Genomic DNA, 56,033 nt, shown 5'->3' with positions numbered 1-56,033 from the left:
GCCCCTACAGGATGTGTCGCATTTTCAATTCAAATTGATATCAAACCATCGATACGGCGAGCCTGCTTCAAGCACCCATGTTCAAACTCGTGGAAGCGCGCGGTGCTCTCCCAGTACGATCGCGGTTGTCAGTGGATGCTTCTGACAAAACAGGATGTGCTCAGACACGTCACTTCAGGGTTTGCTACCAGAGTGATGGTTGAAATTAAACAACCGTTGCACTGAGAGCAATCCTGTGCGATCGCGTATGAACAAATCTAACTAAGTGCTGAGAGAGATTAGTACAAAAATACTATAAAGGGTCTTGTCAAGTCTACAACTAGAACTTCACAATTTTCTAAACAACAGCAAAGAGATTCCTCATTAAAGAGAGCATTCTCTGCTGAAATTGATGCTTTTCAGATTAAAGGTGCTGAAAAACAAGGCGCTTAAGATCGGGATGACTGGATTCGAACCAGCGGCCCCTTCGTCCCGAACGAAGTGCGCTACCAAGCTGCGCCACATCCCGTTGAAGCTAGCTGATCTTGCTCAATGAGCCTGCTCAACTCCTAGTTTAGGCTATCACACTCTGTTTGCCGTCATCAGGAGGCACGCCCAACCTCAGCACCAGAGGTTCGATCGTGCTTCGGCTAGAAAAGATGCAAAGTTGGTGGGTTGTGTGGTGATAGCTTAAACCTGAACATTCTGTTACTAATGACAGTGGGCTTTTGCTCAGTGGAGAAGAGCAACAAAGCGTTTTGTATTTTCGACCAAATTTCTGCTAAAAACCGATCGCAGTCTGCAATATTCTCATAAACATTTGTAAACTTGTAGCTAGCGGTTTTTCAGTGCCCTGTGTTTTGAGGAGTCTCTATGAGACAGCTAGTCGCGATCGAGCGTTTCTGCCTGACGGGTCATATTCTATCGTTGGTGTTTGGGTTAGCAGGGTTGCTGCTAGTGTTGCCAAACCCTGAATTTATCGCCACCCTACCGTCCTTTGGACAAGCTCTGTTTGGCTGGAGCATGGCGGGTGGTGGCGTCGTTTATATTCTCTTGGGAGCTGTGACGGTGGCCCTTTATGCCTATCGCACGCTGGGCTTGCGTGCCTGGTTGCTGTTTATGGTGCCATCGATCGGCCTTTCGCTAAGCAGCGAACTACTGGGAACCAGCACAGGTTTTCCGTTTGGACACTATGGTTATCTCAACGGCTTAGGCTACAAAATCGCTGGACTCGTCCCGTTTACGATTCCGTTGTCCTGGTTTTATGTAGGATTATCGACGTATCTGCTGGCCCGGGTTGGGCTGGATGCGATTGGGTTCAAAAGCTGGCAGAAGCAAGTCAGCGCAATTTTGCTGGGTGCCATTCTCCTCACCGCGTGGGACTTTGTGCTTGACCCTGCCATGAGTCAGACGGCCTATCCCTTCTGGGAATTCCGCGATCTGGGTCAGTTTTTTGGGATGCCCTACCGCAACCTGACAGGCTGGTTGGGTACGGGTGCTCTGTTTATGTCGGTTGCAGCGCTCTTTTGGCGCAACACGTCGATCGTCCTTACCCGTCCCCAACTCACCGTCCCACTGGTGATCTACCTTGTGAACTTTGCGTTTGGCGCTGTCATCACCGTGAATCAGTTGGATGTGCGGTTCTGGATTCCTACTGCGATCGGCGCTGTTTTAGGGGTACTACCCGCGATCGCCCTTTGGTGGGTGGCTAAGCCGACTGTAGCGATTGAGCCTGCTATCGATACAGAAGCGTCTTTTCGCGGCAACGAGCTCGAAAAAACGGCTGTTGCCCATAGTGACGTTTCTACCGTGCCGGTTGCAGCCGCATCCAAGTCATCCTCGTGATTAGAGACGTTTTGCTTCTCGGTCTGCTCCTGGCTCAGGTGCCAGCTACGGCTATTTTGCTTTCTCGCTTGCTGCGAGGGCCGGACCGCTATCCACCGTTGCAACCCAAACAGCCAACGCCAGATCAGCTAGCGACCGTTAGTGTGATCGTGCCGACCCTTAATGAGGCAGAACGCCTGATGCCGTGCCTTTCGGGGCTGAGCCGTCAAGGCTACGAAGTGCGAGAGATTTTGGTGGTAGATAGCCACTCAACCGATCGCACACCAGAGCTAGTGAAAGCAGCGCAGGCGACTGATCCACGCTTTCGTCTCCTCAACGATGATCCACTGCCCCAGGATTGGGTGGGTCGTCCCTGGGCATTGCATCATGGTTTTTTATCAAGCGCGGTTGACAGTGATTGGGTACTGGGAATCGATGCCGATACGCAACCTCAACCCGGTCTTGTTGCCAGTTTGCTTGATACGGCTAATCGGGAGGGATACGATTTAATTTCACTGGCACCTCAGTTTCTTTTAAGGTACCCCGGTGAACTGTTGCTGCATCCGGCGCTGCTGCTGACGTTGGTGTATCGCTTTGGGCCAGCAGGCGAAACAGGAAATCGACCCGATCGCGTGATGGCAAATGGACAATGCTTTTTCTGCCGTCGATCGCAACTCGCTCAGGTTGGCGGTTATACGGTTGCTCGCCGCTCGTTTTGTGATGATGTCACGCTGGCACGCGCGATCGCGGCTCAAGGAGCCAAAGTCGCCTTTCTGGATGGAGCAAATGTGCTGAAAGTGCGGATGTATGAAGGAGCGGCTGAAACGTGGCGCGAATGGGGGCGATCGCTCGATCTCAAAGATGCCGCTTCTCGCAGTCAAGTTTGGGGTGATTGGCTGCTGCTGCTCGCCGTTCAGGGGCTTCCCATTCCCGTTGTATTGCTACTGTTTGGTGACATGCTCAGCGGTCGTTCTGCACCTGTAGTCATCACAGCATTCAGCCTCAATTTACTGCTCGTGCTGATTCGAATAGGACTCACGTTCGCGATCGCGCCCTCTTGCGATCGTACTCACGCTAAACCAGCATGGCTTTTTTGGCTCTCACCTCTTGCCGATCCGATCGCTGTCTTGCGGCTCTTTCTGTCTTCACTCCAAACGCCAAAGCAATGGAGAGGGAGGAGGTATGGGGAGGGATGAGGGATGGGGAATGGGAATGAGGGGATAGGAAATGGGGGATGGGGGGATGAAGGCTAAAAGGCTGATCAGAATTTGAAGGCAACGCTTACTTCTGGCTCCTGACTTCTAACTTCTGACGCAATGCAAAATATTTCAGATTGTTGCAACCACCCACACTCGCGCTGAATGTGTCATCGGTTCGTAGTAAAGTTAGGGTCATTAAAGCTGTATGAGTTGAAGCTTAACAATAAGAGGGAAAAACACTCATGGTTCAGCGCGGTTCTAAAGTCAAAATTCTTCGCAAAGAGTCTTACTGGTTCCAGGATTATGGCACCGTTGCGTCGATCGATCAGAGCGGCATTAAGTACTCGGTGATTGTGCGGTTTGATAAAGTCAATTACGCGGGCGTGAACACTAACAACTTTGCTGCAAGTGAAGTGGTTGAAGTTGCACCCCCCACTAAAAAGACAGGCGCAGCCAAAACGACTGGTAGACAGACCCCGATCGAGCCTGCTATTCGTAAGACTGGTAGCCAAGAAGAGGTTGGTAAGCCTTCCAGTACAACAACGGGTACAGCAACAGCCGATCCCGCACAGACAGCCGATGCTCCAGGTGGCAGCACTGGTGTTGAAGGTGATGCTAACCAGGGTACAGAATCTCGCTAGCAGTAGTTGTTGGCTTCAGGCTATAGGCTATGCACGTTAGACTAAGGATTAACTGTCTGACGTTTAGACACTGGTTGTCTGGGAGCATTGCTTTCTGTGCCTGAGTTACCCGAAGTTGAAACGGTTCGGCGGGGTTTAAATGACGTGACCCTGCATCAAATAATTGAGGGTGGGGATGTGTTGCTTGATCGCACCATCGCCCACCCTTTTTCAGTAGCAGATTTCTTGGCCGGGTTGCAGGGCGCTGCGATCGTTCAATGGCATCGACGTGGAAAGTATTTGCTGGCGGAGTTAGGAGAATCAGCGGTCAGCGGTCAGCGGTCAGCGGTCAGCCATCAGCCGTTGGCAGCGATTTCCTCGTTTCCCTCTCGTCCGATCGCCGCTTCTCCCTCAGCAACCTATTTCACCTCTCACCCCTCACCCCTCACCCCTCACTCTCATAGCTGGCTCGGTGTCCATCTCCGCATGACCGGGCAACTTCTCTGGGTAGACCAAACGGAACCACTGGAAAAACACACCAGAGTGCGGCTGTTTTTTGGAAATGGCAAGGAACTACGCTTTGTCGATCAGCGGACGTTTGGGCAGATGTGGTGGGTGCCGCCAGAGAACGAGCCAGAGCAAGTTATCACTGGATTACAACAGTTAGGCCCGGAACCGTTTTCTGAAGAATTTTCGGTTGCCTACTTGACTCAGCAGTTGCAGCGTCGCCGTCCGATTAAGAATGCCTTGCTGGATCAGACGATCGTCGCTGGCATTGGCAATATTTATGCTGATGAAGCGCTCTTTCTCAGTGGTATTCATCCTCAAACGCTATGTATTCACCTCAAGCAATCCCACATTGAGCGACTGCGATCGAACATTGTTCAAGTCCTTCAAGCCAGCATTGAGGCAAAGGGCACCACGTTTCGAACATTTCGCAGCGTAGCAGGCGTTAACGGCAACTATGGCGGTTCTGCCTGGGTGTATGGGCGTGATGGCGATCGCTGCCGCAATTGTGAAACGATGATCGAACGCTTTAAAATGGCAGGGCGATCGGCGCATTTTTGCCCGACGTGCCAGAAGTTGGAGTCGGGCATAGGGAATTGGGAATAGGGATAAGGTTTGAGTTGAAGCTGGCAGTTTAAGGGCGCATGTTTGCTGAACGCTGTAGCTTGTTTTCCTAAAGGTCGCCTGCTTGTTAAGCTGACCGCTGATCGCTAAAGGATAAAAGATGAAGGGATGGGTTGTCGCTGGGATAGTTGTTAGTAGCAGTCTGTCTGCGATACCAGCGTTTGCCATATCGGCAGAAACGTATCGGCAGCAAGGCTTGAGCTATCGGGAGCAGGAGCGCTACCCGGAGGCGATCGCGGCCCTTGAGCAAGCAAGCGCTCTTGAACCCAACAATCTTTCTGGCAGAATCTTACTGGGCTGGACGCAGCATAAAGCAAAGCAAAATGTGGCGGCGGTTGACACCCTTCTACAAGCCTTGCAGTTCAACCCGTTCAATGTACAAACCCTAAATGCACTGGGCATTGTGTATCTGGTTGAAGGCCAGTTGATGTCGGCGATCGCTGCTCATGCTTGGGCAGCCATACTACAACCAGACAACGAAATTCCTTCCTACAATCTCAGTCTTGCCTGTGAGCGCATCGGGCAGTACAACTTTGCGATCGCTACCGCCAAAACAGCCGTCCGCTTAGAACCGACCAATCCTCATCCCTTTGTAACGCTGGCGATCGCCCACTGGGGCAATGGCGAAAAAGCATTAGCGCAGGAGGCATATCGTCAGGCGCTTAGTGTCGATCCTCGCTATAGCGATGCGTCCTTTCTGAACTATTTAGATGAAGCAGGATTTAGTCAAGATCAGATTGTGCGATCCAAACAGGTATTGCAGACGACGCGCTAACTTTTGCAAGCCATACCTAACCTGAGAAGGCGATCGCAATCTTCTTGAAAGCTTTACAGTCACTGTAAATAGCTTGTTTGTTGAAAAGCGGCAGATTGAGACAATCAAAAAAGTAAATCTCCTCGGCACTGTCCTAACGAATTCAGTACAGTAGTCGATAACGGATCGATCGCCTCTGCATGGTCGTGCGTTTACCACAGAGCTTCAGTTTGAGTCAGCAACCCCGTCATCACAACGTTGCAATGTATGAAAACAACCACCATCCCGCTTAACTGGCTGGCGCTTAACTTCTTGTGGTACGTACTGGTTGGCTTTCTACTTGCGTATACGCCATCCTGGGCGCAAAGCATTGTGTTGCCGCTTGCTTTTGCACTGACCATTGCCAAGATTCTTATTTTGACACCCGCTGTAACGTGGACGTTGAGCAGTGGCTTGGCTGGAGGCTTGGCTGGGGCCTTTGCGGGTAGCGTCTTTGGCATTGCAGAAGGTCAACTGGCAACGGCCTTTGCGATGGTGGTCTTTTTGGGATGGACGGTACCAGGCGTTGCGAGTATGTTGATGGCTGGAGCCATCAGCGTAATGGCTGCGATGCTGTGGGCTAAGACGATGGGTTTGTTGAATATCTTGGGTATGGCTGGTGTAGGAGCGATCGCAGGCATTTTTGCGGTGACGTTGCCCGAAACTGTCGCTGGCGCGAGAAACGACTTACTCCGCTTGTTTGGAAAAACCTACACGTTTTTTATTCTCAGCGGTCTCTCGCTGTTTGGCTTGGCGCTAGGACAGTGGGCTAAACAAATTTTCTCCTAGTTTGAATCTACAACAGGCCATCTCTGAGCCGTTGCCTTAAGTCCCGAATGGCAGCGCTGGTGTTGCGATCGTAGGCAAGCTGAAGGCAAGACTCAATGAGCGTTGGCAGATCGATCGCTGGGAAATAGCGGCTTTGAGCTTTCAGTTGGTAAGCATTCTCCTGAAGCTGATAGATACGTAGTTGGTTGCGCTTATACAGCCACACTTCGGGAACCTGATACGGCAAATAATCATTGATATCGGAATAACTGGTGACATCAATCTCAAGCACCAGATCGGGTGGTGGATCACTGCGCCAATCAATCCGCTTTTTGCCTAGCACGGCTTCCCAATTGTCAATGTAGAAGCAATAGTCTGGTTCAATCCCGCTTTCTTCCGGTAGCTTCATCGTAATTGGCGTAAAGGAGTCATACTCGCTATTTGCGTGATCTAGCAGTGTTTTGATGATATCAGCGATCAGGCTGGCATCTTTTCCGTGATGTGGCAGAGGCGACATTAGCAAGACTTCTCCATTGCGGTACTTAAGTCGAGGCAACGAACCGTCACCGCGTTGTGCGCTCAGGCTCTCATACTCGTCCCACGTAGCAGGCAATCGTAAGACTCCGCCAGGTCGAAGTTGAAGGTTCTTATGGGAGACGATCGCAAACATGGCTGTACTTGCGGAAGGATACGCTCATTATCTCAAGTAGGATATGTCTGACTAGCTGCCAGGTGCTCTAGAGTCGTTGAACAAGAGGTATTGGATTCGCTCGATGAACCCTAAACCAGGCGGAGTATGGTTGGTCGATTTGGGGCTTGCTGCCAAGATACGTCCGATCGTCATCGTCTCTCGCCATGACCCAAATAGTACACCTGCTGCGTCGTTAGACCAACGGCATTAAAGTAACGAGATTGGAAAAACGGTTGAAATCCTGAGTATTGTGAGTTAGCAGCGATGGAATTTCATAGGCCTGCATTGTAGCAACGATATTCGCATCATAGACTTGCTTGCCGCCTACGCTAACCTGCTCAATCAAAGTTAGTAACCTTTCTGTCGTTTCACGATTATCTTCAGCAACCTCAAATTGGCTGACAAAATAGTGACTATCCTCTACCAGTGTCGCAACGAGAATGTGCGCGGACAAGTCGCTAGGGCGCGTCAACGCAGAAAGATATTCCCTGATGATTTGGCTGCTGATCCAGAATTGGGTTCCTGCTATCTCTAAGGTCTGCAATCTCTCTACAGCTTGACGATGAAACGGCGAGAGAGACAGCTTGGCATAAATGAGTACGTCTATGTCGATGAAAACAGCGTTATGAGTCGCCATAGAGATCTTCTCGACGGAAGGTTAGAGCGGGAGAGACTAACCCAACCGGGTAGGCTGAAAATTGTAGGGGCGATCGCTGGGGAGTAGGAACAGACTGCTCATCAATGACAACAACAACACGGTGCTGACCAGGCGCAAGATCGGGCGGCACTTGCAGGGTAAGTTGCCCATCTTTAGTAATCGTTGCTGTGGTCTCGATCATTCTCATACAAACGCCCAGAATGATTTGAACTTAGTTTAGCGCTTCACCCAGGCCCGATCGCCCCTTTATCAACCCCTACAATCGCTTAAGGTCGCTTCACCGCTTCGCAAAACTCTTCAAAGAGCTGGAAGAATCTTGTTAAAGCCTCTTGCTCATCGGTTGAGTGGAATAAAATGATGCTGTCCCATGCCTGGGAAGACTGGATCTGAAAGCGCTGTTGTATCCAGTCTTGAAACCCATCGAAGCTTTTTTCCTGCTCAGTCAGAGGCAGATTTAGTTCTCGCCGCGCCAAGCTGTAGCCCAGTAGTAGCATTCTGAGACGAGTGAGAGAGGGTCGCCCTAGATACATGCCCGGTCTTGCTTTAATTCGATGCAGCAGCGGGTAGAGATACTCCGCCTGGTGCGCGGCTGGATACTGAATCGCTTCTTGCATGATGACCTCTCAAAAGGTTGTTTCGGTAACCTGGAAGGGCTGACCACTAAACGCTTTGTTGTGGAACTGAAGATTCGCTAACCAGGTTTTTCTGGGGATGCCACGAGGATGATGGTTATCAAAAACGATTTCTGTGTCTTCGATCGTAACAGCAATGCCCTCATGTCTCCCATTTTTGGCGATCGCGCTACCTGTAAGACATTCCCTGAAAACCATTAGGGTAGTAATTCCAGGTATTCCAATCCTCTCGGTTTAATCAAGCTGAAGTGTCGTCGATCGAGCGTCAGTATTTTTTGCACACGATAGCGTTCTGCTAGCGCAACCAGACTTGCATCGACTAAGCCAAGAGGAACGCCTTTGTAGCGAGTCATAACGTCTAATGCGTTTCTGATGTCATCAAGTTCCACGGTAAGGTAGTTGAAATGAGCATCTGCCAAATCTTGAATAAACGCTTGTGCCACAGCCTCACCCAAATACTTGCTGACTAAATAATCAACTTCAGGTAAGACGGTTGAAGGCACCGTAAGCGTATTTGCCCTAGCAACTTTGATCGCAGCTTGATGATAACGATCGTCGCGATCGAGCAGGGCAATAATGCCGCTGGTATCCGCTAGGACATCGATTCTTGCCACAGCAGTTCTTCATCGCGCTCTGAAAGATCGCCGCTGCCACTGGCTCCCAGCCCAATAGAAGGAGGAAGCGATGCATGGCTATTCAAAAGATAGCGATCGATCGCATCTTGAATTAGCTCAGAAGCAGGACGGTTTAGCTGCTGAGCCAGTTTCTCTAGCGCTAACGTTGCTTCCTCAGATAAGTAGACGGTCGTGGCTTTCATGTCTTATACCTTAGCAGATTAAGAATAGCCCGATCGCCCCTCGTCGCCCCTCATCTCTCTTCATCCCTCCCCATTCATCCCTTATCTTTTAGCCTTTAGTTTTTAGCCTTTAGCCTTTCTCTTACCTGCTCTCGCAACTGCAAGACGGCATCTTCTTTGAAGCCAAGCTCGATCGCCGAATCTTTAAGGCAGCAAGATAAAGCTCTCACAGTGTTGGGGACGGAGGATGCGAAAGTCTCGTTGATCTAGGGTCAAAATGGTTTGGCTACGGTAGCGTTCAGCGATCGCCATTACAGTGGCATCAACAAAATCAATCCGACTATCTGCGTACTGGTCAAGAATCGCTGCGACTCGAATCAAATCCTGTGCAATTAGAGCTGTTAAGTGAAAGCGACTGGCAGAGAGTCCTTGTAAGAAAGCGACCGTGGTTGCAGTGCTAGCATCACGCCCGACCAAGTAAGCAACTTCAGTTAAGGTCGTTTGTGGTAGCAGGATGCTTTGCTGTTGGAGATATACACTGACTGCGGCTGCATGACTTGCATCCGATCGATTAAGTAAGGCAACGACAAAGCCTGTGTCTGCTACAGCGGTAATTGTTTCCACGTCCAACCAGTGTTAGCTGTAATCTCGGACTGTAGAATCGCTTCTGACTGTGTGCCAAGCTCAGGAGTACCGGAAAAGAGACCAATCAAAGGATCAGTCTGAGCCTGAGGCAGCGATAATTCAAGCTGCTCATCAATAACAACAACAACGCGGTGCTGACCAGGCGCAAGATCGGGCGGCACTTGCAGGGTAAGTTGCCCATCTTTAGTAATCGTTGCTGTGGTTTCGATCGTTCTCATGCCATCGCCCAGAATGATTTGACTTCAGTCTAACGTCGCATCCGGTTGTGAGCATGTCCATCGTGCGCGTTCATCCGTACCTGCTTATGCAATTGATGCTTTTCCTAGCTTTGAGTTGGCAACAAAACAATGGGAATGTGTGCTTGAAAATTTTGCAGATCTTGATCGGTTGTAAAAATACTGAAACTGCGACGATGAGCCGCTGCACAGATCAGAAAGTCCGTATTTGAGCCTTGAATGCCTTTGCTCCGGCAGGTATTAAAGAACTCTGCGGCAAGTTCGTAATCTTCGATCGCGAGCGTTATATCTGGCAAAGCTCTCAGGTAGTTTCGTAAGCGAATGAACTGTTCGGAGCTACGAATGCCTGAAAGAATTTCTTGACGAATCGCGCCTAATAAGGCGACTTGATCATTGGCAATTAAGTCTTGTAGAGTTGCAACGATCGAAGAATTAGTAGGCAGGGCTTTCCGACGTAGCGCCAGTGACCAAACAGACGTATCAACAATGACGCTCATGCCTGCTGTCGTTGTTGCTTGTAATCGTAAGCTTCGTCGTAATCGATCGTTCCAAAGAGGTCTAGCACTTTGAGCCGCTTACGGCGTTGAATGTATTCGCGCAGGGCCGTTTCTACCAGGGCATCAATGGTTGCCTGGTCATCGAGTGCTAGTGCCTCCTGGAGCAGAGATTCGTTGATATTGAGCTGAGTAACCATGACTAACTCTAACAACTGCTCAGTTAACTCTATAGTAGTGCGCTTTCTCCATTCCTCTGAAATGCTTACTAGTATAAGGAGCGCCCCTCCTCCCTACACCCCATACCCTACACGCTCACTTCACCTCCCTCCTCACCTGCTCCCGCAACTGCAACACCCAATCTTTCTTGAAGTTAAGCTCGTCGATGGCTCGATTCAGGTCTGCTAGGGCTTCTGCATACCGTTTCAAGTTGAAATAGACTAAACCTCGGTTAGCATAGGCTGGAGAAAGGGTAGGACTAATTTCAATCGCGCGATTAAGGACAATGATCGCCTCATTGAGCTTATTCTGTCTTCTCAGCGTATTTCCCAAATTGTTGTAAATTTTAGCTTCTCTAGGAGCAATCTCGATCGCTTTACGGTACGTATTAACGGCATCATCCAGTTTGTTCTGCTCAAACAATACAATGCCCAAATTGTAGTAAGCCTCAGCATTTTTCGGATCGAGTGTTATCGCTTGATTAAAAGCGTTAACTGCCTCATTCAGATTATCTTGCTTGTATAACGTAATCCCCAGGTTATAATAAGCCTCAGCATTTTTAGTGTCTAGTTCAACCGCCTGTCTATAGGCATTAACGGCATCATTTAGCTTGTTCCGTTCCGACAGTACAACACCCAATATGTAGTAAACCTGAGCACTTTTCGAGTCAAATTTTGTCGCTTGTTTAAAAGCAGCAACTGCCTCATCCAGCTTGTTTTGCTTGTACAGCACAAGACCAAGATTGTAATAAGCTCCAGGATATTTTGGGTTAAGTTCAGTAGCTTTGCGGAGCATAGTAGTTGCCTCATCTAGTTTGTACTGCTTAAACAGTACAACACCTAGATTGTAGTAAGTCTCAGCATTTTGAGGCGCAAATCTTATCGCTTGCTTGAAAGCGGTAACTACCTCATCCAGCTTGTTTTGCTTATACAGTGTAAGACCCAGATTGTAATAAGCCTCAGGATATTTCGGGTCAAGTTCAATAGCTTTGTGGAGCATAGTGATTGCTTCATTCAGCTTGTCCTGTTTATACAGTGCAATACCTAAATTGTTGTAGACTTCAGCGTGGCTTAGATCAAGCTCGATCGCTTTGTGGTAAGCAGTGATTGCCTCGTCCAGTTTATTTTGCTTGTACAGAGTAAGACCCAGATTGTAATAAGCCTCAGGATATTTCGGGTCAAGTTCAATGGCTTTGTAAAGAACAGTGATTGCTGCATCAAGCTTTTTCTGATTCTTCAGCACAAGTCCTAAATTGCTATAAATAAAAGCTTCATTGGGGTTTAGCTCTATTGCTTTACGCAGAGCAGCGGTTGCTTCATCAAACTTGTTCTCACCCATCAACACAAGTCCAAGATTGTTGTGAGCGTTAGCAAGCTTGGGATCAAGCTTGATTGCTTTACGAAGGACAGTGATTGCCTCACTGCTCTTATTCCGCTGGTATAGCAAGTTACCTAAGTTGCTGTAAGCAGTAGCAAGTTTGGGGTCAAGCTTGGTTGCTTTACGGAGATTGACAATTGCTTCATCGAGCCTATTTTGATCTGATAAGGCAAGCCCAAGGCCGTTGTAAGCTCTAGCATACTTGGGGTCAAGCTTAATCGCTTGACGAAAGTCCGCCTCAGCCGCCCGATAGTCCTTCATTAAATCATGAGTCCAGCCTCGGCTAAACAAAGCAAAAGTGTTATGGGGATTTTTCTGAATAACTCGGTTGATGATGTCTAGGGCTTGAGTATAGTTATGTTGAAGGCGCTGAGATTCAGCCTCACTAAACTCCCATACATCCTGAATGTTCTTTTCCTTCTGCTGCAAATCAGCACTAGCAATGGTAAATTTTGTTTCTATACCCGCTAGCTTTAGTTGTGCATTACGCGCTTTTCCTTCTGCATCTCGTTGCGTTGCTTCTGCACGCTGCCGCAATGCTTCTGCGTTAGATAACTTTCCTTTTGCATCCGACAACTTCTCTTCTGTACCTTTCAGCTTGCCTTCTGCACTCGTTCGCTTTTCGTCCGCATCCTTACGCTGCGTTTCTGCGTCGGTTCGCCTTTGTTCTGCATTGTTTGCTCTTTGAACCGCGCTGTTCGCCCACTGCACTGCAACCGTCGCATCTTGAGTTTTGAAGAAGGCAACCACTCCAGCAACAGATGCGATCGCAACTGCAAGCGGCACCACAAACGCCGCAACCTTCACCTGTTTACCTGCCCGTTCTCCCCGTGCCAGCAGTTGATTGTAATTATCCTCAAAGGTGCGACTGGTCGTGATGTAGTCCTGTTGCAGTGCGGTTGGCGTGGGTTCTTTGCCGTTGCTGCCAGTCAACCAGGTTTCCGCATCGGCTAGATCCATCTTTCGCAGCAAAAAGCTGTCATCGCGTCCGCGTTTGTTCCATTCGATCGCCTTTACCTGTAGGCGCGTGTGCATTCGCACGTAGGGTAAGTCAGTGTCGATCGCCCGTACCAGTTGAGCAAAGGCAACGTCATCGTTCCATGCTTGAAAGGCAATCCAATTGAGGGGACGCAGTGCGGCATGAACAGTGGTTGCGTCTACCGTGCGACACACGACTGGAATCAGGCGCTTGTTGTGCTTTACCGCATGGTCAATTTCTTGCTTGCAGTATTGAGATGCCACCGAATCGGAGCTGAGGATGAAAACAAACGTATTGGCGGCTTCAATGCCAATTTCGATCGCCCGCCAAAAGTCTTCCGCTGCTTCAATCGATTGCCAATCAACCCAGGCATCCCGGTTTTCGCCCTTGAGTCGAGTTAAAAGCTGACGCGCAAACTCACTATCGCGCCGCGAGTAAGAAATGAACACATCATGATCGACGCGATCGCGGCTGGAACTGGAGATGAAAACAGCGCTGTCTGCCATACCTATTTCGTCGATCGCAAAAAATCCTGCAACCAACGTAGCATCAATCAGAACAAACCAAACTTCGGAGGTTTAACCAGACATCACGGGGGCATCAACGCAATGGTTGAAACCTCCGAAGTTTTAGTTACACGCTGCAACGGCTGATGCAAACCTCGGAGGTTTAAGCCGTCATGTTGATTGCACGTTCAGCGCTTGATTGAAACCTCCGAGGTTTTGATCCGTCAAGTGCGATCGCGTTACATTCGAGATCGATCGGCTGACATTCGAGATCGATCACTATCCAATTGAGATTGCTCCGGATGCAATCGTGATCGATCGCGTTACATTTGCAATGCTTCGATGCACTACGCGATTGTCATTGAGCAACTTCACAGTTACACCGCATCACATTCCAGGAAATAGTCAAACTGATCGAAGTCAAGGACAACCTTCAGGTGTTGTTGAAAGTAAGCAGAGTGAATGTTGGCGATAGGATAACTGTCTACCATTAAATGCTGGCGCGGTTCTTCAAACAAATCTTGTAATTCTGACAAGCTGGCATCTTTGAGGAGAAATTCATGCATCAGGCGATCGCCGTTCTTCTCGTAACCGCGCACAACTCGCTTCATATAACGACTTTGGAGCAGGAATGTAGACATCAGTAAGGAAGTCAATCAAACAAAACGCTCTAGAGATTCTATCTTCTCAGGGGGACTCAAACCGCCGAGGTTTTAGCATCAAAGAGACTCGGTTTCTGGTTAGGATAGGAGCGATCGTGCCGTTCTGCTCAGCACTATGATTCAAACCAAGCCGCGCTTTCTTAGCTTTGACGAGTATCTGTCCTACGACGATGGCACAGAGAACCTGTACGAGCTTTTTAATGGGGAGTTGATCGAAGGGCCACCAGAATCGGGACTGAATGTTGAGATTGCCAACCTCCTCTTTGCCATTTTTCTGCCGATCGTGGGGCATCGCAGGCTCCGGGGGCACGGGTTAGAGCTTGAGGTGAGAGGCGAACCGCGCAATCGTTACCCGGATCTGACTATCATTCGTGCAGAACACATTGAGCAGTTGCAGCGACGCAACACCATTCGGCTCTCGATGGCACCGCCCGACCTGGTGATTGAAATTGTTAGCCCCGGTGAGTTGCAGCGCGATCGAGATTACATTGCCAAACGGCTGCAATACCAGGATCGCGGCATTCCTGAATATTGGGTGGTCGATCCACAACGGCAAACGATTCTGCTGTTGGTGTTGCAACAGGGTGTGTATGCAGAGATGGCGACACTCAGTGGCAGCGATCGGCTCTCTTCGCATCAATTGGGAGCACTCGATCGGACGATCGCTCAGGTCTTTGCAATCGAACACCCAGATGTTTAGTTGCCCAAAACCTCGGAGGTTTCAGCAACGATATGGGTGACGATGCCTGATTCTTGGTTCAAACCTCCGAGGTTTGTATTTCTATGAGGTTGATTCTTTGTAGCCCAGATAGCGGCGCAGTTCTTCGTGTACTTGATGGTAGAGCGTTGGTGATTCGCCTTTCAGCCCCACCAGACTGTAGAGGTCTGTGGGGCTTTCTTCGCGTCCCCGCAGTAAATGTTCGCCCACAAACACCACTTCTACCTGCTCCTGCACCAGTTGATACAGCGAGTCCGTGATCAAAATATCTGTCCAGAAGTTTTTAGTTAGCCCTTCCACACGGCTGGCAACGTTGACCGTGTCGCCCATCACGGTGTATTCCAGCCGTCGTAGCGAGCCAATATTGCCCGCAATCACTTCGCCATAGCTGATGCCAATGCCGTGATACAACAACGTTTTGCCTTCCTGCTGCCACTGCGATCGCAGCGTTGCCAACGCCTGACGCATCCCCAATGCCGCGCGAATGGCATTCATCGCATCCACCTGTTCACCATAGGAAACGGGCGAGCCAAATTCTGCCATTACCGCATCGCCAATGAATTTGTCGATCGTGCCACTGGCAGCGGCTACCGCTTCCACCATTGCATTGAGGTAAATATTGAGCAACGCAACCAACTGTTCGGGAGGCAGCTTGTACGACAGTGTGGTAAACCCGCGAATATCGCAAAACAACACGGCAGCTTTGAGCTTGCGCCCCTGAAGCAACGCCTGGAAGTCTTCGGGCTGGTTCAGAATTTCTTCCACCACAGGCATTGCCACATACCGTTCCAATGTGCGACGCAGACGCAGCTTTTCAAGTTGATCGCTCACGGCTCCGGTGCCGAGAAAGGACAGTCCGCTCAGGCCGATCGCCAGCATGGGCGTGGCAACTGGGAGAATCCAGCCACCATAGACAAAGCTGCCATAGCCGATGATTGACCAGATGACCGCAATGACGATCGCCAGAAAGAAGCGTTGCGTGGCGCGTCTGGCGAGTTGGCTAATAGCAAGCCCAATGCCCGCAATGCTAAGCAACAGGTAGAAGCCTCGCCAGCGTGGAGCGGGAACGACCTCTGCCAATGTCCGATTTTCCAGCAGCGTGGCGATCGCGTTGGCGTGAATTTCCACCCCCGAAACATCCCCAAACGGCGTAGAGTGAATATCTTGCAAAAAGGCAGCCGTCGGGCCGATCAGCACGATTTTGTCCTTAAACACCTGCTGCTGCTTGAGCAAGGCCCAGTTTTGGGGATACAGCACATGCCAGAACGAAACCGTTGTGAACGTGTTTTGTCCACCGTAGAAGAAGATATAGTCTCCTTTGGGCTGCGCAACAGGCAGTTTAGACGCTTGCAAACTGGCTTCGTCAAACGAAATTAGATTGGGTTGTGATCGGCGTAAGTCGGCGTCAATGCGATCGAGATAGGCGCTGGCAAACCGTCGAAATCGACCATCTGGTTCAGTGAGATAGTTGATAAACCCAATGGATTTTGGCTCGACTTGAAACATCGGATCGGGATAAACCAACTGATCTAACCCGCCGCCATTGCTTTGAGACGAGGCATGAAGAGCTGCCAGCGTCACCCGTCCCGCGTACTTCTGCAAGGTTTGCTGAAGCCGTCGATCGTCATCGGGTCGCTCACTTGGCAAATCCCACAGCACATCAACCGCAACGGCTTTTGCACCTGCTGCCATCAACTTGTCGATCGCCTCTGCGTAGGCTGTGCGTCGCCAAGGCCATGATTGAATCGTTGCCAGCGACTTCAACTCTTTAGAATCTCGCCCTCGCGTGAGCGAATCATCATCGATCGCCAAAATCACCACCTGCTGGGACGGTGCAACGGGGCCTCGCAGTCGAAAAAAGAGTGCTTGCGTTTGCAACTCTAACTGCCACAACGGTTGAAAATTCACCGCAGTCGCGATCGCGCTAGTGACCGCTAACAGGCTAATGAAGACGGGCGCGATCGCCTCTGGTCTGACCTGCCATCGATGTTTAGTTTGGGTCATGCACCCCTCCCTCTATCCTTCAGGTGCTAAAAGGGCAACCGAATCGGCAGACCTGGAATTGAAACGCTCGGTAGCCGAATCGGAAAGGGAACACCTGGAAACAACTGCTGAAAGCTCGACTGAATCTTTGACATTCCAGGCAACGACAGCGTAAAGCCATTAAACAAGCCACCTCTCAGCAAATTAGTAAATTCACTTTGAGTCAGCTTTTCGACCAATCCCAAAGTGCCAGTCGGACTCACGCTAACCTTCTCACCCGCTTGCAGCACCACCTGATTTGCATCAGTCGGTACGGGCGTGGCGATCGGCTCAACGGGTGCCTCAACTGAATCGGGCGATGGACTGGGTTCGGGTTCGGGTGCAGATGATGGCAGCGAGGGGATGATTGAAGGCAGTGAGAACTGCTTGCTGCCAGGAGATGGCTCTGCATCCTCCTCTGCAACCCGTTGACGAGTCACCGTCACTTCCCCTTCCAGCACTTTAATGCCTGTTTCTCCCGCGTCGGTTGCTTCCAGAACATAGGTTGTGCCACGTACACCCGCCACAACAGACGATGTGCAGCCATTCATTGCCCCGTTGACCAGGAGGGTTCCTTGTCGCAGACGGGCACATTGTCCGACCGTTAACACTGAGTTATGAGCTAACCGCCCGATCGCACCTGTATTAAAGGTCAACTGTGCCCGTGCCTCGCCTGTACGCACGCGTTGACCTTTACTTGCTGCGTCGTTAACCTTCGCTTGCCGATTTTGGATAAACACTTGAGATCCGTCCAGCACTTGAGTAATTTTGGCTTGATTGATCGTCGGTGTTTGCGCCATGAGGGGCGATCGTGTCGCCAGCACAACGCACAGCGCACAAACAAAGAGCAGCAGGATGCGATTCAACCTCCCGCTAGTGGGAAGCCATTGAGAAATCGTCAACATAGAAGTGACTCCAGAGCACTACCAGTAGCATTGTGTGAACGTAGGTAGACTCCCCTGATGATCGAAGATGCGCGTAGCTAGTAATCCCATATTGGGCGTGAGAATCGTCTTGAAGTTAGCTGTCGGCGTTACGTTGGTGTTACCGTGAACGGTCGCTTGATACTTGTGGTCAACGCTTGAATGGATCGGCTTCTGCCTCTTTCTACTCAGGGAGGCAACGCTATTCCAGAGAGTTTTAAGTGAATTTACAGCGGCTTTGATCGTGGCCTTGAAGCGTGGCACCCCTCGCTCGCTTAGACAACCCTGACTGCGGCTTTCACGATAGACATGTTTGGCGCTGAAAAGTGCCTGCGATCGAGTGCATCTAAAAAAGCCCCAAATTGACCGTCATACTCACGCCTAAAATGAGACCACTAAAGTCGATCAAGGGATCAGACGAATTGCCAAAGCTATAACCTACAAAGACGTTAAATTGTGTATTCCGAAACGCGGTGTAAGTCAGACGAGCCGCCAGTTGATGGTACTGGTCATCCCGTCTAATCGCTGTGAAGTTTGCCAGCGCAAACTGGTAGTCGAGTCCCACCTGAAGGTTGGGCTGGAGGTCATAGCTGAAGGATGCGATGAATGAGTTCAGAAGCCGCGATCGTATATCAGGATCAGCAAAACTTAGCCGGAACTGATAAAACGTATTCAGCGCTAACCGCTTGTTTAGCTGATCGCGACGGCTTAGCTCCAAGCGAAGTGCGTGGTCATTCAAAAAACGAGTGCCTACAGGCAGCCCTGGAATCTTGCTCCCTGCAATGAACAGTTGTTGATTGCTCCAGCCAAGCTCACCAAACATGGTTGGCGAAAGCCGCTGAAAAATGCCTGCTCTAAACCTCAGTTCGTTGTAGTCAATTTGAGACTGCGTGTTGTAGCGAATCAAATTGCCATCGATCGAGCCAACAAAGTAAGTGTTGCGCCCGATCGCAGGCGCTGTAAACAGCGTCAACCCCGGTCTGACCAACCCATCATCAACCGGGTCAACCGCTGAAAATACGTTACTGCTGCGAAAGTAGTCAAGGTGCACCAGAAGATAGACAGCAGGCTGACGAGGCGGTGGTGGTGGCGGCAATGATTGCAAGGGCAAACACCCCAATTCTGGATCGGGTTGAATTCCTGACGCGCAGGGCGTTTGCTGGGGGTCTGTCGCACCTTGCCCGATCGCGTCGCCTGTGGGTGCAGAGGGAGAGCTTTTGGGCACTTGCAACCGGATGATGCCCAGTTCGGGATCGCCGTCACCCGGCTGAAGCGGTTTGCTATCAGGCGGGCTAGGAGCAGGGGCAGCGTTCTGTGCAACCGTATCGGCGATCGCTAAATCTTTAAACGGATTTGACGTAGCCGCGTCAGCCTGAGTGGGGCTGATCGTCCTGGTAGAGTCGATTGTCGCTTGCAGTGGTTGGAGGGGTAAGAGGGCAGCCGCACGATGACGTTGTCGCTGGGTTGTCGCTAGCGGCTTTGGGGAACGGGGTACCGGAGGCACAGTGGTAGTAGCAGGGGGGGGCGCGATCGCTTGAGAGGCAACATTAGCACTAGGGAGTGCCAGGGTCTTGGGCACAGACCAGACGAGGCTACTAAAACATAAGCTGCTCCAAATCATCATCATCTGCCAGATGTTTAACCGGAGGGGTAGATACAGCCCAAAGGGGGTCAATGAGTGACGAGTCTGCAAATCAGGAACCGTGGAACTACTGAGATGGAGGGACTGCGAACGACAGAGATTGCGCCAGGGAACACAACCGCTTTGATGGCTTTCAGGGATATTCTTCTAGCCTATGCCATTAGGCAACTCAAACAAATGTAATGCCATCGCTCAAATTAGGGATTGTTCGCGTTTTGAGTGACATTTAGATTTGTTGAAAGTAAGCTTATGAGTATGAGGCTTCATATCTGCTTTAATTAAAGCTGCGCTTTACACTTAAGAGGAAATACGTAATTCATCCAAATCCTGAAAATCTTACTTCGATCCAATTCCTAAGGCTGACGCATTGAGCGCTAGCGCTCTAGGGCTAGTTAGCATCGAGCAGTAACTTACACTACCTGTCCAAAGACTGTGAAGTGCAAGTGAGGGAATGTGGTTCAGTGCGTTTTTCAGGCAGCGCAGCCAGGGTGCGATCGCTGAGTGATCTTGAACGCTTGGAGCCAATATGTCTCGCAAATTCTTCCTGATCGTCACGTTGAGTCTGTTTAGTGCTGGAACCTTACTGTTACCCCAGCAAGCCAGTGCCGAAACCCCACTGACCAGAGCTACTGTTCAGGCACTTCGCAATCAAGTCCAGCTCATTTTCAAAAATCGGGTGACTCGTGCTGCTCGAAATGCCGATACGATGACGCCTGGAGATGCTTTGGCAACGGCTCGCCGATCCTTCGCCGAGCTACGCTTCAACGACAGCTCTCTAGCCCGTATTGGTGAGCGGGCACTGTTTCAGTTTGTCCCCAACACCCGCAACTTCTACCTGGGCAACGGCACAGCCCTGTTGCTCATTCCACCTGGTCAGGGACGTACAAATGTGCGCACCCCTAACGCCGCCGCAGGTATCCGTGGTTCAGCCCTGTTTGTTCGCTATAACGAAGACACCAACACCACGATCGTGGGAGCGTTGACCAACAGCCGCATTGAGGTCTCTAATGGAGACAATCCTCAAGCCCGGACCCTCAAAGCAGGGCAAATGGCGGTCATCATTCAAAATCAGGTCATTCAGATCTACAACTTTGATCTGAACACGTTCTACCAAACCAGCGAACTGGTCAAAGATCTGGATTTACCCTTCAGTAAAGCTACGCCAAACGCCGATCCGGGCATTGCTGCGGTACAGGCAGAAACCTCTCAAGCGGTTAAAGAACAGACACCTATCACGGGTCAGGTTGCTGAAAACCCAGCCTTTGTTGGCCTCACGCCTGCTCCTGGAACGCAAATCACTGTTACACCTAACCCTTTAGGCACGGCAGCACCCATTTCTTCTGGCTTTGATCGGGAAACGGCCAGACAGACCATTAATTCATCACAGACATCATCGTCGGGTACGCGTCCAGGCACGACCAATGTACCAGTGCTGTCTAATCCTTCAGGTACCGGCACTCCACCTTCCGTAACCATTCCGACTGTCGTTTCTCCCCCTGGGCCATCGGCGGCACCACCAACGACTCCAAGCGCTACAGCGCCGATTCAAACGGCTGTTCCACCGCTGCCAACAACACCTGCCGCGCCAAGTCCAGGTGTTTCAACATCGGTGCAGCCGACTCCGGCTACGTCAATCCCAGTCACACCTGCACCAGTGACACCCGCGCCAACAACAACTCCAGGCACTACAGCGCCCGTTCAGCCATCGATTCCAGTGACACCGACGCCATCACCCGCTCCAGCGCCAACAACACCAACGACACCTGAGACAACGCTACCTGCATCCACAACGCCTGTGCTGCCGTCCGTTCCAGCAACGCCTGCAACACCAGCAACGCCTGCGACGCCTGCAACACCTGCAAGTAGTGCTGCCCCACGTCCAGAACCCGTGTCAGCGCAAGTCACCACAAGCGTGACGACGGGTACAGTCGGAGTCCAAACGACGATCGCCACCCCAGCAACGGTTACTTCTCCCTAATCACGACAGGCTGTGAGAAGCTTTTAGGCCGCGACGATTTGTTGCATCGTCCACCACCAGAGGTTGCGATCGTTTTTCTTCTGCCAGTACCAGTATTCACAACCCCATAGCATCACGGTGCTGTAGCCCAAATCGGTTAGCGAATTGACCAGATTGCTGGTGCGCTTTGGCGTGCAGCTAGGGTACTCTGCCTTTGCCATTGCCACTAGTTGATTGGGTTCCCAGGGTTCTGCTTGGGCTTCAGCAATCCAGTCTTCTTTGTTGCTGTTGATCAAGCTGGTTTGCCATTCCTTGAGTTTTTGCCAATAGGATGGTTGGGGTTGTAGATAAAAGGTTGAATTTCCCGCAGGCACTTTTGTGTAAACATTAATGCCAATGCTATCTGCCATTTGCAGGCTTTCCTGAAACGCGCGATCGTCCTCTGCCAGATCGGCCGCAGGCAAGCTAATGGCTGTCGTCATTAAAAGCTTCTGGTGAGGTCGTGCCAGCGATCGGACAAGCTCAGCTTCTCGGCGCACGTACCCATAGCTCAGGTAGCGTCCAGCGGTAATATCCAAACGGGTAAACGGCTCGTTTTCGATCTGCCAGTATGTAAGGTTTGGAGCCTCACGGGTGTGGTTGACCACTGCCTGAGTGAACTGCAACGCCCGATCGGCAATTTCAGGATTCAAATCTACCGCTGCTCGGTTCGTAGTATCCAGGCGGGCACGAAGCCAATCAGGGAAGTGAAATTCGGGCCAGCGGGGTGCTTTCATGCCTACCGTCAGCACTACCTCAATCCCGTGTCGATGACTTTCTTCCAGAAGCCAGTCCAGGGTGGTGAAATCAAACTGCTTTTCGGCTGGCTCAATTTCGTGCCAGTAGCTACAGAGGCGAAGGCGGTTAAACCCCAGAGAGCAAATTTGGCGGAAGGCTTCCTGGTAATCCAACCCCATATAGTGGCATTGAAGCTGGCTAAACGTGGTACCCAGGTTGGATGGTCGCCTTAGCCCTAGCGACTGTAAAGGGATCATAGGGCGAGTCATTGCCTGTACGCGATCGGCACTCCATACCATTCCAAACGCCATGCCTGACATTGCCAGGTGCGTAAACTGCCTACGTGTCAATAAACCAGTTTTTTGTGACTTCTTCATGTCGCCGCATCGCTCTAAGTTCACCTAGAGTGCCCGACGACTTCAAAAGCACGACACACTCCAGGCTTGTCTAGCCTTGACCAAGCCCCGCTCAAAATTCAGCTTTTATGACTTAGCGCTGGTAACGCCAGACGTTACGAATTCCAATGGTGCGCTTCCCCTACTATTTGGCGGAGCTGACCCCTGCTGCGGTAGAAGCAAGCACTGGCGTTTTGCGGACTGGTAGCGGACGCTTTTGCTTGATGCCACGGGGTGTAACCACCCATTTATTCACCCCATGCAGGTGATCGTAGAGTCCAACGACCGCAATCATGTTCTTCAGGATGGTGTACAAGAAGATGATGACCGCGTGTTGCAGAAAATAGAACACCGGATAACGCACGGCTGCTACCTTCATCGTGACCAGCGTTTGATAAACACCGCTTGAAAACGTAATCACTGTACTGAACCAGAGAAAGGGATTGTCGGAGGGTGGCAGATCTCCCTGGTAAAGGAACAGACTTAAGATTAGCGGCAAGATTTGGAGTGCGATCAGCGAATAGAGTACGCAGAAGTAGAGCAGATATGTCCAGTAAACCTTTTGCCACAGGCTAAAGTGGTTGGACTTCCAGACTCGACGCTGATACTTAAAGCTAACCTCAAGCCACCCTTGCGCCCATCGTTTGCGCTGAAACCAAAAGGAATTGAAGTCTGCTGGTGCTAGCTCGGTCGTAATGATACTGCGATCGTGGAGGATGCGGTAGCCGCTTAACAGAGTCCTCATAGAAGCATCAATATCTTCAGTTAGCATCGCTGGGTTAAAGCGGATCTGCTGTAGCACCTCTGTGCGCCAGTAGCCATTTGAGCCGCCAAAAATGGTGGAATCGGTCAGAAACGACTTTGCCGCATGGCTAACGCCGTACAGCGTTTCAAACTCGATCGCCACATTCAGCGTTAGCAAGCTGTGCCCGTGATTGCGAATAATGTTGCGCCCCTGCACCACATCGTAGTCATGCTCTAGCCAACGCCAAGCCCGCACAAAACAGTCTGGTGCTGGATGATGGTCTGCATCCAGAATGCAAGTGATCTCACCCGTCACAACATGCAGAGCGGCATTCAAATTCTCGGCTTTAGAGTGGCTGCCTTCCACCCGCAGCAACCGTAGCTCTGGGTGAATGAGAGTCAGCCGCCGCAAATCGTCTTCTATGGGCAGATCGATAGGCGTGTTGTAGGCCAGGATGACTTCCAGCCCTTCAGACGATCGCTGCACTCTATGGAGAATGTGTTTCAGCGTGTCTAGAATAATGTCCTTCTCGTTGGGTAGATAGGCCGCCACCAAAAATGAGCAGCGCGGTAGAGGATTCGTTGCTGGAGGACGCTGGCTACCACTGACCCCTAGGGCAGATTTCGTCGATTGCTTGAACTGAGCCAGATGACCGATATCAGTGCGCTTGCGCTTCACCGCAAAGCGTCGAAAGAGGGCATTAGTGGCTTCTAAAAAAATAACAAGGGAACTTAACAGAAAAAAGGTGGCGATCGCCAGATGAATGTTGATTAAGGGCATGCCGCCGACGCGCAGACAGTAGTAGAAAATTGTTGGAACCCCAATCAGCAAAACATGGGTATAAATCAGCTTCGGTATGTCGCCCGTCCAATTCCTCACTTTAGCCATCCTCCAATCATTAGGGTCAGGGGTATCAACATTTGGTCAGCAGTCAGTCATGCTTAGAAAAAGGCAGAGTGATTACTAACTTCCCCAGGTTGAGATAACTTTACGGCAGGTTCTAGATCATCTTCATTCACCCAGAGCGATCGGTGTCCATCGCTGATTTGACACAAAAAGAACTCCCGTTCGTCTAACAGTTTTTCAACTTTCAGCACCGTCCAACCCACTCTACTTTGGTACACAACCGCTTCACCCATGCGCGGACTCCAGCTCCGCCGCTGTCGCACGGTGGCTGGCATTAACACGTAGTCCAGATCGCGTAAAAGTGCCCCCACTAAGCGCTGCAAGAATGGGCTTGCATAATCTGCCAGCACCGCCAGAATAAGCGTCCCTACCACCATGACCGGAAGCAGCCAGTAATAGAGTGCGAGATCATCTTGCACCACTAGCCTGATCGTGCGATCGACTACAAAATTGTGAATCAAGAAAAAGCTGTAGCTATGGGCACCTAACCAAACCAATACCGATGCGAGTGGGCGCAGTTGGGCAAGGGCACGCAACAGCACCATACAGCAAAGCGTCAACCCCACGGGTAAGAGCAAATCGACAAACACCCAGCCTGCCCGATAAAACTGGCAAACAAACCCAAGCGCATAGAGTGGAATCCCCAACGCCAAGGCTCGCTGAGCGTTCCAGAAAATTGGCCCTTTCCCTTGCGCGTAAAGCTGGGCAACCACCATACCCAACACGAACGTACTCAGCTTGGAAAGGAAAATCAAAAAGGGATGCCAGTCGGTGGGGGTATCCAAAATCACATAGGTCGGATGACCGTCAAATTTATAAATTGCCAGGGCACGGTACCCTACAGTGAGCAAGGTACTGATGAGCAATAAGTTTGCACTGCCCCAGCGCTGTAAGAGATGCCATAGAAAGGGAAAAATCAGCGCAAAGCTAAGAATGAGTGGCACAAACCACCACGGTCCGCTAGTCGCCAGGAGTAGCTCACCGCTGTAGTCAAACAGCAGTGGAAAGGTCACTCCCGCAAAGATGTGCCACAGGCTTGGGATGTAGCTGTGAGTTGCCACACCGATCGCCCAGAGTGCCGGATAGGAAAGCCATGCCACTGTCCAATAGGGCCATAGAATCCGCAGCACTCGGCGCTTCAGGAAATTACCCACCGCGATCGGCTTGCCCCGTAGCGACAGCACCAGGCTAAAGCCACTGATGAGAACAAATACATCCACAAACTGAAAGCCAAACCAGGCTGGAATGCCCAAAAGGCGCAGAAACATGCCTGGGTCAATCCCTCCGTCTACCGGAGTGACCAGTTGTCTCAAATTATTCGCCAGTCCGGTTGGCTGGGGCGTATAAGCATAGCCTGTAAACAACAGTTGAGCATGATAGAGCAAGAGTAAAACTGCCGCTAAAATGCGAATGCCCTCCAACCAGGCTAAACGTGGCGATCGGGCCATTTTTAGGTCAACCATGAATATTTAAAATCTCTTCTATTAACAAAAATGGAAACAGGAACATCTAGCAGCATCCCTTGTAAGAAGGGTTAATAACTCACCTATCACAGGTGCTTATAATTTAGAGTCTTATCATCCTCAATTGCGAAATCATCGAAATAGCCGTAATGCCAGCGACACGCTGCTTGATCCCATCACGTCTGATAGTTGCCACTTACCCGTGAAGACATGCAAAAAATGACAATCTATGCCCAAATCCGCACTTAGTGCTTAGTTGTACAGCTGCGTTTGTAAAGTAGCGTGAACAAAAAGGCTCTCTTTGTTGATACGGGAATATCTGTTTTAACCACATCCTCCTGGGGAGATACATATTTCTTTATAGTTCATCTCTAGCACGATCACGTTTGTTTCGGTTGATTTTCCAAGGTGAGCTAATAAGGTCTGCTGCCATAGATGAGATTTTTTTATAAAACGTTTCCTTTGTCATGAAAAATCTATAGAACGAGCTGCTGTTTAGAGGTAACGATCATGAAGCCACGTCAGAATCGCTCACAGTTAGCCTCGGTTTTAAGCCAGCAAAACCTCGCTAAGCCATAGTGATCCTGGCTTGACGGTGTATGTGGAGTCGTGATGCCAACCCTCTCTACGAACTCAAGTTACAATCAGTATGTCCACTGAGTTAGCCGATTATTTTTGGCATCGGTTGGGCTGTTCTGGATGAGGGCTATTGGTTGTACCTTGCACTTAATAGTGGCTTGGCTCTTGCATCCTGACTCATCGCTTAGCCTCTGGCGCTAATTTAGTGCTAGTTGATACGACGATCGGTCGTGACGCACATCGATGCATCTAGCTTTCAGGCATTCGCTCTCTTTTCTTGTTCTTGCTAGTCTTTTCTTGTTCCGGTTAGATTCTTGTCATGGCATCACCGTTTTTTGTAGTCAAGGTTCGTTCCCTGTTGAGCAACTAATATGTCTCAGCATTTGGATTCAGACGCAGAGTTCTTCTTGCAGCAAGGGTTGCAACTTAGCCGTGCTGGAGCTTTTGAAGACGCGCTACTCAGTTTTGATCGCGTTTTGCAGTTTCATCCAGACTGGCACCACGTTTGGCATACGCGTGGCGTGACGCTGTCTGAGTTGGGTCACTACGAGGAGGCAGTAGCTAGCTTTAATCAGGCGATCGACCTGGAACCCAACTACCCTGAAGCGCTAAATAGTCGCGGCATTGCACTTTATAACCTGCATAGCTACGAAGAGGCCATTGCCAGCTATGACAAGGCAATCAAGCTAAGACCCAACTTTCATCAAGCTTGGCACAACCGTGGCAACGCCCTTGACAAGTCGGGGTGCTACGAAGAAGCACTGAAAAGCTACGATAAAACCCTGGAGTTTGAGCTAGATTACTCCAAATCCTGGTACAACCGGGGCATTATTTTATACAAGCTGGGGCGCTATCAAGCGGCGATCGAGAGTTATGACCACGCCATTAAATACAGGCCGCACTACTCCCATGCGTGGTACAACCGTGCCAACACGCTGAACCAGATTGGATGCCACCGGGAAGCCCTCAGTAGCTACGATCGTGTGCTAACCATCAAGCCAGAGTGGTACGGAGCCTGGTATAACCGGGGCAATGTGCTGCATAAGTTGCATCGGCACGAAGAGGCCATTTACAGCTACAACAAAGCGTTAGCCATTAATGCCACTCTTTACGAAGCCTGGTATAACCGGGGTAATGCATTTGACGCCCTTGGACAATACGAAGAGGCGATCGCGAGTTACCGCAAGGCACTCGACCTCAAGCCAAACCTGCGTGAAGCCTGGTACAACTGGGGTAGCGCGCTGTACAAGTCTGGCTCGTATCGTGAGGCGGTCGCCCGGTATGATCATGCCCTGAAGCTCAACCCAGGGTTTGCTAAAGCCTGGTTTAGTCGTGGGTCTGCCTTTCGCAAGCTCGGTCTTTATGCAGAGGCGATCGCCAGCTACGATAAGGCAGTTCAATTTCAGCCAGAGATGCCTGAAGCCTGGTACTGCCGAGGCATTGCGCTGGGTCATTTGGGACAAAATGAAGCTGCGATCGAAAGCTACGATCGCGCCATTGGCATCAATCCTGACTTTCATCCTGCCTGGTACAGCCGTGGCTCGGCGCTAGGGCATCTAGGTGATTATGCCTCTGCCGTCGCCAGTTATGATAAAGCCCTGGAAATTAAGCCAAACTTTCCCGACGCACAAAGCCGTCGCGCTTTAGCGCTCGATCGCAATCAATCGCTGCAAGCTTTTCCCCGTGAAGATGACAGCGAAGGTCGCATTGCAGCTGAGCGTTTAGACGAGACAGCTTCCTTTACGGATCGCGTACAAGACCCCGAAACATCTTTGCGGTCATTTCCACACTTAACCTAGTGTGCTGTAGTCAGCGCAGACTGGGTGTCTTGCGTTAACCGATTGCATCAGTTTGATTCAATTACCTGCAAATCACTAAATTGTGTAACGCGTGAAGCCAAAACTGTTCTCGTCAGAACCGTTTGGTAAAACGGATGAAATGTTTTTGGTCGGACAAAAAAATAGATTTCATTGTAGGCTTGCAGCGTTCGATCGAACTGCTCCACAATCTGCTGGGCTTCCTGCTCCGTCACGGTAGCAGGATGTTTCTCGTACCATTCGTGCATAACTTCAGGTAGCCACACCCCATACCGATCAGAAAGAATCGCCCACGCGACACCTTTAGTCTGGCAACGTTGCATAAACGCTTGCAGCTCAGGATTGGTGTAAAGCTTGTCGGGGCTAGTAGCGATGTGGGCGCCCTTCAAGGCGTTGTCCTTTTCGGCTGAACAATGGGTCAAATAGATCTTCATCTCAAATACAGCTTCGCCTCGATGGGTGAGTAGATGAATGGGTGAGCAGGCACACGATCGCGGGGGATGGCTAAGGAGAAATTTTTGCTTGCTTCATTGAGGATAGGCGTAAATTTACGGAAAATAGACGACTGTGAGAGAATTTTGCTTGTTTTTGGCAACTCTAGGAATAGGAGTTCTTGGGGCTTAGGGTAGGTTATGGAGAGTGATCTGAACTCTGCTGCCTGGTACAGTCACGGCAATATCTTATATGGATTAGGGCATTATGAAGGCGCGATCGCTGGCTATGACAGAGTTTTAGCTGCACAGTCCGACCTCTACGAGGTGTGGAACAACCGTGGTTACGCACTCGAAAATCTAGGCCGCTTTCAGGAAGCCCTTGCCAGCTTTGACCAAACGTTGCGCATTCATCCCGAATTTGCTCTAGCGTGGCATGGCAAAGGCATCGTGCTTGCTAAATTGGGTCGTTACGAGGAAGCGCTAGTCTGTCTTCAAAAAACGCTGCGGCTGACCCCCAACGACTTGAAAGCGCGCTACAACCAGGGTAAAGCATTGGCGCATCTGCATCGTGATGAGGAAGCACTGGTTTGTTTCGATCGCGTCATTGAAATGAATCCCAGTGACTACAAAGCCTGGTACAGCCGTAGCAAAGTGCTTGCCAGCCTCGAAAAACTTGACCTGGCGCTTGAGGGTCTCGATCGAACACTAGCCATTAACCCACTTTGCTATTACGCCTGGAACTACCGGGGTACTATATTAACTCGGCAGGGCGATTATGAGGGCGCGATCGCTAGCTTCGATAAATCTCTGCAAAACAAGCCAAACAACCCCGATGCCTGGTATAGCAAAGCCCGGTGTTATGCCCTTCAGGGGGAACCTCAACTGGCACTCAGTTATCTGCAACGGGCGATTAAGCTTAATCCTCCCCTTTATCGTGCGCTAGCACGAGGCGATGCTCATTTTCAGACGCTACTGCAAACACCACAGCTCCAAGCATTGCTACAGCGGTAAAGTGATTTGCGTTTGCGCGATTTTCCCGGTTGAGCGCTTGATCGTTACTATGGCTCGATCGTCGCTTCTTCCGGTTCTGGTAGGGGTAATTTGGGAATGATGACACCAGCAATACGCTCGTCTGGCTCAAGCTGGAGTGTGCGATCGCCCAACTCATCTCGGCCTTTGAGAGGTGTTTCACCACTGGTCATCCGTGCCATGCGGTTGTTGCTGGTTAATACAGTGACCACGGTATCGGGGGGGGCCGCCACCATACCTGCAAGAGCATCGGTTTTACGCGTAAATTTAAATGATTGGGTGCCGAGGTCGCCTGTGGTGGAAAGGCGGAGAGTGTCGATCGACAATCGTTTGGCATCGCCCTGTTCAGAGAGCAAGAGGAGATCGTCACCTTGGTAAATGAGCGTGTAGCCAACCAATTTTTCTTGTTTCCGCAAGCGAATTGCCAAATTACCCTGTGCCACTCGGCTCAGTGCTGGCAGTTGCTCATCGTTAATGACTAACCGCAGCAAGCGTCCGCCTGCCGTTGCTAGTACAAGCTGATCGCCCACTTCCGTGAGGCTGACAAAGGCAAGCTGATCCTCTGGTTTCAACTTCAGCACGGTTAAACCACGCCCAGTCAATTCGCCTAATTCTGCTAGCGGTAGCCGTTTGATGCGTCCTTGCTGAGTGACTACTAGAAGATCGGCCTCGTCTCGATCGTCTGGCAGCACAAAGCAACCCACAACCGAACCCGGATCATTTTGAGCGGAGGGCGGCAGTAGGGTAATCAGCGGTGCGCCCCGCGACTTACCGGTAGACTGGGGCACCTCTCTTACATCCAGTGGATAAGCTTTTCCGCTGCGGGTAAACACCACTAAAGTTTGTGCTGTCGTGGCGAACTCTGTTTGAACCATAAAGTCATCACCATCTTCTAGCACCTGAGTTACCCTGTCGATCGCTTTACTCTGGTTCCGTTGAAAGGCTTTGGGTGTGAGTCGGCGAATGTAACCACGTTGGGTGAGTTCAATCACCGTTTCTTCTACCTCAGATTCGTGAGTAGAGTTTTCAACGGTTAGTGATTGGCTGTTGGATGTGAGCAGGGGTTGGTCAAGCGTAAGCTGCTCACCGATTTCTAACTGCTGGCTGCTGACCGCTGACCGCTGACCGCTAGTGGCAATAATCTTCGTCCGTCGTGGATCGGCAAACTTTTTCTTCAGTGCCCGGAGATCTTTTTTCAGCACTTTGAGCAATTCGCGCCGATCGCCTAACAAACGCTGGAGTTCCTGCATTTGCGCGGTTAGCTCATCAAACTCAGTTTGAAGGCTCTGCCGTTCTGTGGTGATCAGGCGGCGCAACGGCATTGAGAGGATCGCATCGGCCTGACGATCGCTCAAATCTAACCGCTCCTGAAACTGCAACTTGGCAGTGCTGCCGTCCGGAGCGTGACGCAGAATATCAATGACTAAATCGAGATTGGACAAGGCCAACAAGAGACCTTCGACAATATGAAGACGAGTTTCGGCTTGATTCAGCTCATGACGATAGCGGCGAGTGAGGGTGTCTTCTCGAAAGGACAAAAACTGCTGGAGCAGTTCCCGTAGGGGCATTTGGCGAGGTTGCCCATCCGTAAGAGCCAGCATGATGGTACCAAAGTTCGACTGGAGAGCCGTTTGGCGATACAAGCTGTTGAGAATCTTCTGGGGATTGATATCTCGACGGAGTTCGATGACCACTCGAATACCATCGCGATCGCTCTCATCGCGCAGATCAGCAATGCCTTCTAACCGTCCCTGATTGACGAGTTCTGCCATTTTTTCAATCCAGGCTGCTTTGTTGACCTGGTAGGGCAGTTCTGTCACCACTAACGCGGTGCGTCGATGCCGACCACGACCAATTTGCAGTTCCTCGACCTGCGCCACACCTCGAACCGGAATGCTGCCTTTACCCGTAGCGTAAGCTTCCTGGATGCCTTCCGTGCCCATGATTTCGCCACCCGTGGGAAAGTCTGGCCCTGGAATAAGTTCAAAGAGCTTGGCATCTGGCAGGTTGGGATTGTCAATCAGTGCGACCAGACCATCCACAATTTCGCCCAGGTTGTGCGGTGGAATGTTGGTTGCCATGCCGACCGCAATGCCCGAACTGCCGTTGAGCAGCAAGATGGGCAGTTGTGCGGGTAGTACGGTTGGCTCTTGTTGAGAATTGTCAAAGTTACCAACAAAATTAACGGTTGCTTCGCCAATCTCCGTCAGCAGTGTTTCGTTACCCAACGGTGCTAGTCGAGTTTCGGTGTACCGCATGGCGGCTGGGGGATCGTTGTCCACCGAACCGAAATTGCCATGTCCCCCCAACAGTGGGTAGCGACTGGAAAAATCCTGTACTAGCCGCACCAGCGCATCATAAACGGCCTGATCGCCGTGGGGATGGTATTTACCCAGCACATCCCCCACCACGCGGGCACATTTACGATAGGGGCGATCGGGGGTCAACCCCAACTCGTGCATCGCGTATAAAATACGGCGATGTACTGGTTTCAGCCCGTCACGCACATCTGGTAGGGCACGTCCTACGATGACGCTCATGGCATATTCCAGATAGGACTGCTGCATCTCTGTGTGTAGAGCAGTAGTAATTACAGCCATGAGCGTTGTTCCTTACACATTGATTGTATAAAAGCTGATTTCATCAAAGGTTTGTAGCGTTTGCCGCAAGCGACGTTTACGATGGGAACAAGTCTGAGCGTACCTGTTTCTATTTCACAGTAACGCTGAGGCACGTGGTAAGACTGCTGCTTCATCTGGGTCACGTTTCGAGGAAAGCACAATGAAAACCGTTCTGATTGTCGAGGACGATCTGATTAATGCACGGGTATTTTCTAAAATCCTGACGAAACGAGGTGGGTTGGCAGTCAAGCATACTGAAGATGTGGAAGAAGTGATGCAGATGGCCCATGCCCATGAAGCCGACATTATTCTGATGGATGTTTCGCTGTCGCGGAGTGTCTATTTGGGCAAGGCGGTGGATGGGATTAAGATTACGCAGATGCTGAAAGCAGACCCCCAGACGGCGACGCTGCCGATCATTCTGGTCACAGCCCATGCGATGGAAGGCGATCGCGAAAACTTTTTGAAGCAAAGTGGAGCAGATGCTTACATTTCTAAGCCTGTGGTGGATCATCAGGCGTTTGTTGATCAGGTTATGGCATTGCTGCCAACAGGTTAGGGACCAATGACAAAAACGGTGTTGCTGGTCGAGGATGACCTGGCTAATGTAAAAGTCTTTTCGCGCTATTTGACGCGCCTGGGCGGTCTGGCGGTGAAGCATACGGAAAATGCCGAAGAGGTCATGCAAATTGCTAAGGCTGGGCAAGCCGACTTGATTTTGATGGATGTCTCGCTGTCTCACAGTTTGTATCAGGGCAAAGCGGTGGATGGCATCAAGCTGACGCAACTGCTGAAACGTGACCCCAGCACAGCTTCGTTGCCCATTATTTTGGTCACAGCGCACGCCATGATTGGCGACAAAGAAACGTCGCTTCAGCAAAGTGGTGCCGATGGCTATATTTCTAAGCCAGTGGTAGATTATCAAGCCTTTATCGATCAGGTGATGGCGCTGTTGCCATCGGAAGAATAGGTGAGACAAGAGACTCCTTCTGGAGGGCTGGTGAGGGGTGAGTTGAGCCGCATGAGTCGCGGTTACAGCAATGGCGATCGTGCAGCGCATGAACTCAAACTCCCCGCTTAATGGCCGCCTTGCTTCTCACACTACCGCAAATGATTTCATCTACGCATTCACTCATCTACGCATCCACTAAAATGCAGAGTGCGATTAGAGCGTAGTCGTTTTCGATGTTTAGTACATAAGTACTATACTATATCTGTCTCGTGGATGCCTGACAGACTGTATTTAGAAACCGCAATGTGCAGAGCTTTGCACGATCGCAAGTATGAACGCGCGTTTGAGCGATCGTTTAGCGATCTTCAGGTTCCTCGATCTTCAAGTTTCTCGATCACGGCTGACGCTGGTGCGCCTGAGGTCGGAGCTTCTAGCGGAGCCGTGTCAATAATTTCTGGCAATGTTGGAGGCAACGGATCGGGGATAGCAATGTTTGGCATGGGGCTGGTTTCATCGCCTGACATTACTTTAGAGCGATCGCTCTCTGCGGTAGGTCTAGCACTAGAAGATGGCGCGATCGCTCTGCGCTTCTGCGGTAGGTATCGGCCGAATTGCTGTCCCAATTGACGCAATCGTTCTTGCCCACTAGGCGTCTTGTTATTCGTTGAAATGCTTTCGCTTGGTGAGGCTGGCTTAACTGTAGGATGGCTTAGTTTTGGCTCAACCACGATCGGTGTCTCTGGCTGCACGCGTTCTGCTTCAGGCGCTTCAGACTCTGGCGGCAAGACAACTTCTGGAACGGACGGCGCTGGTTCTGGGGTGAAAGGCTCTGATGGTGGTGCTGGGCTGAGAGTAGGGGATGGTTCAGGGAGGATGATCGGTGAGGGACGATCGGTCGCTTCTAAATCTGGTGACGGTTCTGCCTGGGGAGTTGCCAACGTAGACGGTGGTTGATCTGTCGGGTCGATCGTCGGCTCTGGAGTGGGTTTTGACGTTGGTTCCAGAGTGGGTTCCGGACTTGGTTCTGGAGTAGGTTCTGGTGCAGGCGGTACGTAGTCAGGGTCAACAATGCCACGCACATCGGCGGCAGCTAACTCTCCCCGCACCAGTTTGGACAACGTGTCGTCGCCATTAGGTTGGTACTCCACCAGCCGCACTGTGTTGTTAAACACGTTTTGCACCGGGTTACCTTTGTCGTCAAGGTACTCAAGCTGCACCCAGTTTTTACCAGGCTTGAAGCCTTGAAGGTACAGCGGTTGCCAGCGATCAATCACAAAACTGTCGCCATTTACCGTGCAGCGAATGCGCCAGTCAGCAATGTCATCCGTTGTGTCGGCCTGTGCGACGAGATGCAGCGGGGCATTGGTCAGGTAAAAATCTAACAGGATCGGCTCTGCGCCGTAAGTTCCTTGGGGGCGGCTATAGGTAAGTAGCGGCAGGTCGGAATCGGGATTGTTATCCTGAGTTTTGGTCAGTACGTGAAAGGTCGTCTGTGCAAAGGCTCCTTCATTCTTGAAGCTTTCGTGCCAGGGGCGAGATGCAAAGGCCCGAATGGTGTGAGTTCCAGGCTCTAGCTTGTCGAAAACCAAGGGCTGACTTGTATCGTAAACAGCCTGATAGGGGCGATTGTCTAGCAGAACATGCAGATGTGGTCCTAAGCCGAAGGTTTCGTTTTTAAAGAGGGGCAGATCGTTCACCAGGAAACGGACAGACACGGTAGTATCCGTCAGCACGTCGTTTTTGCGGGGGCTGATAATGGTGACTTGAGGTTGATAATCATCAAGAGCCTGTCGTAACTCTTGCAGGACGATCGGTGGCGAGGCTTCCGCAATTTTTCCTGCCTTCTTAACAGTTGCCTGCTTTGTAGCGGTTGCTTGCGATCGCCCCCAAAAGGCAGCGTGTGCTGCATTCCCCGCCTCACCCCAACTCACCGTCACAAGGATGGCGACGAATGTCACGATCAATTTAGCGATCGCCTGCCAGCGCTTCATTCCCAACACAGAACCCACTCCTAAAAGCTGCCCATAGGGAACTATAGCGGAAAAGACTAAGCCACCCGTGCAAAGTTTCGTCGCTCGTGTTAAGCGACATGTCTCTAGCGCGACGAAATGGAGCTTTAGGCAGAACCGTAAATGGCTGGCATGAGTTATCTAGATAGCTCGTGACTTGGTTAGTCAGTTATATACACTTAACCTTTTTTGAGCGATGCTCAATAAAACGTTTCAAAAAGAACAGCACAAAAGCAAACAAGCAAGACGTTTTGTGCTGGTGAAATGTATAGAGTATTTCTGCTCAATAAATAGAAGTAACTCAATCCTTAATTGGCTTCCAAATCGCGATCCCAGGGATTATATCTCTAGTTATCGGAGTATCTAGTTTTGTAAACGCAACAACCGTTTTGCTTGACTTTTTCACTTAGCTCAGGTTCGCAAGCTCGTCTATGTCCGCACTCGAAGGAGTTTGAATTATTGTTAATTGCGTCCAAGTTCGGCGTAACACGAGTCATATAATGACACGATGAGAACTCCTACCAGGCTAGTTGTATTGTCTGAGCGAACCTTTCCGGTTCTGATGATGATATTTGTTCCGTTCTTTGAACTGCGATCGTTGCTAACATCTTTTTGTTCTCTAGCCACGTTGGAATCCAGACGCTGGTTTTCGATCAGTGCTAATGGTTGCTCATTTGAGCGCAAGGGTGTTTTGCAGCAAGGGGCTGTTTTTAATGGGAGCAGCGTCTGGCAGGGGGGATTCCTCGTTCCTTGTCTAGAGAGAGGAGAGTCTCAATGACAATTACTCCACGGGAGCGCGAAGCGAAAGCAAGGATTGTGGTTGACAACGACCCGGTGCCGACTTCTTTTCAGAAGTGGTCAGAGCCTGGTCATTTCGATCGCACCCTGGCTAGAGGTCCCAAAACCACCACCTGGATTTGGAATCTCCACGCCAACGCTCATGATTTTGATAGCCATACTAGTGACTTAGAAGACGTATCTCGTAAAATTTTCAGTGCTCACTTCGGTCATCTTGCCGTTGTGTTCATCTGGCTCAGCGGCATGTATTTTCATGGCGCTAAGTTTTCAAACTACGAGGCTTGGCTGACCAACCCCACTGGCATTAAGCCCAGCGCTCAAGTTGTGTGGCCGATTTTCGGACAAGAAATTTTGAATGCAGATGTTGGCGGTGGCTTCCACGGAATCCAGATTACGTCTGGCTTTTTCTACCTGTGGCGGGCTGCTGGGTTCACTAACAGCTTCCAGCTTTACTGCACCGCGATCGGTGGTTTGGTTATGGCTGGTCTGATGCTGTTTGCAGGCTGGTTCCATTACCACAAGCGGGCTCCCAAACTGGAATGGTTCCAGAATGTGGAGTCAATGCTGAACCATCACCTCTCTGGGTTGTTTGGTCTCGGTTCGCTGGGCTGGGCTGGTCACCAGATTCACGTCTCATTACCCATCAACAAGCTGCTGGATGCAGGGGTGGCTCCAAAAGATATTCCCCTGCCCCATGAGTTCATCTTGAACTCAAAGCTGATGTCGGACTTATATCCCAGTTTTGCAAAGGGCTTAACGCCTTTCTTTACTCTGAATTGGGCAGAATATTCTGACTTTCTTACCTTCAAGGGTGGTGTAAACCCGGTGACAGGTGGTCTGTGGCTGTCGGATACAGCACACCACCATCTGGCGATCGCGGTGCTGTTCATCATTGCGGGACATCAGTACCGCACGAACTGGGGCATTGGGCACAGCATCAAGGAAATTCTGGAAGCACATAAAGGGCCGTTTACTGGCGAAGGTCATAAGGGTCTGTATGAAGTGCTAACGACTTCCTGGCATGCTCAGTTGGCAATTAACCTGGCAATGGTTGGCTCCCTGAGCATCATCGTTGCTCAGCACATGTACTCCATGCCACCCTATCCGTATCTGGCGACTGACTACGCGACCCAATTGTCTCTGTTTACTCACCACATGTGGCTGGGTGGCTTCTTCATCGTTGGGGGAGCAGCTCACGGTGCCATCTTTATGGTGCGTGACTACGACCCCGTAGTGAATCAGAACAACCTGCTTGATCGCGTGATTCGTCACCGGGACGCAATTATCTCTCACCTGAACTGGGTTTCTATCTTCCTGGGCTTCCATAGCTTTGGCCTGTATGTGCACAATGACACGATGCGGGCACTGGGTCGTCCTCAAGATATGTTCTCGGATACAGGCATTCAATTACGCCCTGTGTTTGCACAGTGGGTACAGAGCCTGCACACATTGGCTCCTGGTAACACCGCACCCAACGCTCTAGCTCCTGCTAGCTATGTGTTTGGTGGTGAAACAGTGGCAGTGGGAGGTAAGGTGGCGATCGCGCCGATCGCGCTTGGCACGGCAGACTTCCTGGTGCATCACATTCATGCGTTCACCATCCACGTCACCGTGTTGATCCTGCTCAAAGGTGTGCTGTATGCCCGTAGCTCTCGTCTGATTCCAGATAAGGCTAACCTGGGTTTCCGCTTCCCTTGTGACGGGCCTGGTCGCGGCGGCACCTGCCAGGTTTCTGGTTGGGACCACGTCTTCCTGGGTCTATTCTGGATGTACAACTCACTGTCGATCGTGATTTTCCACTTCAGTTGGAAGATGCAGTCAGACGTTTGGGGGACGGTCAATCCAGATGGCACGGTGGCCCACATCACAGGCGGTAACTTTGCTCAGAGCGCAGTCACCATTAACGGTTGGTTACGCGACTTCCTCTGGGCACAGGCAACGCAGGTAATCACCTCCTACGGCTCAGCGCTTTCGGCTTACGGCTTACTCTTCCTGGGTGCACACTTCGTTTGGGCATTCAGCTTGATGTTCCTGTTTAGCGGTCGCGGCTACTGGCAAGAGTTGATCGAATCGATTGTTTGGGCGCACAATAAGCTGAAGGTTGCCCCGTCAATTCAGCCCCGCGCACTGAGCATCATTCAGGGTCGGGCTGTGGGGGTAGCGCACTATCTCCTGGGCGGAATCGTCACCACGTGGGCATTCTTCCTGGCTCGTACACTGGCACTTGGATAAGCGCGAGGAGAACGAAGTAGAACTATGGCGACTAAATTTCCCAAATTTAGCCAAGACCTCGCTCAAGATCCGACGACTCGTCGGATTTGGTACGGGATCGCCACTGCCCACGACTTTGAAAGTCACGACGGCATGACAGAAGAGAATCTTTACCAAAAGATTTTCGCCTCTCATTTCGGTCATTTGGCAATCATCTTCTTGTGGACATCTGGTCTCCTATTCCACGTAGCGTGGCAAGGCAACTTTGAACAGTGGATTAAAGATCCATTGAACATCCGTCCCATCGCCCACGCGATTTGGGACCCTCAATTCGGTCAACCTGCGGTCGATGCTTTCACCCAGGGTGGGGCTAATTATCCGGTTGATATCTCTTACTCTGGTCTTTACCAGTGGTGGTTCACACAGGGTATTCGGACGAATGGCGAACTCTATGAAGGCTCCATTTTCCTCCTGATCCTGTCTGCTGTCTTCCTGTTTGCTGGCTGGCTGCACTTGCAACCCAAGTTCCGCCCCTCGCTAGCCTGGTTTAAGAATGCAGAATCACGGTTGAATCATCACTTGGCTGGTTTGTTTGGAGTTAGCTCCCTGGCTTGGGCAGGTCACCTGATTCATGTGGCTATTCCCGAATCACGCGGACAGCATGTGGGCTGGGATAACTTCCTGTCTACCCCACCGCATCCAGCTGGTTTGGCTCCCTTCTTCAGCGGAAACTGGGGCGTATACGCCGAAAACCCCGACACTCCTGGGCATGTGTTTGGCACAGCTCAAGGTGCTGGGACGGCAATTCTAACGTTTTTGGGTGGTTTCCATCCTCAAACAGAATCGCTCTGGTTGACGGATATGGCGCATCACCATCTGGCGATCGCTGTCCTGTTCATTGTGGCGGGTCATATGTACCGTACCAACTTTGGTATTGGTCACAGCATCAAAGAGATGATGGATGCCAAGGATTTCTTTGGTAAGCCAGTTGAAGGTCCCTTCAACATGCCTCACCAAGGCATTTACGAAACCTACAACAACTCTTTGCACTTCCAGTTGGGTTGGCACCTGGCTTGCCTAGGTGTTATCACTTCCCTGGTCGCACAGCATATGTATGCTATGCCGCCTTATGCGTTCCTGGCGAAAGACTTCACGACGCAGGCAGCTCTCTATACCCATCACCAGTACATTGCTGGATTCCTGATGGTGGGTGCCTTTGCTCATGGAGCCATCTTCTGGGTACGGGATTATGACCCTGACCTGAATAAAGGCAACGTGTTGGATCGGGTCTTGCAGCATAAAGAAGCCATCATCTCTCACTTGAGCTGGGTTTCGCTGTTCCTCGGTTTCCACACGTTGGGTCTGTACGTCCACAATGACGTGGTGGTTGCCTTCGGTACCCCTGAGAAGCAGATTCTGATTGAGCCTGTGTTTGCACAGTTCATTCAAGCCTCGCATGGGAAGGTACTCTACGGTTTGGATACACTGCTGTCAAACCCTGACAGTATTGCGACCACTGCTTGGCCTAACTACGGTAACGTCTGGTTGCCTGGCTGGCTGGATGCCATCAACAGCGGCACGAACTCCTTGTTTCTCACCATCGGGCCTGGCGATTTCTTGGTTCACCATGCGATCGCATTGGGTCTGCACACCACCACTCTGATCTTGGTCAAAGGTGCGTTGGATGCACGCGGGTCTAAGCTCATGCCGGACAAAAAAGACTTCGGCTATGCCTTCCCTTGCGATGGACCTGGACGAGGCGGCACATGCGACATCTCAGCGTGGGATTCGTTCTACCTGTCGATGTTCTGGATGCTGAATACAATTGCCTGGGTCACGTTCTACTGGCACTGGAAGCACCTTTCAGTCTGGTCTGGCAACATCTCCCAGTTCAACGAAAGCTCTACCTACCTCATGGGTTGGTTCCGTGACTACCTCTGGCTGTACTCTGGTGCGACGATCAACGGGTATAACCCGTATGGCATGAATAACCTGTCTGTCTGGTCCTGGATGTTCCTCTTCGGGCACCTGGTTTGGGCAACGGGCTTCATGTTCCTGATCTCCTGGAGAGGCTACTGGCAAGAGCTGATCGAAACTCTGGTTTGGGCACACGAGCGCACCCCACTGGCGAACCTGGTTCGCTGGAAAGATAAGCCCGTTGCGCTCTCAATCGTTCAAGCCCGTGTCGTTGGTCTGGCTCATTTCACGGTCGGTTACATCCTGACGTATGCGGCCTTCGTGATCTCTGCCACTGCAGCGAAATTCGGATAACGTTGTCTAAAAAGAGATTGCGTAAGCAGTAAGCAGCAACCCCTTGTCATCTATGGCGAGGGGTTGTTGCTTTTGAGCCAGAAGCAAAAAATTGGCACACCGACTTAAACCGATTTCACGACAGCTCCGTTTGTATGACTGGACGTGACACGCACAGTCATACAAACGGATCTACAAGAGGTGAATTAAATCGCAGCTAGCTAAAGCTCTAAGCGATTATGCGTAGGCAAAACAGAGAAACCGCTTAAATCCGGTTATTAATCTTGCAAAGCCTGTGTATAGCTTCCGTATAATTACGTGGCGCTCCACTACCACTCCTAAAATTGTTTCATAAACGCAGGGTGGCATATGTATAGAAGTTGGAGAGCTTACTATGACGGACTGGTCACCGATCAAATTTCATCCGAAAAATGGACAGTATTATAGATATCAAGAGTCTGGTCAAACCATCAGGTTGCTGGAAGCGATCGCCTGGGAGGCGCTTGAGCCAGATTCTCCAGATTCTCACCATCACTATTTCAAAATTAATGGGCGTTGGTATGTTTACGCTGATACGCCAAATCACAGTTTGTTAAAGCAACCGACGGTTGCTGGTATTGACAGTGTAAATCCCAGCAATCATCTGGATAAACTCTTGAATGAACTTAAGCACACTGAGCCATTTCGATTGGGTGAGCCTGAGGCCAAACAGCCTCAAGCTGAAAAGGTGCCAGGGCGAACGTACTGAGGTGTTGTCTACTAGAGAACTTTGATGACTCACTATCAACAGGTGCTAAAACTATCGACCAGAGGGAAATCGATGGCTAGAATTACACAGAAAGTGCAAGCGATCGTCACCGAATCGCAAATCCAAACCGGACTTTGCACGCTCTTTCTGCGTCACACGTCGGCAAGTCTGCTGATCCAAGAAAATGCCGATCCGGATGTGTTACAGGATCTCGAAAACTTTTTTGCCAAACTGGTGCCAGAGTGGGAAAACTACATCCACAGCACCGAAGGACCCGACGATATGCCTGCCCACATCCGCACCGCGCTAACCAAGACATCGGAGCAAATTCCGATCGCCAATGGTCGTCTGATGCTAGGCACCTGGCAAGGTATTTACCTTTGGGAACATCGCCAGCACGGTCACACCCGTGAATTAGTTGTTCACCTGATCGGAAGTTAAGGATTGTAGAGCAAATGACGTATAGAGAAGGGCGATCGTCTTCAATTCAAAACTCAGTAGTCCTCAATTTTGTCGTCATCTCTTTCAATTAAGACAACAGGCAGTGTCAAAGCAGCGCAAGGCTATCAGCAAGGGCATAGTCACAGAGTCAAAAATTGACAAGCGTTGCGTGTGTAAACAGCGAAATGACATTTACTCTTTCAGTAGTCTTACGGGTAACGCGTCATTCTTCGGTGGCGTTTTCTCTAAAAATTGACGACTAAAAAGGGGGAGCAGCAAAAATGGGCAGCAAAAAGCCCCTGGGCGTCTGTCCTTGTTTCGACTCCAGGGGCTTTCTGATTCGTACTCCTCACACTCTTAAGATAGTACCACAGGTTTGCTCTAACCATACCTCTTATGACAGAGATCAAAGTGGCCTAGCCCCATTAAGCCACATGCGCCATACGGCTAGTCACTGACCGTTGATAGTTTGCACCCAACCCATTTGGTGATCAAACAGAATAGTGGTGTGATACCAATTTGAATTGAAAATGCGATACATCCTGTAGGGGCAAGGCATTGCCTTGCCCCTACCCACCGATTGATCTGTAGCCGTCATTCTTTAAATCGGTATGAGACGCTATTGTTTAGAGCAGGAGACTCTAGACGATCGCCATGAATAAACCGTTGGATGCAGAGCAGTCGATCGACCTTGCGACTCGCCTTAAAAGCAAAGCTAAAAGCCCTTTTGATAATGCCTACCGCGCTGCCTTAGCAACGACTGGGGCGAAGTACGTGCAGGGTTTTTTAGCCTTTTCTGGTCATCCTCACGCGCCACTGGAGCATAGCTGGATTGAGCTGGACGATCGCATTCTTGATCCCACCTTGCCCCATCTCAATCGTCCGGCTTCATCGCTCCATTATTTCTCCGCCCAACAGCTTACGGTGAAGCAACTTAAAGCCGCGATTGAAGAGGCGAAGGAAGACTATCCCGAAGATGATCCGTTACCTATTTATGGGGCAGCGCCTTACGAGTATTACGGCGATTTGATGCTGGGTGGCAAAGACTACCTGATCGCTTACAACGCTGCTGTCGCAAAGTGCCTGGAGCTAAAGCGAGCAAAGTCAGCCTCTAACGGGCAGACAGACGATTGAAGTGCAATGGTTCATGGCAAAGATCTAACTGCTGTTTGTCTGCGTATGACACCGATCTAACTTCACACAAATAAGACATTCACACCGTAAATTTGCTGACGCACTTTACCAAAAACGTCCTGGTTTTTACAGAAGTTGCTGTAGAAGGGATTGAAAGGTTGACGGCCTTTAACTCAATGTAAGCAACCCGGTGCTCTTTCTATGGGCAAAGAGCACACTCCTTTCAATGCTAGCTTTGCTTTGCTGAGAAGGAGTTGCAACGGTTGAGGTTGGTTAAGCGCATTCAGGAAGATTCACCGGGAGTTTTTTCTGTGGAGACAGGTCTAGAGGCTTGGTTATGGCGGCGGCAACGGCAGCAAGAGGAGGGGTTTACTTTACTGGAAGTGACGATCGTGCTGGTGATTAGCGGCATCTTGGCGGCGATCGCACTCCCCTCTTTTCTGAATCAAACCAGCAAAGCAAAGCAGGTGGAGGCAAGCATGTATCTTGGCACGCTCAACCGGGCACAGCAAGGCTACATGCTAGAACACGCCCGTTTTGCTGATAGTGCTAGCGCGTTGGGTGTTGTACTCTATAACAGCCCAAATTACAGCTATTCGATTCATCTTGATAGCGCTGGTAATCAATATGCCGTGCATGATGCTAAGGCGCTGAGTAGCAGCTTGCGACCGTATGTGGGGATGGCAGCGCTTACCCAGGGTGGCACCAATAACGCAAAGGTCGAAACCGCTCTCTGTCGAGCCAAAACGGCACAACTTGGTGAGGCAGAGCAACCCGTTCTCAGCGATGCGTCCATGACTTGCGCCACAAGCACTGAACCTGTGGGACAGTAAGCCTCTTACAGTCACCAATTCTTTAACAGCTTTAGGCTCGATCGCTTGATCAATGGTGTAGAACGTCTTCTAAAACCATAGGCATGAACGGTCAAAAGCGCTCGGAATCCGCCATAATTCTACCCGTTAGGAGAGAATAGAATTGGCAGTGAGGAAGAGGGAGGCGCGCGATCGTGGCTCGTAAGCAATCGAAAGGAACCTGTGCTTATTGTGGCAAAGAGCTTTCTAAGGCGGGGATGACCAAACATCTGGTGACGTGTCCGGGACGGCAGGAGGCGATCGCGAAGGCTGAGGACAAAAAAGGTAACAGTGAAGAACTCTACCACTTACGTGTTCAGGATGCTTACAGCAAAGACTTTTGGCTGGATCTAGAAATGCGCGGTTCTAAGAGCTTGCAAGATCTGGACGATTATTTGCGGGCAATCTGGCTGGAGTGTTGTGGGCACATGAGCCAATTTTCGTTAGAGGGCGGCTTCGCGCGTGAAGTCGGCAAGCGGCGGAAACTCGGTGAGGTGTTTAAGCTGGGGAGTGAACTCACCCACATTTATGATTTTGGCACGTCGTCCGAAACGATCGTAAAAGGTGTGGCAAAGCGCGAGGGTAAGCCTACCACCTCAAAGCCGATCGCGCTGATGGCACGCAACAACATGCCAGAGTATACCTGCATTAAATGTGATCAGCCTGCAACGCATTTGTGTATGGAATGTCTGGCAGAAGATCAGACAGACGGTACATTGTGCGATCGACACACTAAAACCCATCCGCACACCAACTATGGCGAGCCGATACCGCTGGTCAACTCTCCTCGAATGGGCATGTGCGGCTATGATGGGCCTGCCGAAGTGCCTTACTAAAGCACGGTTTGGCGATTAGCAGGCCGCTACAGGCATAACCCCCCAATGCCGACTCCTTTAACTGACTGCACTGGCGGCATGAACGAAGACGGGAACTCGCTTGTAGGCTGGGGTGCCCGATCGCGTCTCGATTTTTGCCTTAAAGACGACATTCACTTCGGGGTAAAACATCACAGCGGCACCGGGACGAACCGCACCATAGATGACTTCCACATTTTCAAGTTTGCCTGCATCGCCCTGGACTGTGACACACTGGTGTGCTTGAAAGCCAGCCTGTTCAGCATCCTGGCGGTTCATTAAGATGCAGTTGCGGTGAGGCATCCCTCGATAGTGGTCGCCAATTTTGTAGACAACGGTGTTGTGTTGAGAGTAGCTGCGTCCTGTCATCAGCGCCAAGACAATGCCATTTGCTGCCCCTGATGCGTCGAACTCCTGGGGTTCAGGCAGCGTCAGCTTCGGGAGGGGTGTGACAAACATCGAGGCTTTCCCCGATGGGGTAGCAAACTTCGGTTCGGTGAAGATGCGCCCGCCGATCGTGAACTCCTCTTGGGTCTCATCGATCGCGCCAATCTTCTCGTAACCGGGAATGGTTTGGGCAATCAGTTGGCGAACGTAGCGGGTGTCCTGCAATTTGCGCCAATCGACAGGATCGTTGCCTAGAATGCGATGGGCGAGCGTGGTGAGAAACTCCACTTCCGAGATCAGATCGGCGTGTTTCAGATGCGTTTTGCCTTCATCGCTTAAACGGACAAAGTTGTTGCCTGATTCGGTCGTGACTTTATGCGGATTTTCAAAGCGGTTCAGGACGGGAATGACGATCGTGTTTTGTTTCGCCAAGCCGTTGAAATGTCCTAGATTTGGCTTGGTGGCGACGTAGATGACGGTTTCAATGTTGCCGATCGCGCGTTTCGCCTGGGTAGAATCGGGGTTTGCGCCATAGAGGTTGCCCCCCAGACACAGCAACGTATCGACCTTACCAGCGTCTCCCGCTTCGATTAAATCGCGGGTATGGTAGCCCTGCACTTTGCTGAGCGGTCGTCCCAGCAGCTTTTCCAGCGCTTCCTGGATTTCCTTTCTCAGCTTGACGGTGACACCCATCGAGCCAAAGCCCTGCACGTTAGAATGTCCTCGCACAGGCATGGTGCCTGCCCCTTCTTTACCCGCATTCCCTGTCATCAAGGCAGTGTTGGCAATGCTAAAGACGTTATCAACGCCGTTGACGTGCTGCGTGATGCCCATTGCCCAGCCAAAGACGACTCGTTCTGAGGTGCCGATGATGGTTGCGGCAGCCTCAATCTCTGGCTGTGAAACGCCACAGGTTTCAGTGATGGTATCCCATGTGGTCGATCGCGCCTGTTCGACGATCGCTTCCCAGCCTTCAGTGTGCGCTTTGAGATAGTCTTCTTTGATTAAGCCCTGTTCAATCAGCGACTTTTGAATGCCGATAAACAGCGCTACATCGCTACCAGGAATGGGTTGCAGGTAGAGGGACGAAATTTCTGCACCTTGCACGAGCGAGGTGGGAAAAGCTGGTGAGCCAAACTTAACCAACCCAATTTCCATCATGGGATTAATCACAATGATCCTGGCACCGCGATCGCGCAGTTTGATCAATTCGTTCATCAAGCGAGGATGGTTGTAGGCTGAGTTTGCACCTGCCAGCACCACACAGTCAGCCTTTTTGAGGTTTTCCAGGCTGACCATCGAGGTGTTGGTGCCAAACATTTGCTTTAGCCCCGTAGTAGAAGGCGCATGGCAAAGGTCGGAACAGTCCGCCAAATTATTTGACCCTAGTGCCCGAATCATCAGTTGCAGCAGATAGGCCGCTTCGTTGGACGATCGCCCCGAGCTGTAGGATGCCACTCGCTCTGGCGGTTTGCGGAAGGCCGCTTCGGCGATCGCGTAGATTTCGTCCCAAGAGATGCGCTCGTAGTGGGATTTGCCTGCTCGGAGAATAACCGGAAAACTCCACCGTCCCAGGCGATCGGCTTCCATTGAGGTGAGTTTTTGCAGGTCATGGATGCTGTGTTGCTCAAAAAACTGAGGCGCGATCGCGGGCTTCAACTCTGCCGAAATTGCCTCTACGCTCTTCATGCAGCGCTGGAGCTTTTCACCTTCTTCGTTGGTAAAACCGCCCTTTTGCCCACCTGTCCCCCAGGAACACGACAGACACGCACTATGATGCAACAACGTTTCCCATAATTTAGGTCCTTCAGGCGACAGCGTATGTTTAGCCCAGTATTCGATCACGGAGGGGCCGCCGCCGATCGCGGGAGTTTCCTCGTTTGTCTGGTGGAACGGGGGCAGGGGTTGCGTGGGTGTATCCATCAGTCTCGCCTTTTAGCACTCTAAATAAATGTATTCTCAAGGCATAGAACCCGACTGCACGCAGTCAAGCGCTACGACAGAGAAAGGTTAGTGGTAGCGTAACGCATCAATCAGCTACTTTGTCGAAAAAGGTGTCGGCCCTCTTGTCCGTTTAGTGATGGGTTGAGCGCATGTCCACCAGTCTCTACAAGTCCATTACTAACCCATCCATCGGCATCTACTACAAGGTAATCATAGAGTCCACTATAAAGATCATCACAGCTAATTAAGGTGAAAACCGCTGTAGTCCGCGTTGTGGTGTCTCTTAACGCAAACCATCGAACCTGACTTTGGCTCGATCGCGTCATCAACAGGATTGGTTTGAGCGATGGATGAAAGTCGGGTTGCGGCAAGCGTAACGAGTGCGATCGACCTTAAACGTTTGCCTATAGTTAATTCTGGGAAAAGCAGCAATAATTCAGCAGACGATGCAGCGATGCGATCTCGTCGCTGCACCCTCAGTCTCCCTACACCGCGTCCCAAATGATAAGTTGAATCGGTGTGGGATTGTAGCCATTGCACGGGTTATTCATTTGCGGACAATTAGAAATTGCTACCAGCGTATTCATCTCCGCTTGCAAGTCAACGATGCTACCAGGATCGGAAATACCATCCACAATTTCGAGAGTGCCATCTTCACTCACAGGCACATTCATAAAAAAGTTGATGTTGCTGGTCATATCCCGTTTGCCCAAGCCGTAATCCTTGATGGCATAGAGAAAATTTTCCACACAGGCGTGCTGCCATTTCTTATCCAGGCCAAAGCGCACCGAATTGCTCTCACAACTACACGCGCCACCCGATGTATCGTGCCGTCCACACGTATCGTTCAGCACGGTCATCAGCACATTCCCATCGTTGGAATACAGCTTTGTACCCGTCGTGATGAAAATATTGCCCTGGCCGCGAATCGTATCCGGCGCACTGTACCGCTCACTCGGATCATCCGCGTTGTACACCAGAAAATCCACCGCCTGATTGCCACCCAAATCCACAATTCGCAGTACTTGTCCTTTTTCCATCACCTTTGCCCAGGGTTTCCGCGCAGGCAACACTTCATCATAAATCGCCGTTTTGGGGTCAAGTTCAACCACCGTCTCAATCATCGTTTAATCCTCCGAATGTATAGCTACCGTTTGAGTTTTGAGTTGTTAGAGAAGCACCTTTTGTACTTCTTGGTTCTCCTGACTCCTGACCTAGACCAACTGTCCTAAATACGCATCGGTATTCTGAAACCCTCTCACCGCTTCGGGGCTGCCTATGCGAATGGGATCATCGGCAGGGGGCGCGGGAGAGTTCCAGACGATCGCCCGGATCGGTTTTGCATCATACGTCGGACTCGGATCAAGCGGATGGGGGCAATTAGAAAGCACCACCAGCACATTCATTTCTGCTCGCAAATCAATAAAATCTCCAGCTTGTGCGGTCTTCTCAGCCCAGGACAGATTGCCGTCTGGATCGACCGCAATGCGCGTAAATAGATTCAGATTAGGCATGATGTCTTTCTTGCCCAGGTTGCGTTTCGTCAGCGCCAGCAAAAAGTTATCTCGCGAATTTCTGTAATCGCCTTCGCCACTGCTTGCTGGATCGCCTTCGCCACTGCTTGCTGGATCGCCTTCGCCACTGCCTGCTGGATCGCCTTCGCCACTGCCTGCTGGATCGCGAAGGCGATACTTCTGATTTGCCGCCAGATTGCTGCAACCGCCCAGCGTATCGTGCAAACCACACGTATCTTCGGTGATGGAAAACAAAACGCGACCCATATCGGAGTAGAGCAGCATCCCTTTTTTGAGAAAGGCGTTGAACTGAATCTTGGCTGTATCGGCAGCGTTGTACCGCTCGATCGCGTTATCAGCGTTATAGCAAAGCAGTGCGACCCCTCTAGCCCCTTCGGGTGCAACAAGTCGAAGCGTCGTGCCACGCGTGATCACCCGTGACCAGTAGGCACCCCCCGGAATAACTTCATCCCAGGTAATCAACGCTGGATCGATCGTAGCTTGTACTTCGGTAGACATCCTATCCTCCTTGACTAAACAAACGACTGAAACGACAAAACCCAGGAAGCCTCCAACAGTCATCGCTGCTGCTTGGCTCTCCCGGGCTTTTTTCCCGCCGTGTGACCGCTTTCCTGGTTCAGGTTTAAGTGGCTGCTTCTCTCGGACCAGTCGTCTCACTCGCGCAAGACCGGAACCCTAGAAGCGAATAATTTTACTGCGTGCGATCGCCCTTAAATGCAATCGGTCAAATTCTAGCACCTCCAATCGAGGCTTCCTAGTGCGTGTCACTCCTCCTAGATAACTGCAAAACGAGGCGCACGATCGTATCAAACACTACACTATTGACGATCGTCTCTGTCCTCTAAAATAATTCGTTGCGCCTCTGCCCGTCACTAAAACGGGCTAATGGCGTGAAGTCTGCTGAAGCGTGATGAACGAGCAACATGGCAAAGAGGTAACGGTTCAAGCGAATGTGGTCTCACGCTGTTCGATTGGAAAGACAACGGTAAACGTTGAGCCTTGATTGGATTGAGACGACACACGAATTTCGCCCTGCATCAAAGCCACCAACTGTGAAACAACAGCCAAACCTAACCCTGTACCTCGATCGGTTTCAGAGGTGGGAGCATCACTTGCTCGGAAGTAGGGTTCAAAAATGCGTTTCTGATCATCCTGCGTCATGCCCATACCACTGTCCCGAACGGTAATCGACCAGTGGTGATCCTTGAGGGTTTCCATAGAAACCGCTACATAGCCGCTTTCGGTGTAACGAATCGCATTGCTCAGTAAGTTGGTGACAATTTGTTGTAGGCGGAGAGGATCGGTTTGAACCGTTTGAGGGGCGCGATCGCAATCTACGTTCAACTCCAATCCTTTGCTACGAACGAGAGGTTCGACGATTTCAACCACCGATTGAATTAAATGCTTGGGAGTGATTTCAACCAGCTTCAATTTAATTTGTCCGTCTCCCTGCTGGAGTTGCAGCGTGTCATTAATCAGCCGTAGCAGCAGTCGTCCATTGCGTAATACTCGCTCAATGCTTTCTAGATGCGCGTAGGAATCTTTGGTATCATCTTTTTGTTGTTGGCGCAAAAACAAATCAGCATAGCCGATGATGGACGTGAGTGGGGTTTTCAACTCGTGGGTTAGCTTCGACATGTTGTCATGGCTGGCTCGTACCAGACGAGTCAGCTCCTGATTGGTCAATTGCATTTGAGTTTTGAGTTTCTCTAACTCTTCTATGCGGCTCTGCGTGTAGCTGTCAAAACAGCGCGCGATCGCCTCATCAATAACCGTATCAATGAGCCGAATCGCCCATAACACATCTTTGGGCGATGCCTGAACCAGATCAATTTCTAATGCCGAAAAAATGACGGAGCGCAACAGGCGATATTCTCGTGCAATTTCCGCAGGCTCAAACCCTTGCTCAGCGCGGATAATACCGTGTTCTAAACTAGCCTCATCAACCACCTGAAAGTTTTCTAAATTGTCATTTGCAAGCATTGCAGCAAGAGATTCTAAAATCCTGGGCAAGCTGTTACGCACGGCATTAAAGGTCAGTTCGTTCGTCGCTTCAATCTGTTGATCTTCAAAAACGGCACCAATCCATTGTTCAATAATCGTTTCACGCTTCTGATTCAGAATCGTGCTGAAATCCATCTTTATAAATGTAGAAATTCGGTAGTTCTCGTTTACTGAGAGCTTTACGTTACCGTCTGAAGAGGAATGAGCGCATTTAGTAAAAGACGGAGGCTGGTATGAGATGTTACAGTGAGATGCAAGCATGTCTTAATTTCCAACGCATGCCTTTGTTGCACTGCTCAATGCATTGTGAGAGCAACATGGTCACAAAATACGAGCGACGCTTCTAATACTAATCCGGCAATCATTGACTTGCATATTCTGGTGACCGATAGGAAGCTTGGTCATCAGAAGACTAATGAATGCACTACCAACTATTACCACTTTACTAGAGTTGTCGGGAAATAGAAGTTGAGTGAGGCCATGTTGCCGTCCAATGAATTGTTTTTCAAGCAGCGAGCAAGTAGAAGCTCCATAAGCCTGTGGCTGTGAGCATCAAGTGGTCATCAAAATCTTCCATTCGATTGCGACAAACCGCACTTACGGCGTTGTAACGTTTAATGCCAGCAAACGCATGTTCACAAACGACACGGGATTGACTCGAAACTCGATTCTCCTGTTTTTGAGCCTCACTCAGTTCACCTCCTTTCGGCTTGTGCGGTAAGTGGATGTTGTTGTATTCCTTCTGCAAACCCAGGAAGCCTCAAGCCACTTCGATGGGAATTGCATCTGGCACACCTTGGGCAATATCCTCTTCATCATGAAACCGTTTGTCATGGAGTTTGCCTTCTCGTGCTGTGCTTAAAACCAGCACCTGCTTGGTTTCATCCACAGCAGCTAGATGTTTGCGGGTATGGCGTTTTTTCTTGCCAGAGTCGTTGGCTTGTTGCGCTTCGTGGTCTTGCGGACGGGCAATGGGTCGCTCTGTCCCATCAATCATCACCCGCTTAGCCCCTGGAAAACGCTCTAAAAACACTTCAAGGCTATCAAGTTTGCGTTCTGGTAGAACCAGTTTCTCGCCCAACGTCGCCTCTAAAAGGGGCGGAGACGATGCATCCACTCATGGGCTTGAGAGCGGTGCAGGTCAAAGACAATTTCAGCTAAATCAAAGGTGGGGGAACACTTGAAGTAGAACAAGATGAAAAATAACTTCGCTTGGTTACTGAGTAAACGGGCTTTACGTCCGCCACCGACCACACGTTGACGTGGTTGCGTCTGGCGAGTTTGTTCGTACAGGTGACTAAACGTTTCCAGCAGTGCATCAAAAGCTCGGCGATTTAACCCGGTCAGTGTCCGCAGCAAGCGGTCTTGGTTCAGCACTCGTTGGATGTCTAGCATCGTCTTATCCGTCACTGCTTCCTATTTTCGCTTATTCCCCGACAGCGTCTAATAATGATGCGGCTCATGATCTTTAGGCGGCGCAGGTCCGGTATAGCCTGACTGATCAGCGCTATTCATGCCTTCAGTAAATTTGCTGCCACTGCCCTCTGCGATCTGAGTCAAGGCTCGGAGGCATGTTGTAAAGCAGCCAATGGGTAAAACCCAAATGGAACGGGTGCATCTGGATCATGGCAAATGATCGCCAGTTGCTGCGTTCCAACGGGTATACCAACCCATTCCAACAACGGCGAAAGATTTTCACCGTCGCTGGTGTAACGTTTTGGCATCGGCTCCAAAGCATTAAATGCGGGGCTGTGAATCCGCAGATCCTTAATGTTCATCGCCATAGGCATCTCCAGGGCTAGCAGACTGGATCAATGTTGTAGACTCACACAGAAATGATGAATGGTTTAATGCAAAACTTTGTTGGCTTGGTTGGCAAACGCTTTAAACTCAACAGCATCGTGACTACAAAAAAGCGTGACATCTTTGCTGCGATCGATCGCCAAAGTGCGCAACCGATCCTGGTTGTAAACCCGTGCTTCGTGATTTACTTCCATCATCAGTTGGTAAGCTTGCATACCAGGTGTACAATATCGCTCAGCCGCCATCTCGTGCCGATAGAAATAAGCATCACCAGCATGTAGCAGCCACCCATCTGGGGTTTCAATCGCCACGCCAGCATGGCCCAGCGTGTGACCCACTAACGGGATGAAAAGAATCTCTGGAGGCAGCCCGTCAAGGTCACGCACTGCCTCAAAACCAAACCAGGGTTCACCACCCGCTGTGTAGTATTTCCAGTGCTTGACCTCATCCCACTGTTTAGGACGATAGCGCTGACTGGCAATAAAACCATGTCGATCGTGCACTGCATCAATCTCAGGTTGCATAACATGCACTGTTGCTTCTGAAAAGTCTTCCAAACCACCCGCATGGTCAAAATCAAGGTGCGTAAGTACGATATGGCGTACATCCCGTGCTGAAAACCCCAACTGTTCAATCTGAGCGATCGCTGTGTACTTCGGCTCAAACCGGATGCCGTTGAAATGAATGAAGAACGGGCTCAGCCGTGAGTAAGGCGACTGGACATCCTGTCGCCCAAAGCCAGTATCAACCAGTACCAATCCCTGATCGGTTTCAATCAGTAGGCAATGGCAGACAAGGCGGGCCGTCAGCCCACGGCTAAACCCATCAAAGAGCGCTCCCCCAAGGGGACACATACAGCCGCAATTAAGATGATGAATGTGCATGGAATTCCTCTGCTATGGCTTCAAATGATGAAGCACAACAACAACATATTCGCCGAGCCTGGTTCGCTAAGCTTGCGGTGCTGCTCGGCATTAACGGTATCTGGCAAGACCTTGCTAACATTGCCTTGAATTTGCGTTTTCAGCGAACCAGCAACAAAATCGTCCTTACCCTTCATCAATGCTTCGAATCCTTGCCTAGCAACCACAGCAGGATCATCTTTTTTATCGGCACCGACACTGGTATCGTCCATCCCTGCTCGGTGAAAAAAGTTGGTATCGGTTGGTCCGGGCATCAGCGCCATAACGGTCACATCTGTCTCCTTTAACTCACTGCGTAGGGCTTCTGAAAAGGAGTGTACAAAGGCTTTTGAGGCAGCATACAACGCTTCAAAAGGTCCCGGTTGCAGCGCAGCGATCGATGACGTAAACAAGATCTTGCCACTACCGCGATTGACCATATCCTTAACAACACGTTTCGCAAGATGAACTGACGACACCACATTTAGTTCAATGAGGTTAATTTCCTCCTGCAAATCAGTCTCTGTAAACTTGCCACCAACGCCAACACCAGCGTTAATGGCGATCGCCTCTACAGGCCGCCCAGTCGCTTGAACCTTTTGGTAGAGGGTTTCAACGCCATCATAGGTAGCAAGATCGGCTTGCACAGTCTCCACCTGAGAACCTAAAGTTTTGAATGCCTGAGCCGCCTCATTAATACTAAGTCCGGTGGCTGTTACTACAAGGTCAAAACCATTTTGAGCAAACTGCTTCGCGAGTTCATAACCGATGCCATTAGAAGCACCTGTTACAACGGCTAAAGGCCGAGTTGAAGAGCTATTCATCACTATCTAATCTCCTATCAAGCTGTTTGGGATTTCCAAACTTGCTGTCTTTACCTATTCCTAATAGAACCATTCCGCTAAGCAATTCTAGAGGCATCAAGTATTTGATGGGAATACGACTGAGAGACTGTTTGTAAATAGATATGAAGCGAAGATGCACCCGGAGATGAAATGAGAGATATGTGAGAAATCCCTTTCAACCTCATGAAGCCAATGAGCGAACCCTTCTACGACAGCGACCTGACAGATGAGGAATGGCAACGGATTGAACCGTTGTTACCCCTTGCCAAGCCCCTTGGTAAACACCGGGAGGTCAACTTACGAGACATTCTGAATGCGATTTTCTACCGAGCGGATAATGGCGTCAAATGGCGCAACTTGCCCTGCGATTTTCCAGTCTGGCAAACCGTCTATGGCTACTACCGCTTATGGGTAAGACTGGACATCTGGGAACAGATCAATACAGCCCTGGTGCAACAAGTCCGAATCAGTGAAGGACGGCAGGCTCAACCCAGTTTAGCCGTGATTGATAGCCAGTCAGTCAAACTGGGGCAAAAAGGGGGGAGAAACACGGGGTTGATGGTCACAAACAGGTGAAAGGACGCAAGCGTCATATTGTCGTGGATGTACTGGGATTAGTCTTAGGGTGTTACGTTACCGCTGCAAATACGGCGGATGTAAAAGCTGCTCCTGCGGTGCTGGTGTGGGTCTTAGATATGTATGAACGGATTGCCAAAGTTCTAGCAGACAAAGGCTATCGAGGAGCCTTGGCAACCCTGATTGAGCAAGCGTTTGAAAATCGTCAAGTGACAGTAGAAATTAGTCAACGACCAGACGAGGCAAAAGGGTTTCAGGTTGAACCGAAACGATGGATTGTGGAGCGGACTTGGACGTGGTTAGAAAATGCTCGCATCCTAACTCGTGACTATGAGCGATTGCCTGAAAATCACGAAGGAATGATTTATGTTGTCATGCTCCGTTTGATGCGCCGGCGATTAACGAAGAATCGTCGAACCTGGCAACAAAAAACTGCTTAACCAACATTTACAAACACTTTCTGACTAAGATGATGAACTGATGTACCAGATACAGCTCAATTACTCAATATTGCCAACGGCTTTACTCACGTCTGCTGGTGTTTCAAATTTGTCTTCTGCCAATTGTTTCAGAGTAGAGAGTATGTTTTCATCGGCACCTTCTTGTTTAGCACGATCGAGTAAATCTTGCTTGTTGGCGGGATAATCCATTCCTTTCAAGTATTTCTGCAATTGAATCGGATTGACCTTCGACATCGTTTTTCTCCTGTAACTACTTAACCGTTGACTTCGTCTGCATTAATCGCTTTTCACACCTATATTCACCTCTATTTCACATCATTGTTAGCCTCAATCACCAGAGATTTAGGCAGGAGTAAGCCGCTTTGCAAGCAACTCATTCAGCAATTGCCCATCTATAACTGTAATCAAAATCTTTGATTACCAGTTAACATCTGCACCAGAAAATCTAAGAGCTTAATCGTGTAGAAGTTGAGCACTAAACTCGCAGTTAAACGCCTGTAAGCAACTGCTTACGAATTCAAAAATAACCTTAAAACGATTTATAAAGTTCTTCCTTTGCCTTAAGAAAGATCTTGCCAGGATCAAAAATAGATACTTTATGCGATGTATGACTAAAACGACTGTGTCGTGGGCTGCTCAAACTGCACCGGCTAGCGCTGTGGCAGTGGCTGTCTGCTGAGAGTATGAACTAGCGACCCGCGTTGACCGACTGCTGCGGTATCATAGTTCTCCTTCTAGACCGTCTCAACAAGAAGCGATCGAGGCGTTAGCCAGGAATCATCTCGGTGAGTCTCAGCATCAATCTGAGTAACTTCACTCAAGCAGCAACAAAGTCTTGAAAAGCTGATGGCTCCGTTGCTCCCCTGCCCGTGCTTCAAAGCTAGGCTTGATGGTGCAAACCCGTTCAAACGGATGGCAGATGCTTGCAGTCCTCTAAAGAGGACTTCCTGCTGCTAGCCCGCACTTTGAGTGGCGGGGCAGGCGATCACCGAAAGATTTGTCAGCCAACCAGGCAACCTCTCTAAGTGCAACTTATCTGAGATCTTGCACCAGTCTCAACAAGGGGTTGCCAAAGGGGGAGAAACCTGAAA

General features: G+C 50.4%; 56 protein-coding genes, 1 tRNA gene, 1 pseudogene and 1 riboswitch. Of the genes and pseudogenes, 22 read left to right on the top strand and 36 right to left on the bottom strand.

Features of this window, described 5'->3' with window-relative positions:
• Positions 1-434 precede the first annotated feature (434 nt).
• A tRNA-Pro gene (locus tag AC5JLP_RS08400) sits at positions 435-508 on the bottom strand.
• A 344-nt stretch (positions 509-852) separates the two neighbouring features.
• Between AC5JLP_RS08400 and cruF the strand changes: the two genes are divergently transcribed.
• The 6 genes from cruF to AC5JLP_RS08370 all read left to right on the top strand — a co-directional run bounded on the left by cruF (position 853) and on the right by AC5JLP_RS08370 (position 6,335).
• Positions 853-1,824, top strand: coding sequence for a gamma-carotene 1'-hydroxylase CruF (gene cruF / locus AC5JLP_RS08395; RefSeq protein ID WP_496067477.1), 972 nt, complete (start codon positions 853-855; stop codon positions 1,822-1,824).
• Positions 1,821-2,999: a 2'-O-glycosyltransferase CruG gene (gene cruG, locus AC5JLP_RS08390; RefSeq protein WP_496067476.1), complete on the top strand. Its 1,179-nt coding sequence runs from the start codon at positions 1,821-1,823 to the stop codon at positions 2,997-2,999. The genes cruF and cruG overlap by 4 nt, the downstream gene beginning before the upstream one ends.
• Positions 3,000-3,244: 245 nt before the next feature.
• Complete coding sequence (locus tag AC5JLP_RS08385) at positions 3,245-3,643, top strand: photosystem I reaction center subunit IV (RefSeq protein ID WP_496067475.1); 399 nt, start codon at positions 3,245-3,247, stop codon at positions 3,641-3,643.
• A 96-nt stretch (positions 3,644-3,739) separates the two neighbouring features.
• Positions 3,740-4,735 carry a DNA-formamidopyrimidine glycosylase gene (locus AC5JLP_RS08380; RefSeq protein WP_496067474.1) on the top strand — a complete coding sequence of 332 codons (996 nt, stop codon included), beginning with the start codon at positions 3,740-3,742 and terminating at the stop codon, positions 4,733-4,735.
• Positions 4,736-4,853: 118 nt separating this feature from the next.
• A complete protein-coding gene (locus AC5JLP_RS08375; protein WP_496067473.1) occupies positions 4,854-5,528 on the top strand; it encodes a tetratricopeptide repeat protein in 675 nt (224 codons plus the stop codon).
• A gap of 246 nt (positions 5,529-5,774) precedes the next feature.
• The gene (locus tag AC5JLP_RS08370; protein ID WP_496067472.1) at positions 5,775-6,335 is read left to right on the top strand and encodes a hypothetical protein; all 561 of its coding nucleotides are present in this window, start codon (positions 5,775-5,777) and stop codon (positions 6,333-6,335) included.
• 7 nt (positions 6,336-6,342) lie between these two features.
• Here the strand turns inward: AC5JLP_RS08370 and AC5JLP_RS08365 are convergent, their stop codons facing one another.
• Entirely contained in the window at positions 6,343-6,984 is a 642-nt protein-coding gene (locus tag AC5JLP_RS08365; protein ID WP_496067471.1) for a Uma2 family endonuclease, read from the bottom strand.
• Between the two features lie 103 nt (positions 6,985-7,087).
• Here AC5JLP_RS08365 and AC5JLP_RS08360 point away from each other — a divergent pair, with 103 nt between their 5' ends.
• Positions 7,088-7,216, top strand: coding sequence for a hypothetical protein (locus AC5JLP_RS08360; protein WP_496067470.1), 129 nt, complete (start codon positions 7,088-7,090; stop codon positions 7,214-7,216).
• Here AC5JLP_RS08360 and AC5JLP_RS08355 read toward each other — a convergent pair.
• The 12 genes from AC5JLP_RS08355 to AC5JLP_RS08300 all read right to left on the bottom strand — a co-directional run bounded on the left by AC5JLP_RS08355 (position 7,199) and on the right by AC5JLP_RS08300 (position 14,188).
• Positions 7,199-7,642 carry a type II toxin-antitoxin system VapC family toxin gene (locus tag AC5JLP_RS08355; protein WP_496067469.1) on the bottom strand — a complete coding sequence of 148 codons (444 nt, stop codon included), beginning with the start codon at positions 7,640-7,642 and terminating at the stop codon, positions 7,199-7,201. The two genes, AC5JLP_RS08360 and AC5JLP_RS08355, sit on opposite strands and share 18 nt — an antisense overlap.
• A complete protein-coding gene (locus tag AC5JLP_RS08350) occupies positions 7,629-7,850 on the bottom strand; it encodes a hypothetical protein (protein WP_496067468.1) in 222 nt (73 codons plus the stop codon). The genes AC5JLP_RS08355 and AC5JLP_RS08350 overlap by 14 nt, the downstream gene beginning before the upstream one ends.
• A 79-nt stretch (positions 7,851-7,929) precedes the next feature.
• Positions 7,930-8,277: a hypothetical protein gene (locus tag AC5JLP_RS08345; RefSeq protein WP_496067467.1), complete on the bottom strand. Its 348-nt coding sequence runs from the start codon at positions 8,275-8,277 to the stop codon at positions 7,930-7,932.
• 9 nt (positions 8,278-8,286) lie between these two features.
• Positions 8,287-8,493, bottom strand: a complete 207-nt coding sequence (locus AC5JLP_RS08340; RefSeq protein WP_496067466.1) for a papain fold toxin domain-containing protein — start codon at positions 8,491-8,493, stop codon at positions 8,287-8,289.
• Positions 8,493-8,909 carry a type II toxin-antitoxin system VapC family toxin gene (locus AC5JLP_RS08335; protein ID WP_496067465.1) on the bottom strand — a complete coding sequence of 139 codons (417 nt, stop codon included), beginning with the start codon at positions 8,907-8,909 and terminating at the stop codon, positions 8,493-8,495. Before AC5JLP_RS08335 ends, AC5JLP_RS08340 begins: the two co-directional genes overlap by 1 nt.
• Positions 8,888-9,112, bottom strand: a complete 225-nt coding sequence (locus tag AC5JLP_RS08330) for a ribbon-helix-helix domain-containing protein (RefSeq protein WP_496067464.1) — start codon at positions 9,110-9,112, stop codon at positions 8,888-8,890. The genes AC5JLP_RS08335 and AC5JLP_RS08330 overlap by 22 nt, the downstream gene beginning before the upstream one ends.
• Positions 9,113-9,295: 183 nt before the next feature.
• On the bottom strand, positions 9,296-9,715 hold the full coding sequence (locus tag AC5JLP_RS08325) for a type II toxin-antitoxin system VapC family toxin (RefSeq protein WP_496067463.1): 420 nt from the start codon (positions 9,713-9,715) through the stop codon (positions 9,296-9,298).
• A complete protein-coding gene (locus AC5JLP_RS08320; RefSeq protein WP_496067462.1) occupies positions 9,694-9,954 on the bottom strand; it encodes a hypothetical protein in 261 nt (86 codons plus the stop codon). Before AC5JLP_RS08320 ends, AC5JLP_RS08325 begins: the two co-directional genes overlap by 22 nt.
• A 104-nt stretch (positions 9,955-10,058) precedes the next feature.
• Complete coding sequence (gene vapC / locus AC5JLP_RS08315) at positions 10,059-10,469, bottom strand: type II toxin-antitoxin system VapC family toxin (protein WP_496067461.1); 411 nt, start codon at positions 10,467-10,469, stop codon at positions 10,059-10,061.
• On the bottom strand, positions 10,466-10,666 hold the full coding sequence (locus tag AC5JLP_RS08310) for a type II toxin-antitoxin system VapB family antitoxin (RefSeq protein WP_496067460.1): 201 nt from the start codon (positions 10,664-10,666) through the stop codon (positions 10,466-10,468). The genes vapC and AC5JLP_RS08310 overlap by 4 nt, the downstream gene beginning before the upstream one ends.
• A gap of 115 nt (positions 10,667-10,781) precedes the next feature.
• Entirely contained in the window at positions 10,782-13,583 is a 2,802-nt protein-coding gene (locus tag AC5JLP_RS08305; protein ID WP_496067459.1) for a toll/interleukin-1 receptor domain-containing protein, read from the bottom strand.
• 341 nt (positions 13,584-13,924) lie between these two features.
• Positions 13,925-14,188, bottom strand: a complete 264-nt coding sequence (locus tag AC5JLP_RS08300; RefSeq protein WP_496067458.1) for a DUF7683 domain-containing protein — start codon at positions 14,186-14,188, stop codon at positions 13,925-13,927.
• Between the two features lie 136 nt (positions 14,189-14,324).
• Here AC5JLP_RS08300 and AC5JLP_RS08295 point away from each other — a divergent pair, with 136 nt between their 5' ends.
• Positions 14,325-14,909 carry a Uma2 family endonuclease gene (locus tag AC5JLP_RS08295; RefSeq protein ID WP_496067457.1) on the top strand — a complete coding sequence of 195 codons (585 nt, stop codon included), beginning with the start codon at positions 14,325-14,327 and terminating at the stop codon, positions 14,907-14,909.
• A gap of 81 nt (positions 14,910-14,990) precedes the next feature.
• Here AC5JLP_RS08295 and AC5JLP_RS08290 read toward each other — a convergent pair whose 3' ends face one another.
• The 3 genes from AC5JLP_RS08290 to AC5JLP_RS08280 form a co-directional block, all read right to left on the bottom strand.
• Positions 14,991-16,931 carry a CHASE2 domain-containing protein gene (locus AC5JLP_RS08290; RefSeq protein WP_496067456.1) on the bottom strand — a complete coding sequence of 647 codons (1,941 nt, stop codon included), beginning with the start codon at positions 16,929-16,931 and terminating at the stop codon, positions 14,991-14,993.
• A gap of 26 nt (positions 16,932-16,957) precedes the next feature.
• Positions 16,958-17,854: a FecR family protein gene (locus AC5JLP_RS08285; protein ID WP_496067455.1), complete on the bottom strand. Its 897-nt coding sequence runs from the start codon at positions 17,852-17,854 to the stop codon at positions 16,958-16,960.
• Between the two features lie 364 nt (positions 17,855-18,218).
• On the bottom strand, positions 18,219-19,565 hold the full coding sequence (locus AC5JLP_RS08280) for an outer membrane beta-barrel protein (RefSeq protein WP_496067454.1): 1,347 nt from the start codon (positions 19,563-19,565) through the stop codon (positions 18,219-18,221).
• 475 nt (positions 19,566-20,040) lie between these two features.
• Between AC5JLP_RS08280 and AC5JLP_RS08275 the strand changes: the two genes are divergently transcribed.
• On the top strand, positions 20,041-21,492 hold the full coding sequence (locus AC5JLP_RS08275) for a FecR domain-containing protein (RefSeq protein WP_496067453.1): 1,452 nt from the start codon (positions 20,041-20,043) through the stop codon (positions 21,490-21,492).
• Between the two features lie 23 nt (positions 21,493-21,515).
• Here AC5JLP_RS08275 and AC5JLP_RS08270 read toward each other — a convergent pair whose 3' ends face one another.
• The 3 genes from AC5JLP_RS08270 to AC5JLP_RS08260 form a co-directional block, all read right to left on the bottom strand.
• Complete coding sequence (locus AC5JLP_RS08270; RefSeq protein ID WP_496067452.1) at positions 21,516-22,625, bottom strand: beta-galactosidase; 1,110 nt, start codon at positions 22,623-22,625, stop codon at positions 21,516-21,518.
• 163 nt (positions 22,626-22,788) lie between these two features.
• Positions 22,789-24,276: a glycosyltransferase family 2 protein gene (locus AC5JLP_RS08265; protein ID WP_496067451.1), complete on the bottom strand. Its 1,488-nt coding sequence runs from the start codon at positions 24,274-24,276 to the stop codon at positions 22,789-22,791.
• Between the two features lie 53 nt (positions 24,277-24,329).
• Positions 24,330-25,757: an acyltransferase family protein gene (locus tag AC5JLP_RS08260; RefSeq protein ID WP_496067450.1), complete on the bottom strand. Its 1,428-nt coding sequence runs from the start codon at positions 25,755-25,757 to the stop codon at positions 24,330-24,332.
• A 950-nt stretch (positions 25,758-26,707) separates the two neighbouring features.
• On the opposite strand from AC5JLP_RS08260, the gene AC5JLP_RS08255 reads away from it, so the two are divergent.
• Positions 26,708-28,135, top strand: a complete 1,428-nt coding sequence (locus AC5JLP_RS08255) for a tetratricopeptide repeat protein (protein WP_496067449.1) — start codon at positions 26,708-26,710, stop codon at positions 28,133-28,135.
• Between the two features lie 47 nt (positions 28,136-28,182).
• On the opposite strand, the gene AC5JLP_RS08250 is transcribed toward AC5JLP_RS08255, so the two are convergent.
• Complete coding sequence (locus AC5JLP_RS08250; protein WP_496067448.1) at positions 28,183-28,542, bottom strand: hypothetical protein; 360 nt, start codon at positions 28,540-28,542, stop codon at positions 28,183-28,185.
• Between the two features lie 243 nt (positions 28,543-28,785).
• On the opposite strand from AC5JLP_RS08250, the gene AC5JLP_RS08245 reads away from it, so the two are divergent.
• On the top strand, positions 28,786-29,598 hold the full coding sequence (locus tag AC5JLP_RS08245; RefSeq protein ID WP_496067447.1) for a tetratricopeptide repeat protein: 813 nt from the start codon (positions 28,786-28,788) through the stop codon (positions 29,596-29,598).
• A 47-nt stretch (positions 29,599-29,645) separates the two neighbouring features.
• Here AC5JLP_RS08245 and AC5JLP_RS08240 read toward each other — a convergent pair whose 3' ends face one another.
• The gene (locus AC5JLP_RS08240) at positions 29,646-32,216 is read right to left on the bottom strand and encodes a DNA gyrase/topoisomerase IV subunit A (RefSeq protein ID WP_496067446.1); all 2,571 of its coding nucleotides are present in this window, start codon (positions 32,214-32,216) and stop codon (positions 29,646-29,648) included.
• 181 nt (positions 32,217-32,397) lie between these two features.
• Between AC5JLP_RS08240 and AC5JLP_RS08235 the strand changes: the two genes are divergently transcribed.
• Both AC5JLP_RS08235 and AC5JLP_RS08230 read left to right on the top strand, forming a co-directional pair.
• Positions 32,398-32,796, top strand: coding sequence for a response regulator (locus tag AC5JLP_RS08235; RefSeq protein WP_496067445.1), 399 nt, complete (start codon positions 32,398-32,400; stop codon positions 32,794-32,796).
• A gap of 6 nt (positions 32,797-32,802) precedes the next feature.
• The gene (locus tag AC5JLP_RS08230; RefSeq protein WP_496067444.1) at positions 32,803-33,207 is read left to right on the top strand and encodes a response regulator; all 405 of its coding nucleotides are present in this window, start codon (positions 32,803-32,805) and stop codon (positions 33,205-33,207) included.
• Between the two features lie 347 nt (positions 33,208-33,554).
• Here the strand turns inward: AC5JLP_RS08230 and AC5JLP_RS08225 are convergent, their stop codons facing one another.
• On the bottom strand, positions 33,555-35,189 hold the full coding sequence (locus tag AC5JLP_RS08225) for a hypothetical protein (protein WP_496067443.1): 1,635 nt from the start codon (positions 35,187-35,189) through the stop codon (positions 33,555-33,557).
• 783 nt (positions 35,190-35,972) lie between these two features.
• Here AC5JLP_RS08225 and psaA point away from each other — a divergent pair.
• The 4 genes from psaA to AC5JLP_RS08205 all read left to right on the top strand — a co-directional run bounded on the left by psaA (position 35,973) and on the right by AC5JLP_RS08205 (position 41,646).
• Complete coding sequence (gene psaA / locus AC5JLP_RS08220; RefSeq protein ID WP_496067442.1) at positions 35,973-38,228, top strand: photosystem I core protein PsaA; 2,256 nt, start codon at positions 35,973-35,975, stop codon at positions 38,226-38,228.
• 24 nt (positions 38,229-38,252) lie between these two features.
• Positions 38,253-40,478: a photosystem I core protein PsaB gene (psaB, locus tag AC5JLP_RS08215; protein ID WP_496067441.1), complete on the top strand. Its 2,226-nt coding sequence runs from the start codon at positions 38,253-38,255 to the stop codon at positions 40,476-40,478.
• 373 nt (positions 40,479-40,851) lie between these two features.
• Positions 40,852-41,205 (top strand): hypothetical protein, encoded by a 354-nt coding sequence (locus AC5JLP_RS08210; protein ID WP_496067440.1) that lies wholly within the window; start codon positions 40,852-40,854, stop codon positions 41,203-41,205.
• Positions 41,206-41,229: 24 nt separating this feature from the next.
• Positions 41,230-41,646: a secondary thiamine-phosphate synthase enzyme YjbQ gene (locus tag AC5JLP_RS08205; RefSeq protein ID WP_496067439.1), complete on the top strand. Its 417-nt coding sequence runs from the start codon at positions 41,230-41,232 to the stop codon at positions 41,644-41,646.
• A gap of 451 nt (positions 41,647-42,097) precedes the next feature.
• Here the strand turns inward: AC5JLP_RS08205 and AC5JLP_RS08200 are convergent, their stop codons facing one another.
• The gene (locus AC5JLP_RS08200) at positions 42,098-42,244 is read right to left on the bottom strand and encodes a hypothetical protein (RefSeq protein ID WP_496067438.1); all 147 of its coding nucleotides are present in this window, start codon (positions 42,242-42,244) and stop codon (positions 42,098-42,100) included.
• A gap of 56 nt (positions 42,245-42,300) precedes the next feature.
• Here AC5JLP_RS08200 and AC5JLP_RS08195 point away from each other — a divergent pair, with 56 nt between their 5' ends.
• The 3 genes from AC5JLP_RS08195 (at position 42,301) to AC5JLP_RS08185 (ending at position 44,467) form a co-directional block, all read left to right on the top strand.
• Positions 42,301-42,780, top strand: a complete 480-nt coding sequence (locus AC5JLP_RS08195; protein ID WP_496067437.1) for a hypothetical protein — start codon at positions 42,301-42,303, stop codon at positions 42,778-42,780.
• A gap of 269 nt (positions 42,781-43,049) precedes the next feature.
• Complete coding sequence (locus AC5JLP_RS08190; RefSeq protein WP_496067436.1) at positions 43,050-43,613, top strand: type IV pilin-like G/H family protein; 564 nt, start codon at positions 43,050-43,052, stop codon at positions 43,611-43,613.
• 173 nt (positions 43,614-43,786) lie between these two features.
• The gene (locus AC5JLP_RS08185; RefSeq protein WP_496067435.1) at positions 43,787-44,467 is read left to right on the top strand and encodes a hypothetical protein; all 681 of its coding nucleotides are present in this window, start codon (positions 43,787-43,789) and stop codon (positions 44,465-44,467) included.
• A gap of 57 nt (positions 44,468-44,524) precedes the next feature.
• Here AC5JLP_RS08185 and AC5JLP_RS08180 read toward each other — a convergent pair whose 3' ends face one another.
• From AC5JLP_RS08180 to AC5JLP_RS08130, 11 genes and pseudogenes are all read right to left on the bottom strand, one after another.
• The gene (locus AC5JLP_RS08180) at positions 44,525-46,795 is read right to left on the bottom strand and encodes an FdhF/YdeP family oxidoreductase (protein WP_496067434.1); all 2,271 of its coding nucleotides are present in this window, start codon (positions 46,793-46,795) and stop codon (positions 44,525-44,527) included.
• 261 nt (positions 46,796-47,056) lie between these two features.
• Positions 47,057-47,290, bottom strand: coding sequence for a hypothetical protein (locus tag AC5JLP_RS08175; protein WP_496067433.1), 234 nt, complete (start codon positions 47,288-47,290; stop codon positions 47,057-47,059).
• Between the two features lie 11 nt (positions 47,291-47,301).
• The gene (locus tag AC5JLP_RS08170) at positions 47,302-47,940 is read right to left on the bottom strand and encodes an urea amidolyase associated protein UAAP2 (RefSeq protein WP_496067432.1); all 639 of its coding nucleotides are present in this window, start codon (positions 47,938-47,940) and stop codon (positions 47,302-47,304) included.
• A 90-nt stretch (positions 47,941-48,030) separates the two neighbouring features.
• Complete coding sequence (locus tag AC5JLP_RS08165) at positions 48,031-48,849, bottom strand: urea carboxylase-associated family protein (protein ID WP_496067431.1); 819 nt, start codon at positions 48,847-48,849, stop codon at positions 48,031-48,033.
• Between the two features lie 76 nt (positions 48,850-48,925).
• Positions 48,926-49,041, bottom strand: a riboswitch (guanidine-I (ykkC/yxkD leader).
• Between the two features lie 252 nt (positions 49,042-49,293).
• Positions 49,294-50,490 (bottom strand): sensor histidine kinase, encoded by a 1,197-nt coding sequence (locus AC5JLP_RS08160; RefSeq protein WP_496067430.1) that lies wholly within the window; start codon positions 50,488-50,490, stop codon positions 49,294-49,296.
• Positions 50,491-50,860: 370 nt separating this feature from the next.
• Positions 50,861-51,352: pseudogene (locus AC5JLP_RS08155) on the bottom strand (transposase family protein).
• A gap of 92 nt (positions 51,353-51,444) precedes the next feature.
• Entirely contained in the window at positions 51,445-51,750 is a 306-nt protein-coding gene (locus tag AC5JLP_RS08150; RefSeq protein WP_496067429.1) for a transposase family protein, read from the bottom strand.
• 48 nt (positions 51,751-51,798) lie between these two features.
• Positions 51,799-51,870: a hypothetical protein gene (locus tag AC5JLP_RS08145; RefSeq protein WP_496067523.1), complete on the bottom strand. Its 72-nt coding sequence runs from the start codon at positions 51,868-51,870 to the stop codon at positions 51,799-51,801.
• 41 nt (positions 51,871-51,911) lie between these two features.
• Complete coding sequence (locus AC5JLP_RS08140; RefSeq protein WP_496067428.1) at positions 51,912-52,139, bottom strand: YbhB/YbcL family Raf kinase inhibitor-like protein; 228 nt, start codon at positions 52,137-52,139, stop codon at positions 51,912-51,914.
• A 63-nt stretch (positions 52,140-52,202) separates the two neighbouring features.
• Positions 52,203-53,042, bottom strand: coding sequence for an MBL fold metallo-hydrolase (locus AC5JLP_RS08135; RefSeq protein WP_496067427.1), 840 nt, complete (start codon positions 53,040-53,042; stop codon positions 52,203-52,205).
• Between the two features lie 20 nt (positions 53,043-53,062).
• Entirely contained in the window at positions 53,063-53,884 is an 822-nt protein-coding gene (locus AC5JLP_RS08130) for an SDR family NAD(P)-dependent oxidoreductase (protein WP_496067426.1), read from the bottom strand.
• 213 nt (positions 53,885-54,097) lie between these two features.
• Here AC5JLP_RS08130 and AC5JLP_RS08125 point away from each other — a divergent pair, with 213 nt between their 5' ends.
• Together AC5JLP_RS08125 and AC5JLP_RS08120 are read left to right on the top strand one after the other, a co-directional pair.
• The gene (locus AC5JLP_RS08125) at positions 54,098-54,481 is read left to right on the top strand and encodes an IS5 family transposase (protein WP_496067425.1); all 384 of its coding nucleotides are present in this window, start codon (positions 54,098-54,100) and stop codon (positions 54,479-54,481) included.
• A complete protein-coding gene (locus AC5JLP_RS08120; protein ID WP_496067424.1) occupies positions 54,478-54,921 on the top strand; it encodes a transposase in 444 nt (147 codons plus the stop codon). Before AC5JLP_RS08125 ends, AC5JLP_RS08120 begins: the two co-directional genes overlap by 4 nt.
• A gap of 60 nt (positions 54,922-54,981) precedes the next feature.
• Here AC5JLP_RS08120 and AC5JLP_RS08115 read toward each other — a convergent pair whose 3' ends face one another.
• The gene (locus AC5JLP_RS08115) at positions 54,982-55,176 is read right to left on the bottom strand and encodes a DUF2795 domain-containing protein (RefSeq protein ID WP_496067423.1); all 195 of its coding nucleotides are present in this window, start codon (positions 55,174-55,176) and stop codon (positions 54,982-54,984) included.
• Positions 55,177-56,033: the final 857 nt, after the last annotated feature.

This window comes from Stenomitos rutilans, assembly GCF_059505485.1.
This window is presented reverse-complemented; position numbering and strand designations above follow the sequence as displayed.

What these genes read in the sequence shown, in the direction of transcription:
- AC5JLP_RS08285 (WP_496067455.1), bottom strand. Translation starts at nt 17,854, where the DNA reads ATGTTGACGATTTCTCAATGGCTTCCCACTAGCGGGAGGTTGAATCGC.
- AC5JLP_RS08245 (WP_496067447.1), top strand. Translation starts at nt 28,786, where the DNA reads ATGGAGAGTGATCTGAACTCTGCTGCCTGGTACAGTCACGGCAATATC.
- AC5JLP_RS08365 (WP_496067471.1), bottom strand. Translation starts at nt 6,984, where the DNA reads ATGTTTGCGATCGTCTCCCATAAGAACCTTCAACTTCGACCTGGCGGA.
- AC5JLP_RS08345 (WP_496067467.1), bottom strand. Translation starts at nt 8,277, where the DNA reads ATGCAAGAAGCGATTCAGTATCCAGCCGCGCACCAGGCGGAGTATCTC.
- AC5JLP_RS08115 (WP_496067423.1), bottom strand. Translation starts at nt 55,176, where the DNA reads ATGTCGAAGGTCAATCCGATTCAATTGCAGAAATACTTGAAAGGAATG.
- vapC (WP_496067461.1), bottom strand. Translation starts at nt 10,469, where the DNA reads ATGAGCGTCATTGTTGATACGTCTGTTTGGTCACTGGCGCTACGTCGG.
- AC5JLP_RS08125 (WP_496067425.1), top strand. Translation starts at nt 54,098, where the DNA reads ATGAGCGAACCCTTCTACGACAGCGACCTGACAGATGAGGAATGGCAA.
- AC5JLP_RS08320 (WP_496067462.1), bottom strand. Translation starts at nt 9,954, where the DNA reads ATGAGAACGATCGAAACCACAGCAACGATTACTAAAGATGGGCAACTT.
- AC5JLP_RS08160 (WP_496067430.1), bottom strand. Translation starts at nt 50,490, where the DNA reads ATGGATTTCAGCACGATTCTGAATCAGAAGCGTGAAACGATTATTGAA.
- AC5JLP_RS08235 (WP_496067445.1), top strand. Translation starts at nt 32,398, where the DNA reads ATGAAAACCGTTCTGATTGTCGAGGACGATCTGATTAATGCACGGGTA.
- AC5JLP_RS08200 (WP_496067438.1), bottom strand. Translation starts at nt 42,244, where the DNA reads ATGACGGCTACAGATCAATCGGTGGGTAGGGGCAAGGCAATGCCTTGC.
- AC5JLP_RS08205 (WP_496067439.1), top strand. Translation starts at nt 41,230, where the DNA reads ATGACTCACTATCAACAGGTGCTAAAACTATCGACCAGAGGGAAATCG.
- AC5JLP_RS08135 (WP_496067427.1), bottom strand. Translation starts at nt 53,042, where the DNA reads ATGCACATTCATCATCTTAATTGCGGCTGTATGTGTCCCCTTGGGGGA.
- AC5JLP_RS08130 (WP_496067426.1), bottom strand. Translation starts at nt 53,884, where the DNA reads ATGAATAGCTCTTCAACTCGGCCTTTAGCCGTTGTAACAGGTGCTTCT.
- AC5JLP_RS08360 (WP_496067470.1), top strand. Translation starts at nt 7,088, where the DNA reads ATGAACCCTAAACCAGGCGGAGTATGGTTGGTCGATTTGGGGCTTGCT.
- AC5JLP_RS08240 (WP_496067446.1), bottom strand. Translation starts at nt 32,216, where the DNA reads ATGGCTGTAATTACTACTGCTCTACACACAGAGATGCAGCAGTCCTAT.
- AC5JLP_RS08150 (WP_496067429.1), bottom strand. Translation starts at nt 51,750, where the DNA reads ATGCTAGACATCCAACGAGTGCTGAACCAAGACCGCTTGCTGCGGACA.
- AC5JLP_RS08330 (WP_496067464.1), bottom strand. Translation starts at nt 9,112, where the DNA reads ATGAAAGCCACGACCGTCTACTTATCTGAGGAAGCAACGTTAGCGCTA.
- AC5JLP_RS08355 (WP_496067469.1), bottom strand. Translation starts at nt 7,642, where the DNA reads ATGGCGACTCATAACGCTGTTTTCATCGACATAGACGTACTCATTTAT.
- psaB (WP_496067441.1), top strand. Translation starts at nt 38,253, where the DNA reads ATGGCGACTAAATTTCCCAAATTTAGCCAAGACCTCGCTCAAGATCCG.
- AC5JLP_RS08270 (WP_496067452.1), bottom strand. Translation starts at nt 22,625, where the DNA reads ATGAAGAAGTCACAAAAAACTGGTTTATTGACACGTAGGCAGTTTACG.
- AC5JLP_RS08350 (WP_496067468.1), bottom strand. Translation starts at nt 7,850, where the DNA reads ATGAGAATGATCGAGACCACAGCAACGATTACTAAAGATGGGCAACTT.
- AC5JLP_RS08230 (WP_496067444.1), top strand. Translation starts at nt 32,803, where the DNA reads ATGACAAAAACGGTGTTGCTGGTCGAGGATGACCTGGCTAATGTAAAA.
- AC5JLP_RS08290 (WP_496067456.1), bottom strand. Translation starts at nt 16,931, where the DNA reads ATGACCCAAACTAAACATCGATGGCAGGTCAGACCAGAGGCGATCGCG.
- AC5JLP_RS08195 (WP_496067437.1), top strand. Translation starts at nt 42,301, where the DNA reads ATGAATAAACCGTTGGATGCAGAGCAGTCGATCGACCTTGCGACTCGC.
- AC5JLP_RS08210 (WP_496067440.1), top strand. Translation starts at nt 40,852, where the DNA reads ATGACGGACTGGTCACCGATCAAATTTCATCCGAAAAATGGACAGTAT.
- AC5JLP_RS08375 (WP_496067473.1), top strand. Translation starts at nt 4,854, where the DNA reads ATGAAGGGATGGGTTGTCGCTGGGATAGTTGTTAGTAGCAGTCTGTCT.
- AC5JLP_RS08140 (WP_496067428.1), bottom strand. Translation starts at nt 52,139, where the DNA reads ATGGCGATGAACATTAAGGATCTGCGGATTCACAGCCCCGCATTTAAT.
- AC5JLP_RS08300 (WP_496067458.1), bottom strand. Translation starts at nt 14,188, where the DNA reads ATGTCTACATTCCTGCTCCAAAGTCGTTATATGAAGCGAGTTGTGCGC.
- AC5JLP_RS08370 (WP_496067472.1), top strand. Translation starts at nt 5,775, where the DNA reads ATGAAAACAACCACCATCCCGCTTAACTGGCTGGCGCTTAACTTCTTG.
- AC5JLP_RS08180 (WP_496067434.1), bottom strand. Translation starts at nt 46,795, where the DNA reads ATGGATACACCCACGCAACCCCTGCCCCCGTTCCACCAGACAAACGAG.
- AC5JLP_RS08310 (WP_496067460.1), bottom strand. Translation starts at nt 10,666, where the DNA reads ATGGTTACTCAGCTCAATATCAACGAATCTCTGCTCCAGGAGGCACTA.
- AC5JLP_RS08165 (WP_496067431.1), bottom strand. Translation starts at nt 48,849, where the DNA reads ATGTCTACCGAAGTACAAGCTACGATCGATCCAGCGTTGATTACCTGG.
- AC5JLP_RS08170 (WP_496067432.1), bottom strand. Translation starts at nt 47,940, where the DNA reads ATGATTGAGACGGTGGTTGAACTTGACCCCAAAACGGCGATTTATGAT.
- AC5JLP_RS08265 (WP_496067451.1), bottom strand. Translation starts at nt 24,276, where the DNA reads ATGGCTAAAGTGAGGAATTGGACGGGCGACATACCGAAGCTGATTTAT.
- AC5JLP_RS08260 (WP_496067450.1), bottom strand. Translation starts at nt 25,757, where the DNA reads ATGGTTGACCTAAAAATGGCCCGATCGCCACGTTTAGCCTGGTTGGAG.
- AC5JLP_RS08385 (WP_496067475.1), top strand. Translation starts at nt 3,245, where the DNA reads ATGGTTCAGCGCGGTTCTAAAGTCAAAATTCTTCGCAAAGAGTCTTAC.
- cruF (WP_496067477.1), top strand. Translation starts at nt 853, where the DNA reads ATGAGACAGCTAGTCGCGATCGAGCGTTTCTGCCTGACGGGTCATATT.
- AC5JLP_RS08340 (WP_496067466.1), bottom strand. Translation starts at nt 8,493, where the DNA reads ATGGTTTTCAGGGAATGTCTTACAGGTAGCGCGATCGCCAAAAATGGG.
- psaA (WP_496067442.1), top strand. Translation starts at nt 35,973, where the DNA reads ATGACAATTACTCCACGGGAGCGCGAAGCGAAAGCAAGGATTGTGGTT.
- AC5JLP_RS08255 (WP_496067449.1), top strand. Translation starts at nt 26,708, where the DNA reads ATGTCTCAGCATTTGGATTCAGACGCAGAGTTCTTCTTGCAGCAAGGG.
- AC5JLP_RS08295 (WP_496067457.1), top strand. Translation starts at nt 14,325, where the DNA reads ATGATTCAAACCAAGCCGCGCTTTCTTAGCTTTGACGAGTATCTGTCC.
- AC5JLP_RS08275 (WP_496067453.1), top strand. Translation starts at nt 20,041, where the DNA reads ATGTCTCGCAAATTCTTCCTGATCGTCACGTTGAGTCTGTTTAGTGCT.